At 71.5% G+C, this 55731-nt stretch carries 53 protein-coding genes and 5 pseudogenes; 33 read left to right on the forward strand and 25 right to left on the reverse strand.

Annotated elements, in window-relative coordinates; all coding sequences use genetic code 11:
- Window positions 1-123: 123 nt before the first annotated feature.
- The gene (locus tag ABTY98_RS02330; RefSeq protein ID WP_352218977.1) at window positions 124-1557 is read right to left on the reverse strand and encodes an aldehyde dehydrogenase; all 1434 of its coding nucleotides are present in this window, start codon (window positions 1555-1557) and stop codon (window positions 124-126) included.
- 187 nt (window positions 1558-1744) lie between these two features.
- Between ABTY98_RS02330 and ABTY98_RS02335 the strand changes: the two genes are divergently transcribed.
- From ABTY98_RS02335 to hypA, 11 genes are all read left to right on the forward strand, one after another.
- The gene (locus ABTY98_RS02335; RefSeq protein WP_352219209.1) at window positions 1745-2233 is read left to right on the forward strand and encodes a TetR/AcrR family transcriptional regulator; all 489 of its coding nucleotides are present in this window, start codon (window positions 1745-1747) and stop codon (window positions 2231-2233) included.
- A 69-nt stretch (window positions 2234-2302) separates the two neighbouring features.
- Entirely contained in the window at window positions 2303-3127 is an 825-nt protein-coding gene (locus ABTY98_RS02340) for a maleylpyruvate isomerase family mycothiol-dependent enzyme (RefSeq protein ID WP_352218978.1), read from the forward strand.
- Between the two features lie 34 nt (window positions 3128-3161).
- Window positions 3162-3296, forward strand: coding sequence for a hypothetical protein (locus ABTY98_RS02345; protein WP_352218979.1), 135 nt, complete (start codon window positions 3162-3164; stop codon window positions 3294-3296).
- A 123-nt stretch (window positions 3297-3419) separates the two neighbouring features.
- Window positions 3420-4916, forward strand: a complete 1497-nt coding sequence (locus tag ABTY98_RS02350) for a hypothetical protein (protein ID WP_352218980.1) — start codon at window positions 3420-3422, stop codon at window positions 4914-4916.
- Entirely contained in the window at window positions 4913-6004 is a 1092-nt protein-coding gene (locus tag ABTY98_RS02355) for an NADH-quinone oxidoreductase subunit B family protein (protein ID WP_352218981.1), read from the forward strand. Before ABTY98_RS02350 ends, ABTY98_RS02355 begins: the two co-directional genes overlap by 4 nt.
- A gap of 62 nt (window positions 6005-6066) precedes the next feature.
- Window positions 6067-7860, forward strand: a complete 1794-nt coding sequence (locus tag ABTY98_RS02360; RefSeq protein WP_352218982.1) for a nickel-dependent hydrogenase large subunit — start codon at window positions 6067-6069, stop codon at window positions 7858-7860.
- Window positions 7853-8401: a NifU-related iron-sulfur-binding protein gene (locus ABTY98_RS02365; RefSeq protein WP_352218983.1), complete on the forward strand. Its 549-nt coding sequence runs from the start codon at window positions 7853-7855 to the stop codon at window positions 8399-8401. Before ABTY98_RS02360 ends, ABTY98_RS02365 begins: the two co-directional genes overlap by 8 nt.
- A complete protein-coding gene (locus tag ABTY98_RS02370) occupies window positions 8398-8994 on the forward strand; it encodes a DUF5947 family protein (RefSeq protein WP_352218984.1) in 597 nt (198 codons plus the stop codon). Before ABTY98_RS02365 ends, ABTY98_RS02370 begins: the two co-directional genes overlap by 4 nt.
- Before the next feature lie 29 nt (window positions 8995-9023).
- Window positions 9024-9230, forward strand: a complete 207-nt coding sequence (locus ABTY98_RS02375) for a hypothetical protein (RefSeq protein ID WP_352218985.1) — start codon at window positions 9024-9026, stop codon at window positions 9228-9230.
- Between the two features lie 31 nt (window positions 9231-9261).
- On the forward strand, window positions 9262-9432 hold the full coding sequence (locus ABTY98_RS02380; RefSeq protein WP_352218986.1) for a hypothetical protein: 171 nt from the start codon (window positions 9262-9264) through the stop codon (window positions 9430-9432).
- A 7-nt stretch (window positions 9433-9439) separates the two neighbouring features.
- A complete protein-coding gene (gene hypA, locus ABTY98_RS02385) occupies window positions 9440-9778 on the forward strand; it encodes a hydrogenase maturation nickel metallochaperone HypA (protein ID WP_352219210.1) in 339 nt (112 codons plus the stop codon).
- Window positions 9779-9842: 64 nt separating this feature from the next.
- On the opposite strand, the gene hypE is transcribed toward hypA, so the two are convergent.
- From hypE to ABTY98_RS02425, 8 genes are all read right to left on the reverse strand, one after another.
- The gene (gene hypE / locus ABTY98_RS02390; RefSeq protein ID WP_352219211.1) at window positions 9843-10832 is read right to left on the reverse strand and encodes a hydrogenase expression/formation protein HypE; all 990 of its coding nucleotides are present in this window, start codon (window positions 10830-10832) and stop codon (window positions 9843-9845) included.
- 67 nt (window positions 10833-10899) lie between these two features.
- Complete coding sequence (gene hypD / locus ABTY98_RS02395; protein ID WP_352218987.1) at window positions 10900-12027, reverse strand: hydrogenase formation protein HypD; 1128 nt, start codon at window positions 12025-12027, stop codon at window positions 10900-10902.
- The gene (locus ABTY98_RS02400) at window positions 12024-12314 is read right to left on the reverse strand and encodes a HypC/HybG/HupF family hydrogenase formation chaperone (protein ID WP_352218988.1); all 291 of its coding nucleotides are present in this window, start codon (window positions 12312-12314) and stop codon (window positions 12024-12026) included. Before ABTY98_RS02400 ends, hypD begins: the two co-directional genes overlap by 4 nt.
- A gap of 3 nt (window positions 12315-12317) precedes the next feature.
- Window positions 12318-14681 (reverse strand): carbamoyltransferase HypF, encoded by a 2364-nt coding sequence (hypF, locus tag ABTY98_RS02405; RefSeq protein ID WP_352218989.1) that lies wholly within the window; start codon window positions 14679-14681, stop codon window positions 12318-12320.
- Complete coding sequence (gene hypB / locus ABTY98_RS02410; protein WP_352218990.1) at window positions 14678-15400, reverse strand: hydrogenase nickel incorporation protein HypB; 723 nt, start codon at window positions 15398-15400, stop codon at window positions 14678-14680. The genes hypF and hypB overlap by 4 nt, the downstream gene beginning before the upstream one ends.
- A 64-nt stretch (window positions 15401-15464) precedes the next feature.
- Entirely contained in the window at window positions 15465-16046 is a 582-nt protein-coding gene (locus ABTY98_RS02415) for a hydrogenase maturation protease (protein ID WP_352218991.1), read from the reverse strand.
- Complete coding sequence (locus ABTY98_RS02420) at window positions 16043-17713, reverse strand: hydrogenase maturation protein (RefSeq protein WP_352218992.1); 1671 nt, start codon at window positions 17711-17713, stop codon at window positions 16043-16045. The genes ABTY98_RS02415 and ABTY98_RS02420 overlap by 4 nt, the downstream gene beginning before the upstream one ends.
- Window positions 17714-17733: 20 nt before the next feature.
- On the reverse strand, window positions 17734-18930 hold the full coding sequence (locus ABTY98_RS02425) for an acyltransferase family protein (protein WP_502994125.1): 1197 nt from the start codon (window positions 18928-18930) through the stop codon (window positions 17734-17736).
- 180 nt (window positions 18931-19110) lie between these two features.
- On the opposite strand from ABTY98_RS02425, the gene ABTY98_RS02430 reads away from it, so the two are divergent.
- From ABTY98_RS02430 to ABTY98_RS02445, 4 genes are all read left to right on the forward strand, one after another.
- The gene (locus tag ABTY98_RS02430; RefSeq protein WP_352218994.1) at window positions 19111-20457 is read left to right on the forward strand and encodes an FAD-binding protein; all 1347 of its coding nucleotides are present in this window, start codon (window positions 19111-19113) and stop codon (window positions 20455-20457) included.
- A gap of 84 nt (window positions 20458-20541) precedes the next feature.
- Window positions 20542-21288: a nuclear transport factor 2 family protein gene (locus ABTY98_RS02435; RefSeq protein ID WP_352218995.1), complete on the forward strand. Its 747-nt coding sequence runs from the start codon at window positions 20542-20544 to the stop codon at window positions 21286-21288.
- On the forward strand, window positions 21285-21626 hold the full coding sequence (locus ABTY98_RS02440; protein WP_352218996.1) for a YciI family protein: 342 nt from the start codon (window positions 21285-21287) through the stop codon (window positions 21624-21626). The genes ABTY98_RS02435 and ABTY98_RS02440 overlap by 4 nt, the downstream gene beginning before the upstream one ends.
- Complete coding sequence (locus ABTY98_RS02445; RefSeq protein WP_352218997.1) at window positions 21623-22882, forward strand: RNA polymerase sigma factor; 1260 nt, start codon at window positions 21623-21625, stop codon at window positions 22880-22882. Before ABTY98_RS02440 ends, ABTY98_RS02445 begins: the two co-directional genes overlap by 4 nt.
- A 188-nt stretch (window positions 22883-23070) precedes the next feature.
- On the opposite strand, the gene pgm is transcribed toward ABTY98_RS02445, so the two are convergent.
- Entirely contained in the window at window positions 23071-24711 is a 1641-nt protein-coding gene (gene pgm / locus ABTY98_RS02450) for a phosphoglucomutase (alpha-D-glucose-1,6-bisphosphate-dependent) (protein ID WP_352218998.1), read from the reverse strand.
- Window positions 24712-25302: 591 nt separating this feature from the next.
- Window positions 25303-25473: pseudogene (locus tag ABTY98_RS02455) on the reverse strand (enoyl-CoA hydratase/isomerase family protein); the annotation flags it as partial.
- A gap of 63 nt (window positions 25474-25536) precedes the next feature.
- Here ABTY98_RS02455 and ABTY98_RS02460 point away from each other — a divergent pair.
- Window positions 25537-25935 (forward strand): hypothetical protein, encoded by a 399-nt coding sequence (locus ABTY98_RS02460; protein WP_352219000.1) that lies wholly within the window; start codon window positions 25537-25539, stop codon window positions 25933-25935.
- Window positions 25936-25944: 9 nt separating this feature from the next.
- On the opposite strand, the gene ABTY98_RS02465 is transcribed toward ABTY98_RS02460, so the two are convergent.
- From ABTY98_RS02465 to ABTY98_RS02475, 3 genes and pseudogenes are all read right to left on the reverse strand, one after another.
- Window positions 25945-26819, reverse strand: a protein-coding gene (locus tag ABTY98_RS02465; protein WP_502994126.1) for an IS5 family transposase whose coding sequence is annotated in 2 segments (ribosomal slippage) — window positions 25945-26427 and window positions 26430-26819 — 873 coding nt in all. Because the reading frame shifts where the segments join, the coding sequence is not laid out codon by codon here.
- A complete protein-coding gene (locus ABTY98_RS02470) occupies window positions 26801-27760 on the reverse strand; it encodes an enoyl-CoA hydratase/isomerase family protein (protein WP_352219002.1) in 960 nt (319 codons plus the stop codon). Before ABTY98_RS02470 ends, ABTY98_RS02465 begins: the two co-directional genes overlap by 19 nt.
- Window positions 27757-27915, reverse strand: a pseudogene (locus ABTY98_RS02475) (acyl-CoA dehydrogenase family protein); the annotation flags it as partial. The pseudogene ABTY98_RS02475 and the gene ABTY98_RS02470, both read right to left, overlap by 4 nt.
- A 96-nt stretch (window positions 27916-28011) precedes the next feature.
- Between ABTY98_RS02475 and ABTY98_RS02480 the strand changes: the two are divergent.
- From ABTY98_RS02480 to ABTY98_RS02510, 7 genes are all read left to right on the forward strand, one after another.
- Entirely contained in the window at window positions 28012-28986 is a 975-nt protein-coding gene (locus tag ABTY98_RS02480) for an amidohydrolase family protein (RefSeq protein ID WP_352219003.1), read from the forward strand.
- 129 nt (window positions 28987-29115) lie between these two features.
- Complete coding sequence (locus tag ABTY98_RS02485) at window positions 29116-30312, forward strand: EfeM/EfeO family lipoprotein (protein ID WP_352219004.1); 1197 nt, start codon at window positions 29116-29118, stop codon at window positions 30310-30312.
- A complete protein-coding gene (gene efeB, locus ABTY98_RS02490; protein WP_352219005.1) occupies window positions 30309-31544 on the forward strand; it encodes an iron uptake transporter deferrochelatase/peroxidase subunit in 1236 nt (411 codons plus the stop codon). The genes ABTY98_RS02485 and efeB overlap by 4 nt, the downstream gene beginning before the upstream one ends.
- Before the next feature lie 193 nt (window positions 31545-31737).
- On the forward strand, window positions 31738-33570 hold the full coding sequence (locus ABTY98_RS02495; protein ID WP_352219006.1) for a phospholipase C: 1833 nt from the start codon (window positions 31738-31740) through the stop codon (window positions 33568-33570).
- A gap of 184 nt (window positions 33571-33754) precedes the next feature.
- The gene (gene phsA, locus ABTY98_RS02500; RefSeq protein ID WP_352219007.1) at window positions 33755-35629 is read left to right on the forward strand and encodes an O-aminophenol oxidase PhsA; all 1875 of its coding nucleotides are present in this window, start codon (window positions 33755-33757) and stop codon (window positions 35627-35629) included.
- A 148-nt stretch (window positions 35630-35777) separates the two neighbouring features.
- Complete coding sequence (locus tag ABTY98_RS02505; protein WP_352219008.1) at window positions 35778-36482, forward strand: GNAT family N-acetyltransferase; 705 nt, start codon at window positions 35778-35780, stop codon at window positions 36480-36482.
- Between the two features lie 58 nt (window positions 36483-36540).
- Window positions 36541-37332: a thioesterase family protein gene (locus tag ABTY98_RS02510; RefSeq protein ID WP_502994133.1), complete on the forward strand. Its 792-nt coding sequence runs from the start codon at window positions 36541-36543 to the stop codon at window positions 37330-37332.
- Between the two features lie 676 nt (window positions 37333-38008).
- On the opposite strand, the gene ABTY98_RS02515 is transcribed toward ABTY98_RS02510, so the two are convergent.
- Window positions 38009-38494: a DUF6114 domain-containing protein gene (locus ABTY98_RS02515; protein WP_352219010.1), complete on the reverse strand. Its 486-nt coding sequence runs from the start codon at window positions 38492-38494 to the stop codon at window positions 38009-38011.
- Between the two features lie 38 nt (window positions 38495-38532).
- On the reverse strand, window positions 38533-39156 hold the full coding sequence (locus ABTY98_RS02520) for a DUF6230 family protein (RefSeq protein ID WP_352219011.1): 624 nt from the start codon (window positions 39154-39156) through the stop codon (window positions 38533-38535).
- Between the two features lie 218 nt (window positions 39157-39374).
- On the opposite strand from ABTY98_RS02520, the gene ABTY98_RS02525 reads away from it, so the two are divergent.
- A complete protein-coding gene (locus tag ABTY98_RS02525) occupies window positions 39375-39515 on the forward strand; it encodes a hypothetical protein (RefSeq protein WP_352219012.1) in 141 nt (46 codons plus the stop codon).
- Between the two features lie 128 nt (window positions 39516-39643).
- Here ABTY98_RS02525 and ABTY98_RS02530 read toward each other — a convergent pair whose 3' ends face one another.
- From ABTY98_RS02530 to ABTY98_RS02540, 3 genes are all read right to left on the reverse strand, one after another.
- Entirely contained in the window at window positions 39644-39976 is a 333-nt protein-coding gene (locus tag ABTY98_RS02530; protein ID WP_352219013.1) for a hypothetical protein, read from the reverse strand.
- Window positions 39977-40143: 167 nt separating this feature from the next.
- Window positions 40144-42336, reverse strand: a complete 2193-nt coding sequence (gene katG, locus ABTY98_RS02535; protein ID WP_352219014.1) for a catalase/peroxidase HPI — start codon at window positions 42334-42336, stop codon at window positions 40144-40146.
- A gap of 36 nt (window positions 42337-42372) precedes the next feature.
- Entirely contained in the window at window positions 42373-42810 is a 438-nt protein-coding gene (locus ABTY98_RS02540; RefSeq protein ID WP_352219015.1) for a Fur family transcriptional regulator, read from the reverse strand.
- 209 nt (window positions 42811-43019) lie between these two features.
- Here ABTY98_RS02540 and ABTY98_RS02545 point away from each other — a divergent pair, with 209 nt between their 5' ends.
- The 5 genes from ABTY98_RS02545 to ABTY98_RS02565 all read left to right on the forward strand — a co-directional run bounded on the left by ABTY98_RS02545 (window position 43020) and on the right by ABTY98_RS02565 (window position 46455).
- Entirely contained in the window at window positions 43020-43403 is a 384-nt protein-coding gene (locus ABTY98_RS02545; protein ID WP_352219016.1) for a sortase-dependent protein, read from the forward strand.
- Window positions 43400-44005: a class F sortase gene (locus ABTY98_RS02550; RefSeq protein ID WP_352219017.1), complete on the forward strand. Its 606-nt coding sequence runs from the start codon at window positions 43400-43402 to the stop codon at window positions 44003-44005. The genes ABTY98_RS02545 and ABTY98_RS02550 overlap by 4 nt, the downstream gene beginning before the upstream one ends.
- 95 nt (window positions 44006-44100) lie before the next feature.
- Complete coding sequence (locus ABTY98_RS02555) at window positions 44101-44592, forward strand: RNA polymerase sigma factor (RefSeq protein ID WP_352219018.1); 492 nt, start codon at window positions 44101-44103, stop codon at window positions 44590-44592.
- Complete coding sequence (locus ABTY98_RS02560) at window positions 44576-45034, forward strand: hypothetical protein (RefSeq protein ID WP_352219019.1); 459 nt, start codon at window positions 44576-44578, stop codon at window positions 45032-45034. The genes ABTY98_RS02555 and ABTY98_RS02560 overlap by 17 nt, the downstream gene beginning before the upstream one ends.
- A 299-nt stretch (window positions 45035-45333) precedes the next feature.
- On the forward strand, window positions 45334-46455 hold the full coding sequence (locus ABTY98_RS02565; protein WP_352219020.1) for an acyltransferase family protein: 1122 nt from the start codon (window positions 45334-45336) through the stop codon (window positions 46453-46455).
- Between the two features lie 4 nt (window positions 46456-46459).
- Here ABTY98_RS02565 and ABTY98_RS02570 read toward each other — a convergent pair whose 3' ends face one another.
- Together ABTY98_RS02570 and ABTY98_RS02575 are read right to left on the reverse strand one after the other, a co-directional pair.
- Window positions 46460-48592, reverse strand: coding sequence for a pectate lyase-like domain-containing protein (locus ABTY98_RS02570; RefSeq protein ID WP_352219021.1), 2133 nt, complete (start codon window positions 48590-48592; stop codon window positions 46460-46462).
- A gap of 250 nt (window positions 48593-48842) precedes the next feature.
- Window positions 48843-49544, reverse strand: coding sequence for an SDR family oxidoreductase (locus ABTY98_RS02575; RefSeq protein WP_352219022.1), 702 nt, complete (start codon window positions 49542-49544; stop codon window positions 48843-48845).
- 284 nt (window positions 49545-49828) lie between these two features.
- Here ABTY98_RS02575 and ABTY98_RS02580 point away from each other — a divergent pair, with 284 nt between their 5' ends.
- The gene (locus ABTY98_RS02580; protein ID WP_352219023.1) at window positions 49829-50749 is read left to right on the forward strand and encodes an SGNH/GDSL hydrolase family protein; all 921 of its coding nucleotides are present in this window, start codon (window positions 49829-49831) and stop codon (window positions 50747-50749) included.
- Between the two features lie 299 nt (window positions 50750-51048).
- Here ABTY98_RS02580 and ABTY98_RS02585 read toward each other — a convergent pair.
- Window positions 51049-51189, reverse strand: a pseudogene (locus ABTY98_RS02585) (AsnC family transcriptional regulator); the annotation flags it as partial.
- Window positions 51190-51312: 123 nt separating this feature from the next.
- Between ABTY98_RS02585 and ABTY98_RS02590 the strand changes: the two are divergent.
- Together ABTY98_RS02590 and ABTY98_RS02595 are read left to right on the forward strand one after the other, a co-directional pair.
- Window positions 51313-51858, forward strand: coding sequence for an RBBP9/YdeN family alpha/beta hydrolase (locus ABTY98_RS02590; RefSeq protein ID WP_352219024.1), 546 nt, complete (start codon window positions 51313-51315; stop codon window positions 51856-51858).
- A gap of 79 nt (window positions 51859-51937) precedes the next feature.
- The gene (locus ABTY98_RS02595) at window positions 51938-52429 is read left to right on the forward strand and encodes a peptidylprolyl isomerase (RefSeq protein WP_352219025.1); all 492 of its coding nucleotides are present in this window, start codon (window positions 51938-51940) and stop codon (window positions 52427-52429) included.
- Between the two features lie 84 nt (window positions 52430-52513).
- Here ABTY98_RS02595 and ABTY98_RS02600 read toward each other — a convergent pair.
- The 3 genes and pseudogenes from ABTY98_RS02600 to ABTY98_RS02610 all read right to left on the reverse strand — a co-directional run.
- Window positions 52514-52792 (reverse strand): annotated as a pseudogene (locus tag ABTY98_RS02600) (MASE1 domain-containing protein); the annotation flags it as partial.
- Window positions 52777-53330 (reverse strand): annotated as a pseudogene (locus ABTY98_RS02605) (PP2C family protein-serine/threonine phosphatase); the annotation flags it as partial. The pseudogenes ABTY98_RS02600 and ABTY98_RS02605, both read right to left, overlap by 16 nt.
- A gap of 129 nt (window positions 53331-53459) precedes the next feature.
- On the reverse strand, window positions 53460-54563 hold the full coding sequence (locus ABTY98_RS02610) for a GNAT family N-acetyltransferase (RefSeq protein ID WP_352219026.1): 1104 nt from the start codon (window positions 54561-54563) through the stop codon (window positions 53460-53462).
- 379 nt (window positions 54564-54942) lie between these two features.
- On the opposite strand from ABTY98_RS02610, the gene ABTY98_RS02615 reads away from it, so the two are divergent.
- The gene (locus ABTY98_RS02615; RefSeq protein ID WP_352219027.1) at window positions 54943-55677 is read left to right on the forward strand and encodes a YqjF family protein; all 735 of its coding nucleotides are present in this window, start codon (window positions 54943-54945) and stop codon (window positions 55675-55677) included.
- Window positions 55678-55731: the final 54 nt, after the last annotated feature.

Below are 55731 nucleotides of genomic sequence, written 5' to 3' on the forward strand. Positions count from 1 at the left end.
CGTCCAGATCGTCGCCGCGCCCTGGCGGGAGGACCTGCTGCTCCAGGTGTCCCGACCCTGGAGCCGGCCCTCCGCTGGAGCGACCGTCGCCCGCCGGTCGACTGACGAGAACGTGGCGCGAGATCACACGGTGACGGTCTTGTGCTCGACGTACTGGGCGAGCCCGACCGCCCCGTACTCGCGGCCGATCCCGCTGGCCTTGTAGCCGCCGAACGGGCCATCGAAGGAGAAGGCCGCGCCGTTGACGGTGACCGTGCCGGTCCGCAGCCGGCGGGCGACCTGCAGCGCATGGCCCTCGTCGGCGGACCACACGCCGCCCGAGAGGCCGTACTCCGAGTCGTTGGCGATCCGTACGGCGTCGTCCTCGTCGTCGTAGGGGATGACCACGAGGACCGGGCCGAAGATCTCCTCGCGGGCGATCCGCATGGAGTTGTCGACGTCGGCGAACACGGTCGGGGTCACGTAGTTGCCGTTCTCCAGCCCCGGCGGGATCCCGGGGCCGCCGGTGACGAGCCGGGCCCCTTCCGTGATGCCGACCTCGATGTAGTCCCGCACGCGCTGCTGCTGGTCCCGGCGGATCATCGGGCCGATGAAGGTGTCGGGGTCGGCCGGGTCACCGACCTTGAGCGACTCCACGAGGTCCTTGAGGCCGGTGACGACCTCGTCGTACCGGCTGCGCGGCGCGAGGACGCGGGTCTGGGCGATGCACGACTCGCCGTTGTTGAGCAGGGAGGCGAACTTCAGCCCCCGCACCGCCTGGTCGAGGTCGGCGTCCGGCAGGATGATCGCGGCCGACTTGCCGCCCAGTTCCAGACTGACCCGCTTCAACTGCTCGCCCGCGATGGCGGCGATCCTGCGCCCGGCCCGGGTCGAGCCGGTGAACGCGATCTTGTCGATGTCGCGGTGCGACACCAGGTACTCGCTGGTCTCCCGGTCGGCGGGGAGCACGCTGATCACGCCTTCCGGCAGACCGGTCCGCTCCAGCAGCTCGGCGAGGAACCCCATGCTCAGCGAGTTCTCCGGGGACACCTTGAGGACGACCGTGTTGCCGGCCAGCAGCGCGGGGATGATCTTCGCCATGGCCGCCGAGAACGGGGAGTTCCAGGGAATGACGGCGGCGACGACACCGACGGGCTCACGGCGTACGACAGCGCGGACCGCGGAGCCGCACTCCAGCGTCTCCTCCCAGCCGAACTTCTCCGCGGCCCTGAGGTAGGCCTCGGCCTGCCGGGTGAGCCCCGGCTGTCCGGCCCTGGTGAACCAGGCGGCCGAACCGTTCTCGGCGGAGACGAGGTCGGCGATCTTCTCGGCATCGGCCTCCCGCAGCGCGTTCAGACGGCGCATGACGGCGATGCGTTCCGCGGGTGTCGTGCGCGGCCAGGGGCCCTCGTCGAGGGCGGCCCGGGCGGCGGCCACGGCACGGTCGATGTCGGCGGGACGGGCCTGGGCGGCACGGCCGATGAGCGCCTGGTCGTGCGGCGACCGGATGTCGAGCAGGTCGGGGTCACTGGGCGTCTCCCGGGAGCCTGCGATGAAGAGACGGTCGTAAGTGATCATTTGCTCTCTCCCGAGGATTCGAGCGAAGCGGATTTCATCAACTGTCACTTCAATGTAGCACTTATATCATCGACAGCCTCAACGTTGAGTCACTAGATGAGCCAGGTTCCACACCTCGGGCTATGCTCGGCGCGTGAGAGCAGACGCAGCGCGCAACCTGGAAGCGGTTCTGACGACCGGGGCCCGTATGCTCGCCGCCGACCCGGCCGCGAGCATCGCCGCGATCGCCGCGGAGGCCGGCGTCGACCGGCGCACCGTCTACCGGCGGTTCGCGTCCCGCGAGGAGCTGCTGGCGGCCATCTACGAGGCGCGGTACGACGCGGTCGAGCGGGCCGTGCGGAACGCCAGGCTGCGTGCCGCTCCCGTCGCGGTGGCGCTGCACCGGTACGTCGAGGAGATCATCGAGGTCAATCGCAAGTGGCCGGTGGAACTCAGCCGGCTGCGGGCCGACGACGCGATCCGCGAGCGGCGCGACGCTCTGATCGGGGAGATCGACGACTTCCTGCGGCGCGCCACCGACGAGGGGCTCCTGCGCGCGGATCTCCCGACGGCGTGGGCGAGTTCACTGCTGCCGCAGCTGATGCACCTGGCCTCGCAGGAGCTGCCCGAACTCGGCGCCGCCCAGGCCGCGGACGTGGTCGTGGACACCTTCCTGCACGGCCTCCGCCCGCGGTGACCGTCACAGGGCTTGTGGTGCGCCCGTACGTCTGGTTGGCTACCGGCCGGTAGAACAGGGGCGACCGACATGGATCAGGCGGCACGGCAGGACGTCCGAGGGGCGCTGCCCGAAGGACTCGGGCAGGCGATACGGCAGGCCGGCGACGACATCGCGGCCGTGCTGTACGGCGTGGCCGACACGAGTGTCGCCGTACCGGGGTCGGAGTGGACGGTCGGTGAGGCGGCCGCCCATCTGGCGCTGGCCAACGGGCTGATGGCGGACCTCGCTCTCGGACGGGAACGCCCGTACGGGGACGGCACACCGCGGAGCCTCGCGGCGGCCAACGCCGAGTCACTGGCCGCGTTCGGGGAGCGCGGGGCCGAGCCGCTCGCGACGATGATCACCGAGCAGGCCGCGCGCTGCGTCGACGCGCTGGCCACGGCGGTGGACGGTCCGGCCCCGGTCACCCCGCTCGGCCCGATGGACCGGTCCGTCCTCGCCTCGTACCTGCTCACGCACATGCTGGGGCACGGCTACGATCTCGCCCGTGCGCTGCGGCGCCCGCACATGATCGAAGCCGAACGGGTCGCGCTGTGCATGCCGTTCATGCTCTCGGTGATGCCGGCCGTGGCGGACGGCTCAGCCGTCGCCGGACTGACCGCCCGCTACACGATCCGGCTGCGCGGTGGCGCCGGCGCCTTCGGGGTCACACTCGCCGACGGTGCCGTGCGGGTGGCCGCGGGACCGCTGGAGCGCCCGGACTGCACGATCCTCATCGATCCGGTCGCCTTCCTGCTCATCGCCCTCGGCCGCCGTAATCCATGGCTCGCCATGGCCCGGGGCCAGGTACTCGCCACGGGCCGCAAACCCTGGCTCGCCCCACGCTTCCCCACCCTCTTCACCTCCCCCTGACCACCCGGCACATCGCCGGGGACGCGCGGCCGAGGTGGACGGGCCCGGAACCTCCGCCGAGACCACCCTGCCGAGCCTGCTGCTGGTGAAGGACGATCGTGGCCAGGTCGGCGACATCGTCGTCTCGGTCCGGCCGGACCGTCCCGCGCAGGCCGCCTCCGCCGGCTGACCCGGCGTACGCCCAGGCACACCCCGTCCGGCCCAACGCCGCTCGGCCAGAAGAGGCGAGCAGGCGTGACCGATGTGACCGTGGTGGAAGGCATGGGGGCGCGCACGGATCCGAGGAGGCTGCATGGCCGAGGGACTGGTCGACGGCAGAGCGCCCCGCACTGCCCTGGTGGACGGCTCGAAGCGGCCGCCTGAGCGGTCGGGGGACGCTTTCGGGCAGCTGAGCGACGTCGCCGATGCCGTCCTCTACGAGGGCTACCTCCTCTACCCCTATCGGCGGTCCTCACCGAAGAATCGTGCCCGCTGGCAGTTCGGGGTCCTCTTCCCCAGGAACTGGGTGGAGGCCGACGGCCCGGTCAGCCCGGGTGTGTCGGGTTCGGCGGACTCCTGGTACCAGCAGACGGAGTGCCTGGTGCGGGTGTACCGGCCGGGCGCGGTCGTGCGGGTGCGGGTGCGGTATCTGCAGATGCAGCACAAGCAGGTCGAGGACGGCGACCGGCGGCCGGTCGAGTCGCTGACGTGCGACGACGGGACCGTGCAGCTGACCTTCGAGGAGGCGGTACCGCGCGAGGCCGACTTCACGGTCACCCTGGACGAGGGCCGGCACACGTTCCCCGTGGGCTCACCCGCCGGTGCCGACACGGAGGCGCTGCCCTCCGGCGCCGGACGGCTGGTCAGGCGCCGGGAAGAGGTCCGGGCCGGCACCACGGTCGTCGCCGAGCGGTTCGGCGAGGGCCTCGTCCGGCTCCGGGTGCGCACCGCGAACGAGGGGGACACGGCGGATCCGCACGCCCCCCGCGACCAGGCGCTGCGCCACGCGCTCATCGCCACCCACACCCTGCTCGGCGTCGAGGGCGCGGAGTTCGTCTCCCTGATCGACCCGGGCCCGGCCCTCCAGGAGGCCTCTCGGAGCTGTCGTAACGACTTCACGTTCCCGGTGCTCGGCGGCGCACCCCCCGCCGGCACCCCCGCCCACGGCTCGGTCTCCGCCCTGCTGCTCTCCTCGCCGATCATCCTGCCCGACCATCCACAGGTGGCACCGGAGAGCCCCGGAGATCTGCATGACGCCGGTGAGATCGACGAGATCCTCACCCTGCGCACCATGCTGCTGACGGACGAGGAGAAGCGGGAGGCCCGCGCCACCGACCCGCGGGCGGCCGAGATCCTCGACCGGGTCGACACCATGCCGCCGGAGGTCTTCGGGCGGCTGCACGGCGCGATCCGTTCGCTGAAGCCGGTGGCCGAGCGCCCCGCCTGGTGGCAGGAGGGCGCCGACGAGGGGCTCTCGCCGGCCACCGACACCGTCCTGGTCGACGGTGTGCGGGTCGGTGGCGGCAGCGCGGTGCGGCTGCGCCCGCGCGGCCGGGGTGCCGACGCCCAGGACATGTTCCTGGCCGGCCGGACCGCGACCGTGGCCGCGGTCTTCCACGACGTGGACGGCAGCACCCATCTCGCCGTCACCGTCGACGACGATCCGGCGGCCGAACTGCACGGCTGGTACGGCCGTTTCCACTACTTCCGGCCCGACGAAGTCGAGCCGCTCGGGGGCACCGACGTCCCGGATCCAGAGGCGGCGACCGAGCCGCCCCGGGGCCCACTTCATCGGAGGCCGAACACATGAGCACCCAAAACGTGACCGCCACCGCCGCCGGCGGCGAACCCAGCCGGGCCGAGGCACGCCAGGGGTTCGACGAGATCACCATCCTCTGGATCTCCGAGGGCATGAGCTGCGACGGCGACACCGTCTCCGTGACGGCGGCCGACCAGCCCTCCATCGAGGACCTGGTCCTCGGCCTGATTCCGGGCCTGCCGAAGGTCAACCTGGTCAACAAGGTGCTCTCGCCGAGCCTGGGCGGCGAGGACTTCCTCGCGCCGTACCGGAAGGCCGCGCGGGGCGAGCTGGAGCCGTTCATCCTCGTCATCGAGGGGTCGGTCCCGAACCAGAACATCATCGAGGGCGAGGGCTACTGGACGTCCTTCGGCAACGACCCGGAGACCGGCCAGCCGCAGACCCTCAACGACTGGATCGACCAACTGGCGCCCAAGGCCTGGGCGGTGATGGCCATCGGCACCTGTGCCACCTTCGGCGGCATCCACGCGATGGCCGGCAACCCGACCGGTTCCATGGGCCTCGCGGACTACCTGGGATGGGACTTCAAGTCCCAGGGCGGGCTGCCGATCGTGAACGTGCCGGGCTGCCCGGTCCAGCCGGAGAACTTCATGGAGACCCTCGTCTGGGTGCTCTACCACGCCGCCGGCACCGCTCCCCCGCCCCCGCTGGACCACATGCTGCGTCCGCAGTGGCTGTTCGGCAAGACGGTGCACGAGGGCTGCGACCGCGCCGCCTACTACGAGCAGGCGACCTTCGCGATGGACTACAACTCCCCCAAGTGCCTGGTCAAGTCGGGCTGCTGGGGTCCGGTCGTGAACTGCAACGTGCCCAAGCGGGGCTGGATGGCCGGCATCGGCGGCTGCCCGAACGTCGGCGGTATCTGCATCGGCTGCACCATGCCGGGCTTCCCGGACGCGTTCATGCCGTTCATGGACGAGCCGCCCGGCAGCACCCTCTCCTCGCTGGCCATCAAGCCGTACGGCGCGGTCATCCGCCGGCTGCGCGGCTTCACCAACGAGCTGGTGAACCACGAGCCCAAGTGGCGCCACAACAAGCGCAAGCTCACCAGCGGGTACGCCCCGCGCTGGCGGCCCTGACCCGGTCCAGCACCCACCCTCCACCGACCGAGAACCACCCACAGCAAGGGGCAGCAACGCCGATGACCACAACCGAGGCCCGGCAGAAGGGGCGCAAGCCCGCGCAGATCGTCGACATGTCCTGGGATCCGATCACCCGGATCATCGGAAACCTGGGCATCTACACGAAGATCGACTTCGCCAACCGGGAGGTGGTGGAGTGCCACAGCACCTCCTCCCTCTTCCGCGGCTACTCCGTCTTCATGAAGGGGAAGGACCCGCGCGACGCGGGCTTCATCACCTCGCGGATCTGCGGTATCTGCGGCGACAACCACACCACGTGCTCCGACTACGCGCAGCAGATGGCGTACGGAGTGAAGCCGCCGCCGCTGGCCGAGCACATCGTCAACCTCGGCGAGGCGGCCGAGTACATGTTCGACCACACGATCTTCCAGGACAACCTGGTCTTCGTGGACTTCTGCGAGCAGATGGTCAAGGCCACCAACCCGAGTGTCCTGGCCCGCGCCGAACGCACCGCCGCACCGCGCGGTGACATCCACGGCTACCGGACCATCGCGGACATCATGAAGGCCTTCAACCCCTTCGAGGGCGAGGTCTACAAGGAGGCCCTGAAGGTCTCCCGGACCACCCGCGAGATGTTCTGCCTGATGGAGGGCCGGCACGTCCACCCCTCCACGCTGTATCCGGGCGGTGTCGGCACCATGCCGCAGCCGACCGTGTTCACCGACTACCTCAGCCGGCTGATGCACGTCATCGACTTCGTGAAGAAGGCCGTCGCCATGAACGACGACGTCTTCGACTTCTTCTACGAGGCGCTGCCCGGCTACGAGGAGGTCGGCAAGCGCCGCATCCTCCTGGGCTGCTGGGGCGCCTGGCAGGATCCGAAGGTCGTGGACTACCGCTACGAGAACATGGAGCGCTGGGGCAGGGCGATGTACGTCACCCCGGGCATCATCGTCGACGGCGAACTGGTGACCAACAGCCTGGTCGACATCAACCTGGGCCTCAGGATCATGCTGGGCAGCTCGTTCTACGAGGACTGGGTCAACGAGGACCCGTTCGTCACCCACGACCCGCTGGGCAACCCCGTCGACATGCGGCACCCGTGGAACCAGACGACCCTTCCGGTGCCGCAGAAGCGGGACTTCGACGCCAACTACAGCTGGGTGATGAGCCCGCGCTGGTTCGACCAGCGCACCGGCGACCACCTGGCCCTCGACACCGGCGGCGGCCCGCTGGCCCGGCTGTGGTCGACCGCGCTGAACGGCATCGTCGACACGCCGTACATCAAGGCCACCGGCACCAGTGTGCGGATCTCGCTGCCCAAGGGCGCGAGCCTGCCGGAGACCACGCTGGAGTGGAAGATCCCGAAGTGGTCCAACACCCTCGAACGCGACCGCGCCCGGCCGTACTTCGTCGCCTACGCGGCGGCCATGGCCCTGCAGTTCCTGGACGAGGCGATGGGGCTGGTGCGGTCCGGCGACACCAAGGTGTTCCAGGACTTCGAGGTGCCGGACGAGGCGATCGGCTGCGGCTTCCACGAGGCCGTGCGCGGCGTCCTCTCCCACCACCTGGTGATCAAGGACAAGAAGATCGCCAACTACCACCCGTACCCGCCGACCCCGTGGAACGCCAGCCCCCGCGACAAGTTCGGCACCCCCGGCCCCTACGAGGACGCCGTCCAGGGCCAGCCGATCTTCGAGGAGAACGGCCCGGACGACTTCAAGGGCGTCGACATCATGCGCACGGTCCGCAGCTTCGACCCCTGTCTGCCGTGCGGTGTCCATATGTACACGGGCAAGGGCAAGACGCTGACCGTCACGCACTCGCCGACGTACGGGGCCAACCATGGCTGACCCCGGCCGGCTCGACGGCCCGGCGGTCGAGGCCAGGCTGTCCCGCCTCGACTCACTGCTGGAGGGGCTGGAGGCCGCCCCCGGCCCGGCCGGCGGCCCGGCCGCCGAGGCGGTACGCCTGCTGACCGAGGTCTACGGCGAGGCGCTCGCCCGCGTCGTGGACCGCGCGGACGCACCACTGGTTGAGCGGCTTTCCGACGACGAGCTCCTTGACCACCTCCTGGTCCTGCACGACATCCACCCCGACTCGCCCGAGCGCCGGGCGGCCCGCGCGGTCGAGCGGCTGCGCCCCGCCGTGCGCGAGCGCGGCGGTGACGTCGAGTGGGCCGGGGTGGAGGGCCAGGTGGGCCGGGTACGGCTGACCACGGGCGGCGGTTGCGGCTCCGGGTGCGGCGGAGGTACCACGGAGGTGACCGACGTCGTCCGGGAGGCGGTGCTCGCCGCGGCCCCCGAGCTGGCAGACGTACAGCCGCTGCCCGAGGCCCCGGCGCCCGCCTTCGTCCCCCTCGACTCCCTGCGCCGGCCACAGGAGGCCCGGTGAGCACCGACGGAGCCCTGGCCCGCCTCATCCGCTCCGCCGCCGACCACCGGCCGGCGGCGGAGGCGGAGGTGTGCGACCTGTGCGCCGCCCCCGTGCCCGCGACCCATCCGCATCTGTACGACACCGGGCAGGCCGAGGTCCGCTGCGCCTGCCGCCCCTGCTCGCTGCTGTTCCCAGGCCGGGGCACCGGCGAAGCCCAGTTCCGGCTGATCCCCACCCGCCGGGTCCGCCTCCCGAAGGTCGACACCGCGGCCCTGGGGGTCCCGGTCGGCCTGGTCTTCTTCGTACCGCGCGCCGACGGCTCGGTCACCGCCGAGGGACCGAGCCCGGCGGGTGCCATGCGCTGGGAGGTGGACGCGGCGGCCTGGCAGCGGGCGGTCGCAGGCTGCCCGCCCCTGGCCGATATGGCACCCGATGTCGAGGCGCTGCTGGTCAACACGGTCCACGGCCTGGACCACCACTGGATCGTGCCGGTGGACGACTGCTTCCGCATGCTCGCCGTCGTCCGCCGGGAGTGGCGCGGCCTGTCCGGCGGCGGCCGGATGTGGCCGGCCGTGGAGCGTTTCTTCGAGGAGCTCACCGAGCGCCCTTGAGGAACGGCAACACAGGAAGGAGAAACCCCATGGGAAGCATCCGAGTCGGCCGAGCCCAGGCGAAGCCCGACACGCCGTCCCACGTGCCCGGTATGCACCAGGGCAACCACGGGCCGCGCACCACCCAGACAGGGCACCACCCGGACGGCACCGCCGACGCGCGGCGCTCCACCAGCATCCACTGGAAGCGGCACGACGCCCTGCTGGACGTCATGCCGAACATCCCTCCCGGCTGAACCCGACGAGAGAGAACTGGGAGTTCCCCACATGAGGAAACGAAGAAGAGGTACGACGGCCAAGCGCGTGCTGACCGCCGAGATCGCCGTGGTGGGCGCCCTGTGCACGGCGCTGCTCGTCACCGAGATCCCCAGCCTGGTCCGCGAGCTGAAGATCTGGCGTATCGCCGGCGGGCTGAGTGCCCGTCGCCGGTATCCGTGAGCCGGGCGTGCACGAACTGTCCATCGCGACCGCGATCGTGGAACAGGCCGGCGAATGGGCCCGGGAGGACGGGGCGGACACCGTCTCGGCGGTGTCCGTCCGGGTCGGCGAGCTGTCGGGGGTCGTACCGGACGCCCTGACCTTCGCCTTCGAGGTGGCCCGTGACGGCACCGCCCTGGCGGGAGCACACCTGGTGGTCGAGCACGTGCCCGCGCAGGCCTGGTGCGGCCCGTGCGCCGAGGAGTTCGCGGTGGGTATGCCGCCGTTCTTCTGGTGCCCGCGCTGCGACCGGCCCTGCACCGAGCTGCGCAGCGGCCGGGAGCTGGAGATCACCGCGGTCGAATGACCCCGCCGGTGCCCGGAACCGACCGGGCACCGGGGGGTCTTCGCCTTGTTCGGCAGATCCGCGTTCAGCAGATCCGCGGGAGCTGCTCCCCGAGCGGCAGGTCCACGACCCGGGTGCCGCCGAGTCCGGTCGCCACCACGACCATCCCGGGGTGGTCGGCCACGCACTCGCCGATGCGGACAGCGCCGGCCCCCTGCGGATGGGCGCGCATGGCCGCCAGCACGGCGTCGGCCTCCGTCGGCGGGACGAAGGCGACGAGCCGGCCCTCGTTGGCGACATAGAGCGGGTCGAGCCCGAGGAACCCGCAGGCGTTGGCGACCGCGTCCGGTACCGGGACGGCCCGCTCGCTCAGCCGCACCCCCGTGCCGGAGGCGCGGGCGATCTCGTTCAGCGAGGCGGCCAGACCACCGCGTGTCGGGTCGCGCAGGACGTGGATGTCCGGGGTGATGTCCAGCATGGTGGCGACCAGGTCGGCCAGCGGCGCGGTGTCGCTGGCGATCTCGACGCCGAACTCCAGCCCCTCGCGCACGCTCAGCACGGCGACCCCGTGCAGCCCGATCGGCCCGCTGATGATGACGGCGTCACCGGGACGGGCCCGCTGCGGACGGATGTCCACCCGCTCGGGCACGAGACCGACCCCGGCGGTGGTCACGTACACCCCGTCGCCGTGCCCGGCCTCGACCACCTTGGTGTCACCGGTGGCGATGGTGACGCCGGCCGTCTCGGCCGCCGCGCCCATGGCCCGTGCGACGCGTTCGACGACGGCCAGCTGCACGCCCTCCTCCAGGACGAACGCGGCGGACAGGTAGGCGGGCCGGGCGCCGCTCATCGCCAGGTCGTTGACCGTGCCGTTGACGGCGAGGTCGCCGAGGCAGCCGCCGGGGAAGAACAGCGGCCGTACGACGTAGGAGTCGGTGGAGAACGCCAGTCGGGCGCCGCCGAGGTGGAGGACGGCCGAGTCGGTCATCCCGGCGAGCAGGGCGTTGCCGTAGGCGGGGGCGAAGACCTGCTCGATCAGTTCGGCGGAGAGGGCGCCGCCTCCGCCGTGGCCCATCACCACGACCGGCTGGTCACGGATCGGCGCCGGACAGCTCCAGTTCGCCGGGTCGACGACGGTCTGCTCAGCCAACGGGGTTCATCTCCTCTCGCGGGAGCGCCGGTTCGGACATCCGGCGGTAGAGGTAGTAGGCGGCGCAGGCGCCCTCGCTGGAGACCATGGTGGCGCCGAGCGGGGTGCGCGGGGTGCAGGTGGTGCCGAAGGCCGCGCACTCGGTGGGCTTGATGAGCCCTTGCAGGACCTCGCCGGCCCGGCACTCGGCCGGTTCCTCGGTGCGGATGCCGGTGACGTCGAAGCGGTGTTCGGCGTCGTACGCGCGGTAGGCCTCGCTGAGCCGCCAGCCGCTGGCCGGGATGGGGCCGATGCCGCGCCAGGAGCGGTCGGTGACCTCGAAAACCTCCTCGATCATGCGGACGGCGGCCGGGTTGCCGTCCTCGCGCACGGCCCGGGCGTAGGCGTTCTCCACCCGGTGCTCGCCGCGCTCCAGCTGGCGGACCGTGCGGCGGATGCCCTCCAGGATGTCGAGGGGTTCGAAGCCGGTGACGACGATGGGGACCCGGTGGCGTGCGGCCAGCTCCGGGTACTCGCTCATGCCCATCACGCTGCACACGTGCCCGGCGGCCAGGAAGCCCTGCACCCGGCAGCTGGGCGCGGTCATGATGGCCTCGACGGCCGGAGGGACCCGCACGTGGGAGACCAGCAGGCTGAAGTTGGTCAGCCCGAGGCGCTTGGCCTGGTGGACGGCCATGGCGTTGGCGGGGGCGGTGGTCTCGAAGCCGATGGCGAAGAAGACCACCTGGCGGTCCGGGTGGCGTTGGGCGAGCTTCAGCGCGTCGAGCGGCGAGTACACCACGCGGACGTCACCGCCCTCGCCCTTGACCCGGAACAGGTCCCGGTCGCTGCCGGGCACCCGCAGCATGTCGCCGAAGGAGCAGAAGATCACCCCGGGACGGGCGGCGATCTCCAGCGCCTTGTCGATGCACTCCAGTGGGGTCACACAGACCGGACAGCCCGGCCCGTGGATCAACTCCACTTCCTCGGGGAGGAGTTGGTCGATGCCGTGCCGGATGATCGAGTGGGTCTGGCCGCCGCACACCTCCATCAGGGCCCAGGGCCGGGTGACGGTGGACCGGATGTCGTCCAGCAGGCGGCGCGCCAGCTGGGGGTCGTTGAACTCGTCGAGGTACTTCACCGGGTCTCGCTCCCCTCGGCCTGCTGTGCCGCCTGCTGCCAGGCGTCGCCGAACTCCTCCTCGAGCAGCCCGAGTTCCTCGAAGAGCTTGAGGGAGGCCAGGGCCGACTCCTCGTCGAGCCGCTGCAGGGCGAACCCCACATGGACGATGACGTACTCCCCGACGCGGACGTCGGACACGTACTCAAGACACGCCTGCTTCTGCACACCGCCGAAGTCGATCAGGCCGGTGAGCGGATCGGACGTGTCGTCGATGCTCACGACTCTGCCGGGCACTGCCAAACACATGGGTCACTCCGTCTCGTCGGTGACTGCCGTACGTCGGCCGTCGTCGGGTCGTTGTCCGTGGGCCGCGACCATCAGTTGCCCGAGCGCCAGCCCGCCGTCGTTCGGCGGGACTTCGCGGTGCCGGACGACGGTGAACCCGAAGTCCTGGAGCAGGTCGGAACCGGCCTGCTCCAGAAGCGCGTTGGCGAAGACGCCTCCGGTGAGGGCGACGGTGGCGAGGCCGGTGTCCCGGCGCGCGCCGCGGCACAGGTCCAGGACCGCCCGGGCGACCCCGCGGTGGAAGCGGGCCGCGATCACCGGTACCGGGGTGGCGCGCCGCAGGTCGCTGACGATCGCGCGCAGCGCGGGGGCCGGGTCGAAGGGGGCGCCGAAGGGGTACGCGGCCGTGTCCTCGTCCCAGGCCAGGCAGGCCTGTGCCTCCAGTTCCAGGGCCGCCTGGGCTTCGTACCCGGCGCGGTGGCACACGCCCGCGAGGGACGACACGGCGTCGAAGAGCCGGCCCATGCTGGAGGTGGCCACACAGCCGACCTGGCTCGGCAACTGCCGTGCTAGAAGCTTGAGTTCCTCGCGCGAGCAAGCGGCGACGCAGGGCAGGTCCGCATCCCACGGCACGCCGGCCGCCCACAGCCGGGCCAGCGCCGTCCGGCACGGGTTGGCGACTCCCGCGTCGCCGCCGGGGAGCGGGGCCGGGGTGAGGTGGGCGAGACGCCGGTAGCCGGTGTAGTCGGCGATGAGCACCTCGCCGCCCCAGATGGTGCCGTCGTCGCCGTAGCCGGTGCCGTCGAAGGCGACGCCGATGACCGGTGTGGTGCCGTCGAGGCCGGCCTCTGCCATGGCGGCGGCGACATGGGCGTGGTGGTGCTGCACGAACACCGGTTGCTTCGTGGGGAGTTGAGCGGCGCGGCGGCGGGCCCAGGCGGACGCGTGGTAGCCGGGGTGGCGGTCGGCGGCGACGAGTTCGGGGCGGACTCCGGTCAGCCGGTGCAGATGCCGTTCCGCGCGGACGGCCGCTTCCAGCGTCGCCAGGTCGCCCATGTCGCCGATGTGCGGCCCGAACCAGGCCAGTTCGCCCTCGCCGACACACAGCGCGTTCTTGAGGTCTCCGCCCACCGCGAGCGCGGGCCGCACCGCGACGGGCAGGCGCAGCGGGTGTGGCACATATCCGCGGGAGCGGCGCAGGACCTGTTCGCTGCCGTCGGCACGCACCCGCAGCAGGGAGTCGTCGCAGGGCGAGGCGATGGGCCGGTCGTGGGCGAGCCAGGCGTCGGCCAGTCCGAACAGCCGGGTGAGCGCCTCGTCGTCGTCCGTGACGATCGGCTCGCCCGAGCGGTTGCCGCTGGTCATGACCAGCACGCGGGGGCCGGGCGGGTCGCCGGGGAGTCCGAACAGCAGGGTGTGGACGGGGGTGTAGGGCAGCATCACACCGAGGTGGGGACTGCCGGGGCACACACCGGGTGCCAGCCGTACGTCGTCGCGGGGGCGCAGGAGGACGATGGGGCGCCGGGGGCCGGTGAGCGGGGCCCGCTCGGCGGACCCGAGCACGGCGATCCGCTGCACCTCGTCCAGGTCCGCGCACATCACGGCGAACGGCTTGTCCCCGCGCGCCTTGCGGGTGCGCAGGGTGTCGACGGCGCGGGCGTTGGAGGCGTCGCAGGCCAGGTGGTAGCCGCCGATGCCCTTCACGGCGACGATCCGCCCGGCGGCGAGGAGCTCTCGCGCCCGTGAGAGGGCATCACCGTCGCGAGCGGCCCTCACTCCGCTGTCCGCAGCGGGCACCAGCCGCAGCCGGGGCCCGCAGTCCGGGCAGGCCACGGGCTGGGCGTGGAAGCGGCGGTCGGCCGGGTCGTCGTACTCCCGGGCGCAGCCGGCACACATGGGGAAGCCGGACATGGTGGTGACCGCACGGTCGTACGGCATGCCGGTGGCGATGGTGAAGCGGGGGCCGCAGTGGGTGCAGGTGATGAAGGGGTGCCGGTGTCTGCGGTCGGCCGGATCGGCCAGCTCCCGCAGGCAGTCGGCGCAGGTCGCGGTGTCGGGCGGCAGCAGGGTGCGGCCCGGGGAGGACTGCTCGGTGGCGCGGATGGTGAAGCCGGGCTCCGCCCCGGTGACGGGTACCTCCTCGACGCCGACGGCGGTCACGGCGGCGAGCGGCGGCGGCTCGGTGGCGAGCAGCTCGCGGAACCGCTCGACGCCGGTCGCCGCTCCCTCGACCTCGATGAGCACACCGTTCGCCGTGTTGCTGACGAACCCGGTGAGCGCGAGACCGGCGGCGAGGCGGTGGACGTAGGGGCGGAAGCCGACGCCCTGCACGGTTCCGCGCACGGTGATGCGCCGGCGGACGGCGGCCCCCGTGGTGGGGGCGGTCACGAGGCGGTGGGCGCGTGGACGTGACCGTGCGGGTGCGGGGCGAGGGGCGGCCGGTGCGCGGGAGCACCGTCCCGTACGGCGAGCACCCGGTCCAGGACCGTGTCGACGCCCTCGCCGGTGCGGGCGCAGGAGCGGACGATCTCCACCCCGGGGTTGACCCGCTGAACGTGGTCGGCGAAGGCGGTCTCGTCGAAGCCGGCCGGCCCCGCGAGGTCGGTCTTGGTGAGTACGACCAGGTGCGCGGAGCCGAAGGCGGTGGGGTACTTCGAGGGCTTGTCCTCGCCCTCGGTCACCGCCATCAGCACGATCCGCAGCTGTTCGCCGAGGTCGTAGGAGGCCGGGCAGACGAGATTGCCGACGTTCTCCACGAACAGCAGCGCGGTGTCCGCCGGCAGCCAGCCCTCCAGGTGGCCGCGTACCTGCCGGGCCTCCAGATGGCACAGTCCGTCGGTCAGCAGCTGTTTCACCGGCGCTCCCGAACGGGCCAGCCGTCTGGCGTCGTTCTCGGTGGCGAGGTCGGCGGTGAAGGCGGCGACGGGCACATCCCGCTCCAGTGCCCGGGCCAGCACCCGGCCGAGCAGTTCGGTCTTGCCGCTGCCGGGGCTGGAGAGCAGGTTCACCACGCTGACCCCGCGCGCGGCCAGATCGTCGCGCAGGCTCGCGGCCAAGCCGTCGTTCCTGGCCAGGACGGCGCGGGTGACCTCCTCGGACTGACACATGGGTGCTCCTCGATCGCTGAGTTCGGGACGAGCCGTCGGATCGGGTGGGTCCCGTCCTGGTCCGCTAGCGATCCTCCGCGCCGGTGGCGGCCGGGTGCGGGAGCCCGGCCGCTGCGGGGCCCGTGGATTCCTCCGGGCGGTCCAACGACGGCGTGGCCTGTGGATGGGCGAGCAGCTCGGGGACCAGGGTGTGCAGCGCTTCGACGGCCCGTTCGACCGCGTCCCGGACGGGCTCGCTCAGGCCGGGGGCGATGTCCTCGTCGCCGCGTGGCAGCTGTCCGGGTTCGCAGGCGAGCACGAGGACGCGCGGCAGGGGTTCGTCGCCGAGGTGGGCGGCCAGGGCGAGCACCTTCGCCGGGTCCATGCCGTGTGCCTCGGGCGGGGCCGCCGGGGCGCCGTCGGGGAGTTCGGGCTCGATCAGGGAGAGCGTGCCGGGGCGCAGGCCGCGGGCGGCGGCGTCCACGAGCAGGGCGACCGTCCAGCCGTCGAGCAGTTCGTAGGCGAGGTCCATGCCCCGGATGCCGTAGTCCCGGACCCGCACCTCGGGGGGCAGCGGGCGCCGGTGCAGGGCGCGGATCACCTCGGGGCCGAAGGCGTCGTCGCCGAGGAAGATGTTGCCGACGCCCGCCACCAGCAGCCGCGTCACCGGGCGCCGCCCGGGACCTTGCGGACGAAGTCCGAGCGCAGCGAGTGGTAGGCGGCGGCCGGGTCGAAGAACAGGGCGTGCATCCGGTCGAGTTCGTCCTTCCGGTACTCGGCGAGCGGTCGTCGCGCCTCGTCGGCCTGGCGCGCCGCGGCCTTGGCGGCGATGCGCCGGCCGAGATCCGGGGTGCCGGCGAGCGCGGCCGCCTGCTCCTCGACCTCGGCGGTGAAGCGCTGTGCGGGGACCGGCAGCAGCCGGTCGACGAGCCCGATCCGGGCGGCGGTCGCGGCGCTCACCGGCTGTGCCTCCTCGGTCAGCCGCCGGGCGGTCTCGGCTCCGACGCGACGGGGCAGCGAGTATGTCCAGAACTCCGAGCCGTACAGGCCCATCCGCCGGTAGTGCGGGTTGAGGACGGCACCGGCTCGGCACCAGACCTCGTCGGCGGCGAGGGCGAGCATGGCGCCGCCGGCCGCCGCGTTCCCGCCGAGCGCCGCCACGACCAGCCGGTCGGTGGTCCGCAGTACGGCCTCGACGAGGTCGTCCATCGCGTTCAGGTTGGTCCAGGACTCCTCGGCGGGGTCCGGGGCGGCCTCGATGACGTTCAGATGGATGCCGTTGGAGAAGAAGTCCCGGCGGCCGCCGAGCACGAGAACCCGGGTCGGCCGGGCGAGGGCGTACTCGTAGGCGTCGAGCAGGCGCCGGCAGTGGTCGGTGCTCATCGCGCCGCCGGGGAAGGAGAAGGTGACGAAGCCGACGTCACCGTCCTGCCGGTAGCGGATGTCGGTCCAAGTGCGGCGGGCCGGGGGCAGTTCGAGCGGGGCGGGGCTGTCGGGGAGGCCGGGGGTGGCGAGGACGTCGGTCGCGGGGCGGCGGAAGGGGGCGGGGTCGCCGGAGTTCTTGCGGGGGCGCAGTTCGGGGATCCACACGGCGCCGTCCCGGGTGGCCCGGCAGACGGCGCCCGCGCGGGTCGCGAGCAACTCACCGGGGCGGCCGCGCAGTTGGTCCTCGGGGTGGCCGCCGTGCAGGAACAGCTCGCGGCCGAGGAGTTCGTCGAGCACCCCCGGCTGCGAGTCGGCGCCGCGCAGCTTGCGCAGCACGGTCTCGGTGTCGTCGGCCGCCCAGTCGATCCGTCGCCGCGCCTGGCGGAAGACGTCCCGCCAGACGATCTGGCCGTGGATCGCGGGATCGCTCTGCGACTGCGGCTTGTACGAGCCCTCGGCATACCGTCGTACGGCCTGGTGGACGGCGGTGAGGGCGGCGTCGGCGGCCTCGTTGCGGTAGAGGTCGCTCTTGCCGACGGGCTCCACCGGGAAGGGCTCGCTCGCCCAGACGGCGCCCGCGTCCATGGCCGCCTCGGCCTGGAGCACGGTCACTCCCCAGCGGGACGCTTTGCCGTCGATGGCCCAGTCCAGGGAGGAGGGGCCCCGGTCGCCGAGCGGCCCCGGGTGCACGATGAGGCAGGTGTGCTCCCGCCAGACGTCCGCGGGGAGTGCGGTCTTCAGCATCGGCGCGATGATCAGGTCCGGGCGCAGGTCCCGCACCGCGGCCCGAACGGCGTCGGGGCCGTGGGTGGCGAGGACGACGTCCACGTGGTGGCCGAGGTCGGACAGTTCGGCGTACACCCGTTGGGACAGGCTGTTGAATGCGCTGGCGACGAGCAGAATGTCCATGGTGCGGCATATTCGCCGCTTCAGCGGTTTCCGGAAAGGACCCCGGCGGCGTTTCGTCGGCCGTCCTGAACCGCTTGCCCGTCCCGCGCCCGGAACGCCCAATCCATCCTGGGTTCCATCACGAACCGGAAGACCCGGCGCACCGGCGGTGTGCACAGCAGGGTCACCACGACGGCGGCGACGAGGGTGACCGTCACCGCGCCCAGCGGGCCGCGCATCCAGGCCGGGTCGTACCAGTGGGCGGGCTTGGCGGCCTGCGCGACGAAGCCGTGCAGCAGGTAGCCGTAGAGCGTGCCCGCACCGAGGGCGGTGAACCAGGTGCGGCGGCCGGGCACCCAGGCGAGGAAGCAGGCGACCAGCACCAGGGAGCAGCCGAAGATGGCGAGCGTCATGACGGGCCCGTACCAGGCGGGCGCGCCGAGCTGTTCGGCGCTGTCCCGGTGGAAGAACCAGCGGTAGCCCAGGTGCGGCACCGACCAGTACGCCACGGCGAGGGCGCACAGGGCCACGGGGGCGGCCCACAGGCGCACCCTCCAGCGGCGCAGCAGACCGAAGTGCTCCGGTCGCAGGCACAGGCCCAGCACGAAGTACGGCAGGAACTGCAGGGCCCGCTGGAGGTCGAGGTCGCTGCCGATGGACGACGAGAGGCTCGCCAGCATGGCGACGGCGAGTGCGAGGGGCAGCGGCCACCGGACGAGCCGCCAGATCGGCGTCGTCAGCCGCCAGATGAACAGGGCCGCCAGGAACCAGGTCAGATACAGCGGGTCCAGCAGGCTGATCTCACGGTCGGGGGCGTGGTCGCTCCACCGGGTGAAGAGGGTGTAGGCGACCTCGAACACCACGTAGGGCACGGCGACACCGGTGACCAGCCGTTTGATACGGGCGGGGCTGGCGTCGAAGCTGCGGGAGAAGTAGCCGGAGATGATGATGAACGCCGGCATGTGGAAGGCGTAGACGAATGTGTAGAGCGCGGTGACGGTACGGCTGTCCGAGCGCAGCGGCTCCCAGGCGTGTCCCACGGCCACGAGCACGATCGCCAGGTACTTCGCGTTGTCGAAGTAGGCGTCGCGCCGGCCGGCGGGCGAGCCGCTCCGGGTGGCCGGGCCCGGGCGGGGCGGCGGGACCGGTGTCCGGTCCGCGGCCCTGGCGGGCAATACGTCGACTGTGGCTGCGGTCTCGCGGGAGCCGGACAGACCAGAACACCTCTCACACGACATGCGCTCCGGGGAGCGCCGGGGCGGCAGGGCACTACTCCGGTCACGCTGCTCTCCGGATTCCCGCGGAGTAAACCCATCACGAAACTCAGGTGTCAAAGCGGGAAACGAGATCCGTCCGTCGTTCCCCGCCGCGAAAATGGTTCAGCCCGTGTCGACCGATGCCTCTCTGGAGCGTGCCGCGTGACGTCGTCGGACCGTGTCTCCGCGCGATTCGTGGAAGTGCTGGACACCCGCCCGGAAACCCTTCAGGAAGCGGCGGACGATTTCGGCCACCTCGTGCACCTGCCGCCCCTGGGTGTGCTGCGGCCCCGGTCCGCGGCCGAGGTCAAGGACGCGCTGGTGTACGCGGGGCCGCGCGGGATCCCGGTGGCCGCGCGGGCCGGCGGTCACTCTCTCCACGGCCAGGGTCAGGCACCGGACGGGATCGTCCTCGACCTGGGTGAGCTGAGCGCGGTCGGGCCGGTGGCCGGCGACCGGGTGGCGGTGCGGGCCGGGGCGCTGTGGCGGGACGTGCTGACGGCGACCCTGCCGTACGGGCTCACCCCTCCCGTCCTCACCGACTACCTCGGTGCCGGCGTCGGCGGTGTGCTGAGCGCGGGCGGGCTGGGCGGCGCCAGTCACCGGCACGGCCTGGTCGCGGACTCGGTGCTGGAGCTGGAGGTGGTGACCGGGGCCGGTGAGCACCTGATCTGCTCGCCGGACCACCATGGCACCCTCTTCCACGCGGTCCTCGCCGGCCTGGGACAGGTGGCCGTGATCGTCCGGGCCACCCTCCGGCTGTCCCCCGCGGCCGCCCTGGTGCGCCGCTACTGCCTGTACTACCCCGATCTCGACGCCTACCTGACCGACCAGCACCTGCTCGCGACCGACCGGCGCTTCGACTACCTCGAAGGCCAGGCCCGCCCGGTCGAAGGCACCGCGGACGACTGGCACTACATGGTCGAGGCCGTGGCCGCGCACCACGGCCCGACCCCACCCGACGACGGGGTCCTCCTCGCCGGCCTCGTCTTCGGCACGGCAGAGATCACGGACCTCGGATACGCCGAGTTCGCGAACCGGGTCGCGGCCGACGAGGAGCTCCTGCGCGCGACCGGCGAGTGGCTGCACCCGCACCCCTGGCTGAACCTGCTGCTGCCCGAGGCAACCGCGGCGTCCGTCGTGACCGGCATCCTCGCCGACCCCGGCTTCCGGGACCTGCGCGAGAACGGCGTGGTCCTGCTCTATCCCCTGCTCTCCCGCGCCCTGCGGGCCCCGCTGTTCCGCCGCCCTCGGAGTGAAGTCGTCCTGCTGCTCGCCCTGTTGCGCACGGCCGCTCCGGGCGCGGCCGACCCGATGGTGGCCGCCAACCGCACGGCGTACGAGTACGCGCGGGCGAAGGGTGCCGTCGCCTATCCGGTCAACGCGCTGCCGATGACCCCGGCCGACTGGCGGGAGCACTACGGCGACCAGTGGGGCACCCTGGCAGAGGCCAAGGGCGTCCACGACCCGCACGGCATCCTGGGCAGGGGGCACGGAATGGCACTGTGAGCGGTGCCGTCCGCCGGGGTGTCGATTCCGCGCGGCGCCGTTCGTCGGTGGGGTGTAGGAAGCTCTTGAGGACCGGGAGGAACCATGAAGTACATGCTGCTGGTCTGCGGCGACGACACCGCCGACGCCTCGGGGATGGCGCCGGTCGAACCCTGGGTGGAGGAACACGGCGTCCGGCGCGGTACCCGGCTGTACGGCCACCGGCTGCAATTGCCGGACACCGCGGTCACCGTGCGGGTGCGTGACGGTGAGGTCCTGCGGACCGACGGCCCGTTCGCGGAGACGAAGGAGTACGTCGCCGGATTCGACGTCGTCGACTGCGACAGCCTGGAGGAGGCCGTACGGATCGCCGCCGGTCATCCCGTGGCCACCATCGGGGCCATGGAGGTGCGGCCGTTCTGGGACGAGGGGCTCGCGGAGGACGCCGAGACGGCCGTCCGCCGTATCGACGCCGAGCTCACCGAGGCCGCCCGTGAGCGGGACATCGAGCGGCTGACGGCCTGCTACGCGCCCGACGTGGAGTCCTTCCAGCCCTCCGGCGTCGAGACGCGGGTGGGGATCGCCGCGTTCCGCAAGGCGGTCGAGGGGTGGTTCGCCACGCTCAGCGGGCCGGTGCGCCGCGAGGTGCTCGAACTGCGGGTACGGCCCGGGGAGGGCACCGCCTTCAGCCACGCCCTCGTCCGGATCAGCGGCACCCGATCGACCGGGGAGCCGCTGGACCGGGTGGTGCGCGTCACCACCGGCTACCGGGACACCGGTTTCAGCTGGCTGATCGCCCACGAGCACGTCTCGGTGCCGCTGGACGAGACGGCCGGGAAGGAGCGGTCATGAAGTACGTCCTGTTCATCTGCACGCCCGTCGGCGGCGAGGAGCTCAGCCCCGGCGAGATCGCCGAGGACCCGCGCTTCACCTCGTACATCCATGAGGTCCGCAGCCGTGACATCGTCAAGGGCGGCGCCAGGCTGCGGCCCGCCGCCGACGCGACCACCGTGCGCGTCCAGGGCGACGAAGTGCTGCTGAGCGACGGGCCGTTCGCCGAGACCAAGGAGTATGTCGCGGGCCTCGACATCATCGAGGTCGCCGACCTGGACGAGGCGATCGCGCTCGCCTCCCGGCACCCCGCGGCGCTCGCCGGCGGCTCGGTCGAGGTGCGGCCGGTCTGGGAGTGAGTGCCACGGACGGCGTCGAGAAGGCCGTCGCCGCCGCCTTCCGCGAGGAGTGGGCCCAGGTCGTCGCCACCCTGATCCGGGTGACCGGCGACTGGGACCTCGCCGAGGAGTGCGCGCAGGACGCCTTCGCCCAGGCGCTCGAGCGGTGGCGGCGCGACGGAGTGCCGCGCCGCCCGGGCGCCTGGCTGACCACGACCGCCCGCAACCGCGCCCTGGACGTGCTGCGCCGGGAAGCGGTGGGGGCGGCGAAGCTGCGGGAGGCGGCGGTGCCGGCACGGGACGAGGGACCGTACGACCCGGATCACGAGGGCGACGACAGCGGTGTGGCCGACGACCGGCTGCGGCTGATCTTCACCTGCTGCCATCCGGCGCTGCCGATCGAGGCCCGGGTCGCACTGACCCTGCGCACCCTCGCCGGGCTGACCACGCCCGAGATCGCCCGCGCGTTCCTCGTCCCCGAGGCGACGATGGCGCAGCGGCTGGTGCGCGCCAAGCGGAAGATCCGCAACGCCGGCATCCCGTACCGGGTGCCGCCCGCGCATCTGCTGCCCGAACGTACGACGGGCGTCCTCGGCGTGCTCTACCTGCTGTTCAACGAGGGGTACACGGCCACGTCCGGCGCCGACCTGATGCGGACCGGCCTGTGCGCCGAGGCTGTCCGGCTGGCCCGGCTGCTGGCCCGGCTGATGCCCGACGAACCGGAGGTCGTCGGGCTGCTCGCGCTCCTGCTGCTGCACGACGCGCGCCGGGGCACTCGAGTGGACGCGGCCGGTGACCTGGTGACCCTGGAGGACCAGGACCGCACGGCCTGGGACCGCGCCGAGATCGACGAGGGCGCGGCTCTCCTGGAGGGCGCCCTGCTCCGCGGCCGCCCCGGCCCCTACCAGATCCAGGCGGCCGTCGCGGCCTGCCACACCACCGCGGCGACCGCCGCCGACACCGACTGGGCGGACATCGCAGGCCTCTACGGCGAACTCCAGCGGTACGTCCCCTCGGCCGTGGTCCGGCTCAACCGCGCGGTCGCGGTGGGCATGGCCGAGGGCGGGGCGGCGGGCCTCGCCCTGGTGGCGGAACTGGAGGCGGAAGAGTCCCTGGCCGGCTACCACCTGCTCCCGGCGACCCGCGCGGACCTGCTGCGCCGTATGGGGCGTACCCGGGAGGCGGCCGGGTCGTACGAGCGGGCCCTGGAGCTGGTGGAGAACGCGGCGGAACGCAGGTTCCTGGAGAAGCGGCTCGCGGAGTGCCGGTCCGGTTAGGCACCGGGGTTTCGCCACAGACCCGGGCGCGTCGGCGCACCTTCGCGACCTGAGCGGTCGTCGGTGGCGATCGGTGAGTACGAGACGGGCCCGGCCGCTCACCCGGGCGTCGACCACGCGGGCCTCATCCGGCGGGTGCTGGAGGCGATGGTCCGGCCGGTCCGACCACCGCCTCCGCCCCGGGGGCGTCAGCCGCCCAGCGCGGCCATTACGACCGCCTTGGCCTCCTCCTGCACCCGGGCCAGGTGATCCGGGCCCTTGAAGGACTCGGCGTAGATCTTGTACACGTCCTCCGTGCCGGACGGGCGGGCCGCGAACCAGGCGTTCTGCGTGGTCACCTTGATGCCGCCGATCGGGGCGCCGTTGCCCGGCGCCTCCGTGAGCACCCCGGTGACCGGTTCGCCCGCGAGGGTCTCTGCGGTGACCTGGGCCGGGGACAGCTTGGCGAGGAGGGCCTTCTCCTCACGGGTCGCCGGGGCGTCGATACGGGCGTAGGCGGGCTCGCCGAAGCGGGTGGTCAGGTCGGCGTAGTGCTCGGACGGGGTCTTGTCCGTCACCGCCGTGATCTCGGAGGCGAGCAGGGCGAGCAGGATGCCGTCCTTGTCGGTCGTCCACACCGAGCCGTCCCGGCGCAGGAAGGAGGCGCCGGCCGACTCCTCGCCGCCGAACCCGATGGCGCCGCTGACCAGTCCGTCCACGAACCACTTGAACCCGACCGGGACTTCGACCAGTTGACGGCCGAGGTCGGCGGCGACCCGGTCGATCATCGAGGAGGAGACGAGGGTCTTGCCGACGCTGGCGCTCGACGCCCACTGCTCGCGGTGGCGGTAGAGGTAGGAGATGGCGACGGCCAGGTAGTGGTTGGGGTTCATCAGGCCTGCGTCGCGGGTGACGATGCCGTGCCGGTCGGCGTCCGCGTCGTTGCCGGTGGCTACGCGGAACTCGTCCCGCTTCTCGATCAGCGAGGCCATCGCGAACGGCGAGGAGCAGTCCATGCGGATCTTGCCGTCCCAGTCCAGCGTCATGAACCGCCAGGTGGGGTCGGTGTAGGGGTTGACCACCGTGAGGTCGAGGCTGTGCCGTTCGGCGATCTGGCCCCAGTACGCGACGGAGGCCCCGCCGAGCGGGTCGGCGCCGATGCGCAGCCCGGACGCCCGGACCGCGTCGAGGTCGAGGACGCTGGGCAGGTCGTCGACGTACACGCCCATGAAGTCGTACCGGCCGGTGGTGGGGGCGGCGAGCGCCCGCTCGTAGGTAAGGCGCTGTACGTCCTTCATTCCGTCCGCGATGATCCGGTTGGCGCGGTCCTGGATCCAGGAGGTGGCGTCGGAGGCGGCGGGGCCGCCGCTGGGCGGGTTGTACTTGAAGCCGCCGTCGGAGGGCGGGTTGTGCGAGGGCGTGACCACGACGCCGTCCGCGAGGCCGGTCGTACGGCCGCGGTTGTGGGTGAGGATGGCGTGCGAGACGGCAGGGGTCGGCGTGTAGCCGTCGGCGCTGTCGATCAGGACGGTGACGCCGTTGGCGGCGAACACCTCCAGGGCGGTGACCTTGGCGGGCTCGGACAGGGCGTGGGTGTCGGCGCCCAGGAAGAGGGGGCCGTCGGTGCCCTGGCCGCTCCGGTACTCGCAGATGGCCTGGCTGGTGGCCGCGATGTGGTCCTCGTTGAACGCGGTCGTCAGCGACGATCCGCGGTGCCCCGAGGTGCCGAACGCCACCCGCTGGGCCGGGTCGGCCGGGTCGGGATGCAGTGCGTAGTACGCCGTGACCAGCCGGGCCACGTCGACAAGGTCCTCCGGAGCCGCCGGCCGGCCCGCTCGCTCATGCGGCATGAGTCCACTTCCTCCGCAGTCGTTGATCGATCACTGGATGCCCATCTTTCCTTGTCAGCGGCGATGGACGCGAGTGCGGCACCGGCCCTGGCGCCGAAGACCCGGCGGGTTCACGGCGGGTTCACAGCAGCCGCAGCGCACCCGGGGCACGCTGCTCGAAGACGCCGAGCAGCCAGTCGAAGGCGGTGGCTCCGCGCCCCGCGCGGGCCTCGGCCCACTCCGCCGCGACGGCGGCACGGTTGGACGGGTGGCAGCGGGCGAGCCGGATCTCCAGCCGGCGGGCGGTCTCCGGGTGACCCGGACGGGCCCGGGAGGTCTCGTGGTCGCGCCACTCGAACTCGCCCTGCTCGTCCCCGTCTCGTCGGCCGGTGCCCGGAGAACACGAGAGGGCCCCCGGTGATTCCGAAGGGCCCTCGCGTGTCGTGAATCGTTCAGTGTGCGGCGGGAACCGTCCGCCCGGCCGGAGCCGTCGCAGGCTTGGGATTGAACTGCCTGGGCGCGCGAAGTCGGGGGGACGGAACTCGGGGTTTGCCGACGAAGGCGCCGCTCACGCCCTCCTTCTGTCCGCGCACCCGTTGGCCGGGGTGCGGGTCACCAGGCCGCCTCCGTGGTCGTGTCGGGTCCGGCGAGCCCCAGTTCGTGCTCGCCGAGCGGAGCGAAGAACCGGTCGACGGCGGTGTCGGTGACCTCGGCGAGGGTGGCCGGGGACCAGCGCGGGTCGCGGTCCTTGTCGATGACCTGGGCGCGGATGCCCTCCACTAGGGCCTGTTTCAGAAGTGATCTTTGGGGATCCACACTTCAAGGACGTCCGGGAGAATGCGCGGCATGGAGGGGAAGTACAGGCTGCTACGCCAGACAAGTCGATGGGCGCGGTTTGCCCAGGTCACCGTCCGCGGCTCCGTGGCCACCGAGCCAGAGGTCCGGATGGGTCCCGAGGTGTTCGGGTGGCGGGGATGGTCCTACGGCTCCGCGGTGTGCGCCAGTCCTGCCGATGATCAACGGATTCAGACAGAGGCGTGGGAAGGCGCTTGGTACGCGCTCATGTGTCTCCCCGAAGAGGACCGTGGCGTGCTCGTTTCCGTCGTTGAGATTGTCACGGCACCAGCAGACACAGGCCCCGGTGATGTGAAGTTCGCTGCGGCGCACGCTGTCTGGCAAGCCGTCGGCCGGGAGCCGGACCAGCATCCATGGATCGGCGAGGACGGGAATCCCGTCTTCCCGTAGCCGATTTGGTCACAGCCACTCGTTGATGGCTGCGACCAGCACTGTTGCCTCGTAGCGGACAGCGAGCTTGTCGTATCTCGTGGCGACCGCGCGGTGGCGCTTGAGGCGGTTGATTCCGCACTCCACCGCGTGGCGCTCTTTGTAGTCGGCCGTGTCGAACTTCGGCGGCCGGCCACCGCGGGAGCCGCGCTTCTTGCGGTTGGCGATCTGGTCGCGCTTCTCCGGGATCGTGCAGCGGATGCCGCGCTTGCGCAGGTAGGCGCGGTTCGCGCGGGAGCCGTACGCCTTGTCGGCGCGAACCTTGTCCGGCCGAGTACGCGGACGGCCCGGCCCGAGCCGGGGAACCCGGATGCGGCCGAGGACCACCTGGAACTGCGGGGAGTCACCGCGCTGTCCGGCCGTGATTACCAGTGACATCGGCTTCTGGGCCTGCTCGACTGCCAGGTGGAGCTTGGTGGTCAGCCCGCCCCGGGAGCGTCCGAGCCCGTGATCGTCGGGCTCGGTGAAGACGCCACCGGGCGGCTCGATCTGCAGATCCCCTTTTTGCGGGCACCCGCCGCATGCTGGTGGGCGCGGGCGATGGTCGAGTCCACCGAGACGTCCCAGGTGATCAGCCCTTCGGCGTCGGCCCGGGCCTGTAGTTGCTCGAAGATGCGGTGCCAGGTGCCGTCCCGCTGCCAACGCCGGAACAGGCCGTACACCGTCTCCCACGGGCCATACCGCTCAGGCACATCCCGCCAGGGAGCACCGGCGCGGGTGCGCCAGCGTATGCCGTCTATCAGCTGCCGCTTGGTGTGCACCGGCGGTCGTCCGGACTTCTTCCCAGCGGGGAGCAGGGGCTCCAGCTTCGCCCACTGCGCATTCGTCAGATCATGCCGTCCCACGAAGTGGATCTTGACACATCAAGATCCACTTCTGAAACAGACCCTAGGTCGGGGGTGGACAGGGCGGCGCAGGAGACGCGGAACTCCTGGTCGAGGACGCGCTCCAGCGGGCCGAGCCGCCTCGCTCTGCGCATCGCCGTCAAGGTGACCTTCAGGGCGGTCGGCGACTTGGACAGCAGGGTCTCCGCCGCCTCCTTCGCCGCCGGGTCGCCGTGCGCGAGCAGCCGCCGGACGATCTCCTCGACCGTGTCGGCGGAGTAGCAGGCGTCGATCCACTCCTGGTGGCGGGCCAGTTCCCCCGCCGGTGCCGGTCGCACATGCCGGGTGAGCACCTCGTGCACGGGTTCGTCGGCGAGGTCGGCGATCAGCCGCTCGATCCTGTCCGACGGAACACAGTGGTCGGCGAGACCGCACAACAGGGCGTCCCCGGCGCCGATCTGAGCTCCCGTCAACGCGAGATGGGTACCCAGTTCACCGGGGGCGACGGCGAGCAGATAGGTGCCGCCGACGTCGGGGACGAAGCCGATGCCGGTCTCCGGCATGGCGATCCGGGAGCGCTCGGTGGCGATCCGGACGCTGCCGTGCGCGGAGACGCCGACGCCGCCACCCATGACGATGCCGTCCATGATCGCGACATAGGGCTTGGGGTAGCGGGCGATCCGGGCGTTGAGGTGGTACTCGTCGCGCCAGAACTCCGCCGACGCGGTGCCGTCCCCGGCGCGGACGTCCTCGTAGATGCTCCGGATGTCACCGCCCGCACACAGGCCGCGCTCCCCCGCGCCGGTGATGACGACGGTCTCGACGGTGGGGTCGTGCTCCCAGGCGGTGAGGGCCTCGTCGATGCTCCGGACCATGGCGTGGGTCAGGGCGTTGAGGGCCCTGGGGCGGTTGAGGGTGATGTGGGCCGTCCGGCCGGAGGTGTGGAGCAGGACGTCGGTCATCGGGAGGCCTCCGTGAGGCCGCGGGCCACGACGATGCGCATGATCTCGTTGGTTCCTTCCAGGATCTGGGGGACCCGCAGGTCACGGACGATCTTCTCGATACCGTACGCGCCGAGGTGGCCGTAGCCACCGTGCGGTTGGAGCGCTCGGCCGGCGCACTTGCCGTGGGCGACGGCTCACTCCTCGCACCGCGCCGGCGCTCGTAGCGCGATCGCCCGCCGCAGGGCATCGCGGCAGGCCACGACGGCGGGGTGGCCGCCCCGGCCGCGGCGTACGACGGAGAAGATGCGGCGTCCTGCCGGGAGTTGCCGAAGGGCGACGGTCGGCGGCCGCCGGTCCGTGACCGGGCCGGGGAGGAAGGCGACGGCGAATCCCTCCTCCACGAGGCGGAGGCGGCGGCCGGCCTGGCCCGGCGGCTCAACGACTTCTCCGCCGCCCTCATCACCGAGCACCCCGGCCGCTTCGGCTGGTTCGCCACCCTGCCCCTGCCGGATACGGCCGGGTCGGTGCGGGAGGCGGAACGGGCACTCGCCGACCTCGGTGCCGACGGCGTCACCCTGCTCGCCAACACCGACGGCGACTATCTCGGCGCCGACGGTCAGGACGCCCTCTGGCAGGTTCTGGACGAGCACGGAGCCGTCGTCTTCGTCCACCCGGCCGAGTTGCCCGGGCCCGCCGTCGACGGCATCCCGCCGTTCGCCGCGGACTTCCTCCTCGACACCACCCACGCGGCCTGTCTCCTCGTGCGCAACGGTGTCGTGCGCAGGTATCCGTACATCCGGTTCATCCTCAGCCACGCGGGCGGCTTCGTGCCGTACGCCTCGCACCGGATGGCCGTCGCCCTCGCCGCCGACACCGGGCGCAGTCCCCTGGACATCCTGGACGACTTCCGCGGCTTCTACTTCGACACCGCGCTCTCCGCAAGCCCAGCCGCCCTGCCCACGCTGCTCGCCTTCGCCCGCCCCGGGCACGTCCTGTTCGGCAGCGACTGGCCGTTCGCACCGGCCGCGGCCGGCCAGTACTTCGCCAACGGCCTCGACACGGGTGTCGACCCCGGCACCCTCGCCGCCGTCAACCGCACCAACGCCGAAGCCCTCTTCCCGCGCCTGGCCGGCGTCCCGGCCCCCGCGCCCGTCTCCCGTCCGCTCCCGGCGCGGCTGCGGCAGTCCGTACAACGCGCCGGCGCCCGCGCGTTCTTCAGGCTGGTCCAGCCCGGAACCGACTGAGGGGCTCATCGGGAGGTCCGGTGAACCGGCAGGGAACTCTTGGTCATGGGTTTCCCTGGACGGCCGTTCGAGTGCGAAGGCCTGCCTAACATGAGGCGATCACGAACGGTACGAACCCGGGAGCTCGGGATGGTGTTGTCCGGCCTCAACTGGAGGTCGTTGCGTCCCTGGGCGGTCGTCGCGGTCGCCGTCGTATGCCTGGTGGCCGGAGTCCTGGCGCTCACGCACGACTCGCGCCCCGCACACGCCGACCCGGCCGCCCTGCCGCACACCACGGTCGAGGTGTCCGCCAGCCGCTGCGGCCGGGGCTGGAGCGCCCCGGCCCCCGGTGTCCAGGTCTTCGACCTGCGCAACCCGACCGACGGCTCCGCCGAGGTCCTCCTGGAGGACCCGAAGAGCCAGGCCGTCTACGGCGAGGTGGAGGGCATCGGCCCCGGTACCACCCGCGAGCTCACCGTCCGCCTCGGCAAGGGCACCTACGCGTTCAAGTGCGTTCCCGACGACGCCGACGCCGTCACCGGGCCCACGGTCCGCATCACCAGGGGGAAGAGCGGGCCCGCCGCGGCCCCGGTCAGCGAGCACGACCTGATCCCGCCGGCGATCGCCTACCAGAAGTGGATCGGCAGCGGCCTGTCCGACGTCGTACGGCTGACGACGACGCTGCGGGACGCGATCGACGGCGGCGACCTCGCCGCCGCCCGTACCGACTGGCTGCCGGCGCACCTGGAGTACGAGCGGCTGGGCGCGGCGTACGACGCCTTCGGGGACGCGGACGGCGCGATCAACGGCACGGACGCGGGCCTGCCCGGCGGGGTGCACGACAAGGGCTTCACCGGCTTCCACCGGATCGAGTACGGCCTGTGGCACGGCGAGTCCGCGAGCGGCCTGCGCGGCCCGGCGGCCGACCTGGTCAAGTCGGTCACCGCGCTGCGCGACGACTGGGCGCAGACCCGGATGGACCCCGCCCAGCTGGGACTGCGGGCGCACGAGATCCTGGAGAACACGGTGCAGTTCGAACTGACCGGCCGTACCGACTACGGCAGCGGCAGCAACCTCGCCACCGCCCGCGCCAACCTGGACGGCACGGTGCAGGTCATGTCCCGGCTGCACCCGCTGCTCGCCACCCGGTACGCCGGTCTGTCCGGCCTGGAGAGCGAACTGGACCGGGTCGGGAAGACGCTCGACGGTTTCGGGCACGGCGGCACCTGGACGCCCCTGGGGCAGTTGAGCCACCGCCGGCGCGAGAACGTCGACGCGGCGTTCGGGGACCTGGTGGAACGGCTGGCGTCGGTGGCCACCCTGTGCGATCCGCGGAGGACGGTGTGAGCACCAACGAGACGACGGGCAAGGGCGGAGTCGGCCGCCGTGGGTTCCTGCGGGGCGCGGCGCTCGCGGGCGCGGGGCTGGCCGCCGGCGGCGCGGCCGCCCCGGTCGCGGACACCACCGCGGCGACGCCCGCCATCGCGCCCTTCCACGGCGCCCGCCAGCAGTCCGTGATCGCGGCGCCGCGCCGGACGACCGTGTTCACCTCGCTCGACGTCACCGCCGGGAACCGGGCCGAGCTGACGGAACTGCTGCGCACGCTCACCGAACGCGCCCGCTTCCTCACCTCCGGCGGCACCCCCGACCCGGTGGGTGTCACCGCCCCGGCCGCCGACTCCGGCGTCCTCGGCGAGGAACTGCCGTCCAGGGCGCTGGCGGTGTCCGTCGGCGTCGGCGCCTCGCTCTTCGACGACCGGTACGGGCTCGGGAAACTGAGACCCCGTCGGCTGACCACGATGCCGGCCTTCCCCGACGACGACCTCAGGCCGGAGTGGTGCCACGGCGACCTCAGTGTGCAGTTGCACGCGGACGACACCGACACCGTGCTGCACGCCCTGCGCGACATCACCCGGCACACCCGGGGCGGAATGCAGGTCCGCTGGCGGATGGACGGGTTCACCAGCCCGCCCCGGCCGTCCGGCACCCCGCGCAACCTGATGGGCTTCAAGGACGGCACCGCCAACCCGGAGACCACCAGCGCCCGCGAGATGGACCGGCTGGTGTGGGTCGGCGCCGATGCCGGCGAGCCGGACTGGGCGGTCGGCGGCAGCTACCAGGTGGTGCGGCTCATCCGCATGCTGGTGGAGTTCTGGGACCGGGTCTCGCTCGGCGAGCAGGAGCGGATGTTCGGCCGCTCCCGTGAGTCCGGGGCACCCCTGGACGGCGACGCCGAGCACGACACGCCCGACTACGCCGACGATCCCAAGGGTGATGTCATCCCGCTGGACGCGCACATCCGGCTGGCCAACCCGCGCACCACGGCCACCGCCGAGCAGCGGATCCTGCGTCGCGCCTACAACTACGACCGGGGCATGGACAGCAACGGCAACCTCGATATGGGCCTGCTGTTCTGCTGCTACCAGCAGGACCTGGCCCGGCAGTTCGAGACCGTACAGAAACGGCTGGCCGGCGAACCCCTCGTCGACTACATCTCGCCGTTCGGCGGCGGGTACTTCTTCGCCCTGCCCGGGGTCCGGGACAACAGCGACTGGTACGGGCGCACCCTCCTCACCTGAACTTGTTCGAAATCTGAGCTTGTTCGGACAACTCCCTGACCCGATCGGTCAATACACAGTCAAGATTTGCCCCAGCATCCCTGACCCGCTATTCACTCACCCGCCATCATGGCTCCGCCGCAACGCCCGGAAGCGGGCGAAGCATCCCTGCCTGTACGACGCACTGACGTTCATGCCCGGAGGGTGAGTTCGCATGGCCAGCACAGGAAGACGAACGGCGATCAGGAGTCTGGGGGCGCTCGCGGGTGCCGCCGCGCTCACGGTCCTCGGCGGCACCGCGCCCAGCTGGGCGGCCGTACCCGCCGGGCACCACGGCGGGTCGTCGACCGCCACGCCGATCAAGCACGTGGTCGTGCTGTTCGACGAGAACATCTCCTTCGACCACTACTTCGCGACCTACCCCAAGGCCGCGAACACCGACGGCACGAAGTTCACGGCGTCCAAGAAGACCCCGAAGGACATCGACACCCTCGCGCACGCCGGGCTGCTGACGAAGAACCCGAACCAGTACGCGCCCAAGCGGCTCACCCCGGCGCAGGCCATGACCTGCGACCAGAACCACTCCTACGGGCCCGAGCAGTACGCCTACGACGGCGGCAAGGCCGACCAGTTCGTGCAGAACACCGAGGTCGACAAGTGCAGCGGCGGCCTGTTCGGCGAGCCCGGCCTGGTGATGGACTACTACGACGGCAACACGGTCACCGCGCTGTGGAACTACGCCCAGCAGTACTCCCTCAACGACCGCTCCTACAGCTCGGTCTACGGCCCGTCCACGCCCGGCGCGCTCAACCTGGTCTCGGGTCAGACGCACGGCGCGATCTCGGTCGACTCGGTCACCGGCAAGCAGACGTCGACCCCCGACTCGTACGCCATCGCGTCCCCGAACGCCAAGGGTGTGGGCACGGTCATCAACGACCCGGACCCGGCCTACGACGACTGCTCCGACAAGGACCACACCAGCACCAGCGCGCTGGCGTCGCTGCAGGGCAAGAACATCGGTGACCTGCTCAACGCCAAGAAGGTGACGTGGGGTTGGTTCCAGGGCGGCTTCCGTCCGTCCACGGCCTACACCGGCACGTCCGGTTCCTACGCCAAGTGCGACACGACGCACACCAACGTCGGCGGCGCCTCCGTGGTCGACTACAGCCCGCACCACAACCCCTTCTCGTACTACAAGTCGACGTCCAACCCGCACCACGTGGCGCCGAAGAACGTCAGCGAGATCGGTCACAACGGCCAGGCCAACCACAACTACGACCTGACCGACTTCACCGCGGTCGCCAAGGCGGGCAAGCTGCCGGCCGTCAGCTTCCTCAAGGCCGGTGAGTACCAGGACGGCCACGCCGGCTACTCCGACCCGACCGACGAGCAGCACTTCCTCGTCAACGAGATCAACACCATCCAGAGCTCGCCGCAGTGGAAGTCCACGGCGATCGTCGTCGCCTACGACGACTCAGACGGCTGGTACGACCACGCCTACGCCAAGCCCCGCAACGGCTCCAAGGACGCCACTGTCGGCTCCAACGGCAAGGCCCTCGACAGCGCCGCCTGCCAGGCGGGCCCGGCCGCGTCCGGCGGCTACGCCGACCGCTGCGGCCCCGGTACCCGGCAGCCGATGCTGGTCATCTCGCCGTACAGCAAGGTGAACAAGGTCGACCACACCCAGACCGACCAGGCCTCGATCACCCGCTTCATCGAGGACAACTGGCGCACCGGCCGGGTCGGCGACCACTCCTTCGACGCCACCGCGGGCTCGCTGACGAGCATGTTCGACTTCCGGCACCCCAACAACAAGCAGGTGCTGCTGAACTCGGACGGCTCGGTCAGGCGTGTCGGCCCGATCCACCAGGTGGCTCCGGTCAGCACGCACATCACGCCGGGCCCGGCGATGGTGAACACGGCCGCCACGACCGGCTCCGGCGAGTTCCCGACCCTCCCGGTGAGCCTCGGCGTGGGCGCCCTCGTGGCCGTCGGTGCCACGGGCACGTACCTGACGCTGCGCCGTAGGCAGCGCGCCACGGCCTGACCTCCACAGGGCCCCGATCACCTCGGCACGGTCCTCCTCCCTGGACCGTGCCGAGGTGCGTGTGGAGATGGCTCGAACTGTTCGCCCTTTCGGGCGGAACGGGGCATTCAGGGAACGTCGGTCAGTCCTCGGGGGTCCTGTGGGGTGAAGGCAGAGACCACAGAACACACGGGGGTGTTCGACCTTGACCGACATCATCGACAGGATCACCGAGGACGGCACAGGGGAAGCGGCGCCGGCTCCGGAGGAACTCGCGCCCTATGTGGCGCCGTTGCCCGTCCCGCCCGTACTGCGGCCCGGCACCGGCGACGTGCTGCGGGAGACGGAGATCGCGCTGCGCCCGACCTGGGTGCGCCTGCACCCGCAGCTCCCGCCGACACTGATGTGGGGGTACGACGGGCAGGTGCCGGGCCCGACCATCGAGGTGCGCCGCGGGCAGCGCGTCCGTATCGCCTGGACCAACCGGATCCCCAAGGGCAGCGAGTATCCGGTCACTTCGGTGGAGGTGCCCCTCGGCGCACCGGGCACCGCACCGCCCAGCACCGAGCCGGGCCGCGCGGGCGTCGAGCCGAACAAGGACGTCGCCGCCCTGCCCGCCTGGACGGTGACCCATCTGCACGGAGCGCAGACGGGCGGGGGCAACGACGGCTGGGCGGACAACGCCGTCGGCTTCGGCGACGCCCAGCTGTCGGAGTACCCGAACGACCACCAGGCGGTGCAGTGGTGGTATCACGACCACGCCATGAACATCACCCGCTGGAACGTGCACACGGGCCTGTACGGCACCTACCTCGTCCGTGATGACGAGGAGGACGCGCTCGGGCTTCCGTGCGGGGAGCGGGAGATCCCGCTGCTGCTCGCCGACCGGAACCTGGACACCGACGAGGACGGCCGACTCAACGGCCGGCTGCTGCACAAGACGGTCGTCGTCCAGCAGCAGAACCCGGAGACGGGCAAGCCGGTCTCCATCCCGTTCACCGGCCCGTACACGACGGTCAACGGCCGTATCTGGCCGTACGCCGAGGTGGCCGACGCCTGGTACCGTTTCCGGCTCGTCAACACGTCCAACGCACGCATATTCGACCTCGTCCTCGTCGACGAGGACGGCAGCCCGGTGCCGGGCGCCGTCCACCAGATCGGCAGCGACGGCGGACTGCTGCCCCGCCCGGTCCCGGTCGACTTCGACGACGCGCTGCCTACGCTGACCGTGGCCCCCGCCGAGCGCTTCGACCTGCTCGTCGACTTCCGAGGACTCGCGGGCAAGACCCTCCGCCTCGTCAACAAGGGCCGCAACCAGGCACCGGGGGTGCCCGACCCGGCCGGTGACGTGCGCTATCCGGCGGTCCTGGAGTTCCGGGTCGGCTGCGGCGGTGGGAGGGACATCTTCGAGCTGCCCGAGGTGCTCTCCGGTTCCTTCCGCCGGCTCACGCACGACCTCCCGCACGGTCACCGTCTGATCGTGCTCACCCCGCCGGCCACCAAGGGTGCCGGCGGCCATCCGGAGATCTGGGAGATGACCGAGGTCGCCGACCCCGGTGCCGTCCAGGTCCCCGCCGACGGCATCATCCAGCTCACCGGAGCCGACGGCACGACGAAGACGTACCGCCGCACCTCCCGGACGTTCAACGACGCGCTGGGCTTCACCATCGCCGAGGGCTCCTACGAGCAGTGGAGCTTCCTCAACCTCGCGCCGATCGTCCACCCGATGCACATCCATCTGGCCGACTTCCAGCTGCTGGGCCGTGACGCCTACGACGTCTCGGGCTTCGACCCGACGGTGGGCGGCACCACCAGGCCGATCGCCTACGACGCGGCGACCCAGCTCCCGCTGGCGCCCAACGAGCGGGGCCTCAAGGACGTCTTCCGGGTACCGGGCGACCAGATCCTGCGCGTCATGGGGAGGTTCGACGGCGCGTACGGGCGGTTCATGTACCACTGCCACCTCCTCGAGCACGAGGACATGGGCATGATGCGGCCGTTCGTCGTCATGCCCGAGGAGGCGATGAAGTTCGACCACGGCGCGGCCCACGGCGGCCACGGCGAGGGCCACACCGGCTGACCCGCCACAGCTGCTCGCGTCACCACCCGACGGTGATGGTCGGGTGCTGACGCGAGCCGTCGCCACGGCCCCCTGCGGGCTCCTCGACGCTCTCTGGATACGATCATCGGCGGCACGGAGAGTGACACGGCAGGAAGGGCGCAGCACGATGACGAGCGAGGAGACCGTCGCACTCGACGACCCGGTGGGCGCGTCCCTGCGCGGTCACCACGCACATCTCGGACGCCGACTCGGCCGTGCCGCCACCTATCTGCCGGATGTCGCGACCTTCTCTTCCGTGCCCACGGATCCCGATCCTGCGGACTGGGCCGACCTCGCCCGGCTGCTCGGCCCGGGCTCGTTCGCCGACATGTTCAGCTGCCCGGTGCTTCCGCCGCGGGAGTGGGAGCCGGTCTTCGTCCTGGAAGGCCGGCAGCTGGTGTGGCCCCGCACCGGCCGGCCCGCTCCGGCTCCCGCCGCCACCGGTACCACCGTGGTCGAACTGGGTGCGGCCGACGTGCCCGAGATGCTCGCGCTCGTCGCACGGACCGAACCGGGACCGTTCTGGCCGCGCACCCATGAACTGGGCACCTACCTCGGCATCCGCGACCAGGGCAGGCTGGTGGCCATGGCGGGCGAACGGCTCAGGCCGCCCGGATGGACCGAGATCAGCGCCGTCTGCACCGCCCCCGAGGCACGTGGGCAGGGCCATGCCGCCCGCCTGGTGAGCGCACTCGCCGCACGCGTCCTGTCCCGGAACGAACGCCCCTTCCTGCACGCGGCAGAGTCAAACACCCGCGCGATCGCGCTCTATGAACGGCTCGGCTTCGAAAGCCGCGGGCACGTGACCTTCCGCGGCTTCCGCACCCCGTGAGGACCAGCGTCCAAGGTGTTCACCCCTTGAGGAGAGACGTCCGTTGTCCATCCCGACCGTGTCCCCGGGCAGTTACTTCGAGGCCGTCGACGGTCTCCGCTACAAGCCGACGCCGCACGCCGGCGGCGCCTGGGCCCCGGACGAGCAGCACTTCAGTCCGCTCTCGGGGCTCGTCGTCCACGCCCTCGACCGGTATCGGGCCGCGGGCCCCGGCAACGGTCTGCTGCTCTCCCGGATCAGCTACGACATCCTCGGCCGCCTCGCCCTGGACGAGTGCGAGATCGAGGTGGAGACCGTCCGTCCCGGGCGGACCATCGAGCTTCTCGAAGCGGTCGTACGGATCTCCGGCCGCTCGGTCCTGCGCGCCCGCGCCTGGTACCTGGCCGAACTCGACACCTCCGCGGTCGCGGGCGGCCCCGACGACCGTCTCGTCCCGCCGGACTCCCTCGCCCCGTGGCCGCTGAGCGATCTCTGGCCCGGCGGCTACATCGAGTCCGTGGAGGTCCGCCCGGTCGAGCCACCGAGCCCTGGCCGTACGGCGGCCTGGATCTCCACGCCCCTGGAGCTGGTCGCCGGTGTGCCGGTCAGCCCACTCGCCTCATTCATCACCCTGGTCGACACCGCCAACGGCATCGCCGTCCGGCAGCCCCCCACCGAGTGGATGTTCCCGAACGTCGACCTGACCATCCACTTCCACCGCCGGCCTCGGGGCCCCTGGACGGGGTTGGACACCAAGGTGACCTTCGGTCCCAGCGGGCAGGGTCTCACCAGCACGGTCCTGCACGACGTGGAAGGCCCGGTCGGACACGCATCGCAGATCCTCACGGTCCGGCCGCTGCCGGGGGCGTAGGTCACCTGGTCGTGGCCCGCAACTGTGGACCCTTGATGGACAGTTGACCGCCGAGCTGTACGACCTGCGCCACGGTCGCCGCGACGAGGGTGATCGTGCGGGTGGGGGTGGCCGGGTGCGAGAGCCAGTGGGGACGGCGTCGGGGGTGACGGCGACGGTGCGGTCCGCCGGGAGCGGGCTGCCACCGAGACCGGTGACCGTACCGGACAGCTTGCGGACGTAAAGGGTGACCACGCCGTGGGCGCCCTGGCCCTTCAGCGTGGAGGTCGTCGCCGGCCTGGCCCGAAGGCGGATCGCAGCGCGGCCTCGTCCCGCGGTCAGGTCGAGGTCGACGGCGTCCAGTGACCGTACGGTGAACCTCAGCGCCCGGACGGTCCCTGCCGCGGTGTGCACCGTGGCCGTCCCGCGGAACCTCGCGCCGCGCAGGACGAGCCGGTCGGCACGCAGCACCCAGGAACCCTTGGCGGCGCGGGGCGGGGGCGCGTCGAGCCGTGGTGCGTCGACGGACGCCGCGGAGAGGCTCGACGCCGGATGCAGGGACAGGGACAGACAGACCACGGCCGCCGCGCAGGCGAGAGGCCGGGACGCACGGGCGAACACGCGATCGGTCGTACGTGTGCGGCGCGGTCGACGGCGCCCCGGCCCGCCGGAACGCATGCTTCCGCCGGTGCGGTCCTCAGCAGTCGCCACTTCGGCCCTCCGCCGCCGGAACGGCCGTGGTCCCGCCGTCGCTCGGCGGTGTCGGTGGTTCCTCCGCCGTGGGCGGGAGCCAGGCACAGGCCAGGGAGCCGCCGATCAGACCGGAGGCGACGCCGAGGAAGAGGCCGCCGAAGTTCGCCACGGGAAAGGAGACGACGGCGAGCAGGAGGGTCGCGATCCCGGCGAAGACACGGAGGTGGGGACGGTAGCAGAGGGTGATACCCAGTGTCAGGAGCAGGGTTCCGATCACCAGGGACCCGGCACCGGAGGTGGTCGACAGGGCGAGCGGGATCCCGCCCAGGTCCAGTTTCGCGTAGGGCCAGTAGAGGATGGGCAGGCCAGCGGTGAAGGTGAACAGGCCGGCCCAGAAGGGGCGTTCGCCCCGCCACGTGCTGAACCTGCGCCGGAACTCCAGTGTCGCGGTGAGCAGTTCACCTGCTCTGCCGAAGGGATTCGTGATCACGCCTACTGTCCTGATCAGTGGTGTCATGGTGGGCCGGGTCAGGGGCATGCGTGGTTGCCCGGCTGGAGCCGCACCCGCAGATCCGGGATGTGGAAGGTGCCGGCCGACAGCGCGACCGCGTTCACCCGTACGTCGGTCAGGGTGGCCGAGACGGCCTGCTGGGCGACGCCGTCGGGATCGAAGAACCGCGAGTCCCGGTCTCCGGACCTGACCGGCCCCTTGGTGAGGGCGCCCTGGGCGACACCGATGTCGAGGCCGGTGAAGTTCGCGTCTCCGGCCGCGTCGACCGTGGCGTCGAGGAACAGGTCCGAGGCCTCGGCCAGCCGGTGGTCACCGCCGGTGAGCCGTAGGGTCTGGGTGCCCAGCAGCGGGACGTCGACCACGACCGACTGGCACAGGCCGCTGACCGTCGCATGCCGGAAGCCGCTGACCATAACAGGGACGAGTTCGTGCTTCCTGGTCACGTCGATCATGCCGTAGAGGCTGAACCCCCGGGCGGTCAGCGAGTCGGCGGTGACCTGGAACTTCCGGCCGGAGATGAAGAAGGACGCGGCGAGCACGCCCTGCGCCATGCCGATGCCGACGGTCGCGCACGCGGCGACGGCGGGCACCAGGATCACCGCGAAGAGCCTCCAGCGGGTTCTCCCGGCGCGGTGCGGCATCCCGTCTCCTTCAGTCGTGAGGTGAGGCCCCGCCCCTACCGGAAAAGGCGAGAGATGTCCTGGTATATCCGGTGACGGATCCTAGGCTTCCGGGTCCGGCAACCGGCTGCACGCCAGGCCCGCCGTACGAGTGATGCAAGTTCTGCTGGGCCCTTCGGGCGACCGGACAGGGTCCGCGCGGGGCCCGAGTGGGCTTACGGGCGTTCGAAGTGGGTCAAGTGCCCATATCGCCGGGCAGGAGCAGCCCGATCGACGAGCGTCCGACCTTCGCCCAGTTGCTGCGGCGCCATCGCCGCGCGGCCCGTCCGGCCCTGGAGCAGCTGGCCGATGTGTCGGGGGTCAGTGCCCGTACCCTGTAGGACATCGAGCGCGGCCGGAGCAAGGGGCCCCAGCAGCGGACCGTCACCGCCGTCGCGGACGCGCTCTCCCTGGCCTACGACGCCCGGCAGCGCCTCCTGCGACTCGCGGGGGACGCCCCGCTGCGGGATCACCGGACACGTCCGTCCGGGCTGTGCGAACTCCCCCGCTCCGTCGACGACTTCACCGGCCGGGCCGCCGAACTGGCCTGGGTCGACGCTCTCGTGCAGAGCGAACTCGCGCCGGGTGTCGCCGTGGTGGGGCTTGTCACCGGCTCTGCCGGGCTGGGGAAGACCACCTTCGCCATCCGCGCCGCCCACGCCGTGCGGCCGGCTTTCCCGGCGGGGTGCTCTTCCTCGACCTGTTCGGCATGTCCCAGCGGCCGCTGACCGTCGACGACGCCTTGGCCCCGCTGCTGGGTGCGCTCGGTGTAGCGGAGCAGCAGCTGCCGGCCGACACCCACGGACGTGCCTCCCTGTACCGCTCGCTGCCGCGGGACCGGCGGTAAAGAACCGCCGATGTGCAGCAAACTACGGGGAGTTGGCACCTAAAGCAGACCATGCGGACGTAAAGACGCCCGGGCCGGCCGGTGAGGCCGGCCCGGGCGTCACGCACCGGGCTTCGCCGGGATCAGACCAGGTCGAAGCGGTCCGCGTTGGCGACCTTCGTCCAGGCGGCGACGAAGTCCTTCACGAACTTCTCCTTGGCGTCGTCGCTCGCGTAGACCTCGGCCACCGCGCGCAGCTCGGAGTTGGCGCCGAAGACCAGGTCGGCACGGGTGCCGGTCCACTTGACCGCGCCGGTGACCAGGTCGTGGCCCTCGAACGTGGTCTGGTCCTCGGAGATCGACTTCCACTCCGTGCCCATGTCGAGCAGGTTGACGAAGAAGTCGTTGGTCAGCACGCCCGGGGTCTCGGTGAGGACACCGTGCTTGGCCCCGCCCTGGTTGGCACCGAGGACGCGCAGACCGCCGACCAGGACGGTCAGCTCGGGGGCGCTGAGGCCGAGCAGGTTGGCGCGGTCGAGGAGCAGGTACTCGGCCGGCAGGCGGTTGCCCTTGCCGAGGTAGTTGCGGAAGCCGTCGGCCGTCGGCTCCAGGGCCGCGAAGGACTCGGCGTCCGTGTGCTCCTCGGTCGCGTCGACGCGGCCCGGGGTGAAGGGCACCTCGATGTCCACGCCGGCGTCCTTGGCGGCCTTCTCCACGGCGGCGGCACCGCCGAGGACGATCAGGTCGGCCAGCGAGACCTTCTTGGCACCGGAGTTGAACTCCGACTGGACGCCCTCCAGGACCCGCAGGACCTGGGCGAGCTGGTCGGGGTCGTTGGCCTCCCAGCCGCGCTGCGGCTCCAGGCGGATCCGGGCGCCGTTGGCACCGCCGCGCTTGTCGCTGCCACGGTACGTCGAGGCCGACGCCCAGGCGGTGGAGACCAGCTGGGAGACCGTCAGACCCGAGTCGAGGAGCCTGGCCTTGAGGGCCGTGACATCGGCGGCGTCGATGGGCTCGCCCTCGGCCGCCGGCAGGGGGTCCTGCCACAGCAGGGTCTCCGCCGGGACCTCCGGGCCGAGGTACAGGGACTTCGGGCCCATGTCACGGTGGGTCAGCTTGTACCAGGCGCGGGCGAACGCGTCCGCGAACTCCTGCGGGTTCTCGTGGAACCGGCGGGAGATGGGCTCGTAGATCGGGTCGAAGCGCAGCGACAGGTCGGTGGTGAGCATCGTGGGCAGACGCTTCTTCGACGGGTCGTGCGCGTCGGGGATGATCGCCTCGGCGTCCTTGGCGACCCACTGCTTGGCGCCGGCCGGGGACTCGGTCAGCTCCCACTCGTAGCCGAAGAGGATGTCGAAGAAGTCGTTGCTCCACTGGGTGGGCTTGGTGGTCCAGGTGACCTCCAGGCCGCTGGTGATCGCGTCGCCGGCCTTGCCGGTGCCGTAGGTGCTCTTCCAGCCGAGGCCCTGCTGCTCGATCGGCGCGCCCTCGGGGTCGGCGCCCACGTTGTCCGCGGGGCCGGCGCCGTGGGTCTTGCCGAAGGTGTGGCCACCGGCGATGAGGGCGACGGTCTCCTCGTCGTTCATCGCCATGCGGCGGAAGGTCTCACGGATGTCGCGGGCCGCGGCGATCGGGTCCGGGTTGCCGTTGGGGCCCTCCGGGTTGACGTAGATGAGGCCCATCTGGACGGCGCCGAGCGGGCTCTCCAGGTCACGGTCGCCGGTGTAGCGCTGGTCGTCGAGCCAGACCTTCTCGGGACCCCAGTAGACGTCCTCCTCCGGCTCCCAGACGTCCTCGCGGCCGCCGCCGAAGCCGAAGGTCTCGAAGCCCATCGACTCCAGGGCCACGTTGCCGGTGAGGATCATGAGGTCGGCCCAGGAGATGGACTGGCCGTACTTCTTCTTGACCGGCCACAGCAGGCGGCGGGCCTTGTCGAGGTTGCCGTTGTCCGGCCAGCTGTTGAGCGGGGCGAAACGCTGCTGGCCGGCGCCGGCGCCGCCGCGGCCGTCGGAGATGCGGTAGGTGCCGGCGCTGTGCCAGGCCATACGGATCATCAGCGGGCCGTAGTTGCCGAAGTCGGCCGGCCACCAGTCCTGCGAGGTGGTGAGCACCTCCGCGATGTCACGTTTCACGGCCGCGAGATCGAGGGCCCGGAACGCCTCGGCGTAGTCGAAGCCCTCGTCGAGCGGGTTCGCGACGGCGGGGTTCTTGGCAAGGATCTTCAGGTTGAGCCCCTCGGGCCACCACTGGCGATTGCCGCCACCCTGGGTGGGGTGCGGGGCACGGTCATGCGCGACCGGGCACTTGCCCGCGGTGTTCTCCTGGGTCTCGGACATGGGGGAAATCCTTCCGGAGGGGGCGGATCAACGTACTCAGGAATGGCTGACGGTGGAGCAGTCGGGGCACAGGCCCCAGTAGATGACCTCGGCCTCGTCGATGGCGAAGCCGTGGTCGTTCGAGGCGGTCAGGCACGGGGCGTCGCCGACCGCGCAGTCGACGTCGGCGACGGCACCGCACGACCGGCACAGGACGTGGTGGTGGTTGTCGCCGACGCGCCCCTCGAACCGCGCCGGGCTGCCGGCCGGTTCGATTCGGCGGACGAGTCCTGCCGTGGTGAGCGCGTGCAGCGCGTCGTACACGGCCTGAAGCGATATGTGGCCTACGCGCTCGCGGACGCCCGAGGCGACCCCTTCGACGTCGAGATGGTCGCCGCCCCGAACGGTCTCCAGCAGCGCGACGCGGGCGGCCGTCACCCGCAGGCCGGCACCACGCAGCTCGTCGGCGGTGGTCGGAGGCTGGGATGCGGTCATGGCGACAACCTATCCCTATAAACACGAGCGATTCAAGAAAACAAACTGTTCAAGTTTGGCGCCGAAGCGGACAACCCCTGCCCTCCCCACCACCCCTCCGTGGACTTTGCTATCCCTTTACAACCTGACCCGGCGCCGGGTCGTCTCTCCGCTCGATCCGTTACTCAGCCCGCCCTGACCACGGCGGGCCGACGAAAGAGAGCCTCTCCATGCGCCGAACTGGCCGAACCGTCCTGAGCGCCACGGCACTCGCCTGCACCGCCGTCCTGGCGGGCACCGTGCCCGCGTTCGCCGACAGCGCCACCCCGAGCCAGGTACCCACCGTGGCACCGTCCGCCGCCCGCTCCGCGGAACCCTCCGCCGTCCCGTCCAAGGCGCGCTCCGCCGAGCCCACCCGGGCGTCGACCCCCGCACCGGCCCGGGAACGGGGCCAGGTCGCCGCCGTGCCCAAGGGCGCGCCCGACACCGGGGTGGCGGAGCCGTCCTCGGGCTCCGGGTCCGAGGAGGCGCTGATCGGCGGAGGCACGGCAGTGGCACTCGCCGCGGGCGCCGTGGTGTTCGCCGTGCGCCGCCGCCGGGCGACCGGGGCATGACCTCGCTCTCCAGGCGCGCCTTCGTCACCGCCGCGACGGCCTCGCTGCTGGCGGGCTGTGCGGGGGCAACTCACCGGACGGCCACCACCGTCCACCGCGAGCAGCCGCCGGCGCCCTCGCCGTCCGCCACCCCGACCGCGCTCGGGCGTTCCGTGCCGGTCCGGCTGCGCATCCCGGCGATCGGCGTCGACACGCCGCTGCTGCGGCTGGGCCTGACGGCCGACGGCACGGTGCAGGTACCGCCGATCACCGCGCACGACCGGGCCGGCTGGTACCGCCACTCCCCCACCCCGGGGCAGGTCGGCCCGTCGGTGATCCTCGGCCATGTCACGGTCGGCGCCTACGGTGACGGCGTCTTCCGCCGGCTCGGGGAGCTGCACCGGGGCGAGCAGGCGGTGGCGCGTCTGGAGAACGGCCGGTCGGCGGTCTTCACGGTCGACGAGGTGCGTACGGTCGCCAAGGCAAAGTTCCCGACCGAGGACGTGTACGGGGACGTCGACCGCCCGGAGCTGCGGCTGATCACCTGCGGCGGCCCGCGGGGCGGCGACGGCTACCTCGACAACGTGATCGTCTTCGCCACGCTGACCGGCACGACACCCTGACCCGGCGGATACGGATGCGGGACCGGTGGAACTCACGGCACCGGTCCCGCATCCTCCTCATCGCCCTCGACGAGCCCCTTCGACCCTGGAGAACGTTGAAACGGTCCCGTGACAAGGCGGCGTCCGAGCTGTTCGCCGCCCTGTACCCACGCCTGGCCGGCTGGTGCCGCCGCCTGGTCGACGACGACGAGACGGCGCACGAGATCGCCTCGGAGGCGTTCACCCGGCTGTGGGCCCGGTGGACGTCGGTGGAGGAGCCCCGCGGCTTCCTCTATGTCACCGCGGCCAATCTCGTCCGGGACCACTGGCGCAAGATGGAGCGCGAGCGCCGGACCGTGCGCCGCGTCGGCTCGGAGGCCGCGACCCGCCCGCACCCCGAACAGACGGACCCCTCGGTACGGCTGCTGGTGCAGTCGCTGCCGGAGCGACTGCGCGTGCCGATCCTGCTGCACTACTACGCTGACATGCCGATCCGGGAGGTGTCCGAGCTGACCGGGCGCAAGGAAGGAACCGTCAAGGCCGATCTGCACGCGGCCCGTGAACTGCTCCGCGGCCATCTGAGGAGAAGCCTTGACCACACGCTTTGACGCGGAGCCGGAGTTCGACGGCCCCGACGATCCCCTCGCTGTCGTCCTGCGGCCGCCGACCGCGTATCTGGGCCCGCCGCCGGGCCGGTACGAGGAGATCCGGCGCGCCGCGAACCGCCGCCGGCTGGTGCGTACGGCGGCCGGGGCCGGGGTGACCTGTGCCGTCGCCCTCCTCGTCGCCCTGCCGATGCATCTGACGGCGCCCTCGGTACCGACGTCCCCGCGAGTCCCCCTGGCGCCGCCCGCTGTCAGCCCTACGACCCCGCACCGTTCCCCGGCGTCTTCGGCACCCGCCAGCCCCACGCCGATCCCCAGCGTCCCGCCCAGGAGGAGCCGCACCACGCAGGCCCCCACCCGCGTAGCGTCGACGACTCCGTCGGCTGTGCGGGTCACGCCGTCCGAGAGCCGGCCGAGCTCCGCCGCCACGCGGCCCCCGTCATAGCGGCGTCAACACGGCGAAGGATGACCGCACCCGTTCGTGTCGCATGTCCCGACCCGCCGCCCGGGTGCGAAAGCCCGGGCCAGGGCGTCAGGCCAGGCGGTACTGCGCACGGCGAGGGCCGCGGTCCGTGTCGGCCGTCCGGGTAGGGTCGCATCCACCCTTCCGGCCGCTGCGGCCCGTTTGGCCGAGGCCACTGCTCGGCGTTGGTGTGATGTTTCGTACGAGGCCGGAATGAAAGGTGTGGAACGGGCAACGCTCCGTTTCATGCTCCACGCGCGAACCCACCGGCAGGTGACTTGATGACGACGGCGACCAAGGCCCTTTCTACCGCTCCGGCCGCCGCGCCCCCGTCCCGTAGCCAGTCGTCCGCCCCCGCCCCCTCGCTGCCGTCCCTCACCGGGCTGAGATGGATGGCCGCGCTGCTGGTCTTCGGACTGCACGTGCACAACTTCCGCTATTTCGGCGGCACCGGCGCCCGCTTCATGTCCTGGGGGTTCGAGGCAGGCGCCTCAGGGGTGTCGTTCTTCTTCGTGCTGTCCGGGTTCGTCCTGATGTGGTCCGCGCGGCCGGGTGACCGGGCTCGGCGTTTCTGGTGGCGGCGCGTCGCCCGGGTCTATCCGGTGCACCTGGTGACCGTCGTCATCGCCCTGGTCATGGCGGTCACGCTGCCCCGCCAGTCGAAGCCGACCCTGCCGCAGGGCCTGGCCGACGTCCTCCTGGTGCACTCCTGGTGGCGGCCGTGGTGGCAGACGCTGGACCCGGTCAGCTGGTCGCTGGCCTGCGAGGCCTTCTTCTACGCCGCGTTCCCGCTGCTGGCCCTGCTGCTGCGCCGGCTGGGCGCGAGGGGCGCCGCACTGCTGGCCGCGCTGGCCGTCCTCGCGGTGCTGGTGCTGGCCTGGACGGACGCCCACCACTGGTGGGACCAGCCGATCAGCTCCTTCCCGGCGGCCCGGCTGCCCGAGTTCGTGCTCGGCGCGGCCGCCGCACGGCTGGTGCTGCTCGGGCGCTGGCGCGGCCCCGGCCTGGAGGCCTCGCTCGCACTGGCGATCATCGGATACTTCCTGGTCCCCCAGGTCACCGACGAGTACGCGGCCACCGCCTGCACCATCATGGGCTTCGCGCTGCTCATCCCGGCGGCGGCCGTCGCCGACCTGCGCGGACTGCCCTCGCTGTGGCGCCGCCGTTGGCTGGTGCGCCTCGGCGAGCTGTCGTTCGCGTTCTACATGGTCCATCTGCTGGTGCTGCGGGCGGGCACCCAACTGCTCGGCACCCGCCCGCGCTTCGGCCTGCTCACCGGGGCGACCGTCGCCACCGTCGCGTTCGCCGTGTCGCTGGGCCTGTCCTGGCTCCTCTACGAGGGCGTGGAGCGGCCCGCGCGACGGCTGCTGCTGCGGCGCCCGGCCCGGCGGCCGACGGCCTGATCGGCTACGGGAACTGCGTCACCTTGGAGGGCACGGTGCTGGTCCCCGAGGTGGGTGCTCCCGTGGTGTTGACGACGTGGGCGTACTGACCCATGCCGCCGAGGGAGATCACCAGCAGGTCGTGCATCTTGATGCCCGAGCCGGTCGGCACCTGGAAGCCGTTGGACTGCACGATCGTGGGATCGGCCGTGTAGTTGCAGTAGCTGCCCAGCCCCCATGCCTCATGGGTGGTCACGGTGTCGGCGACCTTGTAGGCCGCGTAGCCGACGACGCCGTCGTGGGTGATGGCGGCGGCGTTCGGGGCGTCATAGGCCTTCTCGTTCTGGAAGAAGATCGTGCGCCCTCTCTCTCCGTTCCAGTAGACGTCGTACTTGTTGAAGTGCTCGACGAACAGGCCGGTGGCCAGGACGTCGTTGCCGTTGACCCGGAGGCCGTAGTCGGCGCGGTTGGTGTCCCAGCCGACTCCGCTGCCGTGGTCGGCGCGCCAGAGCCAGGTGTGGTCGATGATCACGTTGTTGCTGTTGACCACGACGGAGTTGGTGGCGAGGCCGGGTCCGGCGCCGCCGATGCGCACGAACACGTCCTGCATGGTGGTGGGGTTGGCGGAGTGGTCGGCGGTGGATCCGGGGGCGCCGATACGCAGCAGGGTGTCGGAGTTGACGCTGCCCGCGTCGATGAGGAACCCGGCGAGCTTCACGCCGTCGACGTCGGCGACATGCATGGCGTCGACGCCGTTGTCCGGGACCAGGGTGGCGAGACCGAGGCCGAGGACCACGGTGTTGGCGCGGTTGACGTTGATGGTCTGGTCGAGGTGGTAGATGCCCGGCGTGAAGAGGAGGTTGAGGCCCTGGGCGAGGGCCGCGTTGATGGTGGCCGCGGTGGCGCCGGGCTTGACGACGTAGAACTGGTCCAGCGGGAGCGACGTACCCGCGTTCGCCGGCCAGGAGACGCCCCGGGCGTTGGTGCGCTTGGCCGGGACGAAGACCTTGTAGGCGCTGCCGTCCAGGTACAGGAACGGCTTCTCACGCGAGACGGGGGTGGTGTCGAGCGTGGTGTACGGGCCGGAGTCGAAGTTGGTCGCGGGCGCGCCCTGGACGCCGGAGAAGGTCATGTTCCAGACGCCGTTGGTCCAGCCGCCGACCGAGCTGTCCCTGGTGTACCACTGCTGCTGGGAGTACGGGCCGACCGTGCCGTCGATCTTCGAGTCGGCGATGTAACCGCCGGAGGCCCAGCCGTAGCCGTTGGGGGCGAGGTTGAGACCGCCCTTGACGTGGATACGACGGAAGGGGGCCGCCTGAGCCACGGCCCAGCGGTCCGTCCCGTTCGACGGCGTGATGGCGAGGTTCTCCGCCGAACGCCAGAAGTTCTGCGTGGCGTTGCCGTTGAACCAGCCGGCGTCGACCGTGACATCGCCGTTGATCTGCGTGTCGTCGGGGTTGAGGCCGAGGCCGGAGATCGAGGTGTAGAAGCCGATCTGGGCGTTGATGCCGTTGTAGGTGCCCGGCTTGAGCAGGAACTGGTAGCGGCCGGTACCGAACTGGGCCGACTCCTGCTGGGCGAAGACGGAGTCGAACTTCTGCTGGAGGTTCGGCGTGGACGGGTCGACGACGATCACGTTCGGACCGAGGTCGCCGCCGCCCTGGATGGGAGGCGTGCCGGTGGTGCTCCCGTGGACCTGGAACTCCCAGAGCGAGTAGCCGTACTGGGTGGCGCGGTGCACCCCCTGCATCCGGACGTAACGGCCCTGCCCGGACACGTCGAGCGTGTCGGTGCCGCCGTCTCCGCCGGTGACCGACTTGAGGTCGGTCCAGCTGGTGCCGTTCGCGGAGATCTGAACCTTGTAGTCCTTGCCGTAGGCGGTCTCCCAGTTGAGGACCACCTGGCTGACCTGGGCGGTGGCGCCGAGGTCGACCTGGAGCCACTGGTCGTCGGTGAAGGCGGACGACCAGCGGGTGCCGGTGTTGCCGTCGACCGCGTTCCCCGCGGCGGTCCCGCCGTTCTCCTCGGAGGAGGCGGTGGCCGTCTTCCCCTGGGACAACGGGGTGTCGGCGGCCTGGGCCGCCGGCGCGTGCACGGTGGGCAGGGCGAGCAGCGCCGCCATGGCGGCGAGCGCTACGCCCAGGGATCTCAGTCTCATCAGCGGCTCCCTGAAGTGATGCTCGGGGCACGCGCAAACGGCGTACCCCGTGGCTTAGTTCAGGTTTTGATTTAAGTGATGAGGCAACTTCCCGACAACCCTTCGGCACCGGAAATTTCAACGGCCACCCCTCCGCGACCGGACGGAGGGAGGTCGGCGGCCCAGGTTGCTGCCCGGCGGACCAGGTCGCAGGAATCAACGACGCCTGGCATGATCCGCCGGGCAGGCAGGCCCCAACAGGGGGCCCAGGTCACTGGGCGAGTTGCTGGTACATGGCGGCGAGGTCGCCGGACAGGGCACCCTTGGCCCAGCGGGTGATGTCGTCGGCGAGTACCTCGTAGGCGTCCGACTCGACACCGTCGAGAGCGGCCGCGGCGATGTCCTGCGGCTTCGCCTTCGGGCCGTCGGCCTGGGCCGCCATGTCGGTGTCGACATAGCCCATGTGCAGGCCCGTGACGCCGATGCCACGCGGCTGGAGCGCCAGGCGCAGGCTGTTGGTCTGCGACCAGAGGGCCGACTTGGAGGCGCTGTAGGCACCGCCTTCGGCGACCCAGGAGAGCACCGAGTGGACGTTCAGGATGTGGCCGCCGCCGTTGCGCTCGATGACCGGGACGAAGGCGCGGGTGAGCAGCAGCGGTCCGTAGAAGTTGATCTCGAACTCGCGGCGGATGTCGTCGAGCGAGGAGGTCAGGAAGCGGGTTCCGGTGGCCACCCCCGCGTTGTTGACCAGGAGGGTGACGTCCTGGGCCTGTTCGGCGACCGCGGCCACGGAGTCGGGGTCGGTCACCTCCAGCGCCAGCGCCACCGCGTCAGGGTGGGTGACGGTGCGCGGGTCGCGAGCGGTGGCGTAGACCTTGCCGGCACCGCGTGCGTACAGCTCTTCCACCAGCGCCTTTCCGATACCCCGGCTGCCTCCGGTGACGAGGACGACGGAGTCCTTGATCGCGGTCATGACACTCACACTCCAGACATGGGACAGAGCCCGGAAACCGATCGGTTCCGACGACTGTGCCCATCGTAAACCGATCGGTTTCCCATTTCAATCGCGGAGGGTGACACCCGGCCGCCGTCCGGACCCGATCCCCGTGTGGGCCAGGCGAGTTACTCGATCCAGTTCATTGCGTCCAGCCTCTGGCTACGGACTCCTACCGGGCGGTATACAGACCCCCGACACACGCGTGCGGGCCGCCCGTCGGGACCGGTTCCGTGCGCGTCCTGGTTCCAGGGGGGATCTCCATGGCGTACGGCACCCCGTCCGACGGTTCGGCGAGACGGCACCGGCGGAAGGCCACCGTGGCGGCGGCGCTGGGCGGCTGCGCCCTGGTGGCCGCGTCCACGACACCGGCCGCGGCCCACGGCGGCGGACACCACGGCGGCCACGACCGTGGCACGAGCTATGTGGCGCTCGGCGACTCCTACACCTCGGGCCCCGGCATCCCGACGCAGGTCGACGCGAACTGCGCCCGCTCCGACCACAACTACCCCTCGCTGGTGGCGGCGGCGCGGCACGTCAGCGCGTTCAAGGACGTGAGCTGTGGCGGTGCGACGACCGCGGAGATGTGGAAGGCGCAGGGCACCAACGGCCCTCAGCTCGACGCCCTTCGGCGGGACACCGATCTGGTGACGGTCCAGATCGGCGGCAACGACGTCGGGTTCGGCCCCATCATCGGCACCTGCGCGACCCTCGGTGCCACGGATCTGACGGGCAACCCCTGCCAGCGGTACTACAACGCCTCCGGCACCGACCAGTTGACGCTCAACATCGCGCAGTCCGCGCCCAAGGTCGACAAGGTGCTGCGGGCCGTCCATGACCGGGCCCCGCACGCCCAGATCCTGGTCGTCGGCTACCCCGACCTGCTGCCCGACGACGGCAGCGGCTGCTATCCGACGGTGCCGTTCGCCGCCAAGGACTTCCCCTACCTGCGGGACGTGGGGAAACGGCTGAACCTCATGCTGCGCATGGTCGCCGCCTGGAACGGCGCCCGGTACGTGGACACCTACGGTCCGACCATCGGCCACGACATGTGCAAGGCGCCCGCCGACCGCTGGATCGAGCCCCTCCAGCCGACCTCACCGGCGGCCCCGGCCCACCCCAACGCCAAGGGGGAGGCGGCCATGGCCCAGGCCGTGCTGGAGCGGCTGGGCAAGCGGTACTGAGAACTGGTGGGCAGGGGCTTGGGCGGATGACCGCGTAGTACGAGGGATGTGGTGACCGGGCCGTAGCGGGCGAGGGAGTCCACGACTTCTTCGAGACGTTCGGCGTGTGTGCAGTGCACGTCGAAGAGCAGGCAGTCCTCGCCGGGCACCCGGAGCGTCGAGACGACCTCCGGGATCCCGGTGGCGAGCGCGAGCGCCTGGCGCAGCTGTGCGTGGGTGGTGCGCTGCCTGACGACGGCGTGGATGTTCAGGCCGAGCGCGGCGGGGGCGACGACGGCTCGGTAGCCGGTGATGACACCGCTCTTCTCCAGCCGCTGGATCCGGGCGCCCGCCGCGGGCTGGGAGAGCCCGACCCGCCGTCCGACCTCGGCCCCGATGAGCCGGCCGTCGGTCTGGAGCAGCTCCAGGACGGCGCGGTCGATGTCGTCGAGTGAATCCATCGTCGTCGTCCCCTCTTTCCTCTGGATCACTTGCACCGCCGACTCGACGCCACTGGTTCCTCCACAATCGCCCTCAGGGTGGGCCCGGGAAGGGCCGGGCCACGACGGAAGGGGCGGTCGGCGATGGTCGCGTACGTCATCATCCCCGGGATCGACGGATCGGACGACAAGCACTGGCAGAGCCGGTGGGAGGCGGAGTGGGGCGAGTCGGCGGTGCGGATCGCCCCCGGCTCATGGACCCGGCCCGACCTGCCTCAGTGGGTGGCCGCGGTGCAGGCCGCCTACGACAGTGCGGCGGCGCGGGACAGCCGGGTGGCGCTGGTGGCGCACAGCCTCGGCTGCTGGGCGGCCGCCGAGTGGCTCGGGGCGGCGCGGCCCGAGGGGGTCTTGGCCTTCCTGGCCGCGCCGCCCGATCCGCGGGGACCGATGTTCCCGGGTGCGGCCGCGCCGACGTTCGTTGAGCTGTCCGCCCGCCCGCTACCGTGCCCCGCCCTGGTGGTGGCGAGCGACGACGACCCGTACGGCGACGCCACGGCCGCCGCCGCGCTGGCCTCCGGCTGGCGGGCACCCTGGCATTCCGTGGGCGCGCACGGGCACCTCAACTCCGCGAGCGGTCTCGGCGACTGGCCGGCCGGCCGGGCACTCCTGCGGACGCTCACGGGCGCCTGAGCGGCTCCGGTGACCCGACACCCCGGATTTCCGGCCCCGTGGGAGGGACCGCGGGACGGTTCGCGATAGGTTGACCTGCATGAGCGACAACGTTTACTTCGACATTTCGATCAACAACGAGCCGGCCGGCCGGATCGTGTTCAACCTGTTCGACGACGTCGTACCGAAGACGGCCCGCAACTTCCGTGAGCTCGCCACCGGACAGAACGGCTTCGGCTACGCCGGTTCGGGTTTCCACCGGGTCATCCCCGAGTTCATGCTCCAGGGCGGTGACTTCACCCGCGGTGACGGCACCGGCGGCAAGAGCATCTACGGCGAGAAGTTCGCGGACGAGAACTTCCAGCGCAAGCACGACCGCAAGTACCTGCTGAGCATGGCCAACGCCGGCCCGAACACCAACGGCTCGCAGTTCTTCGTCACCACCGTGCTGACGCCGTGGCTGGACGGCAAGCACGTGGTCTTCGGTGAGGTCGTCGAGGGCTCGGACATCGTCGACAAGATCGAGGGCTACGGCACCCGCAGCGGTGCGCCGAAGGCCAAGATCGAGATCACGGCCAGCGGCACCGTCTGACCACGGACCCCCGCATGCGAACGGTGACCGGGCGACCGCCCGGTCACCGTTCGTCTCGTTCGGGCCGCGGTTCCTCCGCCTCCGGCGGGGAGCGCCCGCCGGGGCATCATGTGCGGTGAGGTGTTCCAGGGCCTCGGCCAGTTCCTGGCAGGCCTCCTCGACAGAGAGCCGGGTGTTGCGCTGCTCGGTGATCAAGGCCGAGAGCAGCAGCGCGGTCAGCGCCATGGAGCCGCTGAAGGACTGCAGTTTCAGCATCACCTCGACACGCGTCAGGCCGGCGAAGGCACCGGCGTGATCCGTCGCGGCCATCGTGGCCACGACCGACGTGAACAGGGCGCATGGCATGCTCCCCATGAGCCGGAACCCTCGTCCTCGCCGACCCCGGACTTTCCGTCGGCGGTGGCCCAGACGAACGGGATATGGCCGGCCCGGGCGCTCTCCAGGACACCGGTCTCCGGGTCGAGCCGCATGAACGTGCAGGTGACGAAGAGGTCGTTGCCCAGGGAGACCAGCAGGTCGTTGGCCCGGGCGAGCAGTGCGCCCGGCTCGCCGGTCACCGAGGCCAGCGCCCGCAGCCCCGCCCTGACCTGGCCCATGAAGGCGGCCGCCTCGATGTCGTGGCCCTGGACGTCACCTATGGACAGGCCTACACGGCCTCGCGCAGCGCGAAGACGTCGTACCAGTCATCGCCCACTTTGAGCCCGTAGCAGGCGGGCGCGTACCGGACGGCCAGATGGAAGCGGGGGGCGCCGGGCGGGTCCCGGGGCAGCATGCCGCGCTGGAGGGCGATGGCCGGCTCGACCTGCGAGCGCTGGTACTCCGCCCGCTCGCGTGCCTGGGCGGTGAGCGACCTCAGTCTGACCAGCAGCTCGTCGTCGTCCATGGAGTGCTTACGGCGCATGGATCACTCCGGCCGTGGCGGCAGCCTTCCAGGGCAAACCCCTGGATTTCACCCTTACAGGATCATAGTGCGTCCTGACCACGGGACGGACCGGCGGGCGGGGCGGGCTCGTGGTCAGGACGGTGGGTTTCACCCCTTGCGCAGCCCGTCGGCGCGGCGTGAGGCGCGCAGGGTGCCGACCGTCTTGAGCAGCCGGTCCGCCGGGTCGCGCAGGCGGGGGTGGGCGAGGACGGTGTTGCGCAGCCCGCGGACCGGGCGGCGCCACAGGCGGTGCGCCGCGGCCACCGGGTGGGTGCGGGTGACGAATCCCTCGCCCACCCGAAGTTCGCGGGTCTTGAGCCAGTCCTTGTACTCCTTGTCGCCGCGCCCGAGGTCGACGAGGGTCACACCGCCGCGCGCCGCGCCTTCGGCGGTGCGCAGATGCATCATCAACCCGGGCGAGTAGTAGTGCAGTTCGGGGTCGTAGGCGGTGAACCAGGCGGCGAGTACGGTGCCCGACCGCGGCCCGAAGTGCGCGGCCACCGGGCGGTCGCCCGCGTAGAGCACGGACAGCACGCCGGTGAAGTGCTCCTCGCGGACGTGGAAGAGATGGTCCACGAGGTCGACGATCCAGGGGCGGGCGAAGCGGTCCATGCGTCCGGTCCGCCGGTACTGGGCGGACTTCCAGCGCATCAGGGTGCGCAGGGCCGCCGGGTCGCGCTCGTCGAACTCGAAGCGCAGGTCGCCGATGTCGCGGCCGAGGCGCCGTTCCTTCTTCAGCGTGGTCTTCGCCAGGCCGGGATAGGTGGCGCGCAGCCACTCGGGGTAGCCGCCGTCGCCGGGTTTGACGTCGATCACCGGTGACGCGAAGGTGCCGGTGACATGACCGGCGAACGGCCTCTGCTCGGCGACCAGATGGTCGAACTCGAAGATGGACATCCCGCACGCGCTCAGCAGCTCCTGGGCGTCCCAGGTGACTCCGGGCCGGTGTACCAGTGCCTGGCAGTCGGAGAGGCCGAGGCCGATGGCCCGGCCCACGCCGAGGGCGTTGCGCTCGTACGGGAAGAAGCCGACGGGTTCTCCGGCGTCGCGAAGGACCGCCACCCTTACGCCCCCGCGGTGTCTGCCGACGCCGATCGTGAACTCCGGGGCCAGAAAGGGATTGGCGTACTCCGGTGACTCGTCCATCGCGTGGTGCCAGGCCCGGCGGAGCGACTGGGTCAGCTCGCCGGGTCTGTGGATCGTGATGTCCACCTCAGATCAACCGCCCTTCGGTTGACGAGGTGTGTGGCGCATGACTCCGGGACCGACTGCCGGACGGACCTCTGCACTGACCTCTGGATCGCATGGGCGACCCCTCCCCCCATAACGCGGATTTCCGCGTTCTGCCGTTGCTGAGAACAGCTCCTGTTTCCCGCCGTACACCTGCCGTCCGCGGCCGGCGACCGGGTCGCCGGTCCGGAGGTGTCGCTCAAACGTCGCGAAACAGTACGCACGCTGTCAAGAGTGCCACTGTCGGGGCGGGCTGGGGGTGGTGTGACTCGGACTTTCCCGGTCCTTTCCGTCAGGTCGCCGCCACCTCGGCCATTTCCCTCACCACCCTCGCCTCGCACTGGCGTGCTAGACCTTGTCCATGGAACCGGAGCCGATCACGCCGTCCACCCCACGGCCCGTGCGGCGGCCGACCCTGGTGCAGGGCTGGCACGAACTCACCTTCCTGCACTGGCCGGTGGAGCCGGAGCGGGTGGCGGGACTGCTGCCCGCCGGCACCCGGCCGGACACGCTGGACGGGGTCAGCTACGTCGGCCTCGTCCCGTTCCTGATGCGGGGCGTCGGTCTGGGCCCGGGGCCCGGGCTGCCGTATCTGGGGACCTTCTGTGAGACGAACGTTCGGCTGTACTCGGTGGACGGGCAGGGCCGGCGCGGGGTGGTCTTCAGGTCGTTGGACGCGGCCCGGCTGCTCCCGGTACTGGCGGGCCGGCTCGGGGTCCGTCTGCCGTACCTCTGGTCCGCGATGCGGCTGCGCCGCGACGGCGAGGTGATCTCCTACACCTGCCGGCGGCGAAGCCCGGCCGCCGGCAGCCGGGCGGTCGTACGGATCGGTCCGCCGATCACCGCGCCGTCGCCGCTGGAGCACTTCCTGACCGCGCGCTGGGGGCTGCACGTCACCTGGCACGGGCGCACCGCACACCTGCCGAACGAGCATGCGCCATGGCCGCTCCACCGGGCCGAACTCCTGGATCTTGATGACGAGTTGGTGGAGGCGGCGGGCCTGCCCGCACCTGCCGGGCCGCCGGTCAGCGTGCTCTGGTCCCCCGGTGTGAAGGTGCGGTTCGGGCGGCCGACACTCCTCGGGCGCTCCGGGTAAAGAACCCGTATGGTCTAGTCCAAAGTGCGCTTTGGTCCAGTCCAATCTATTGAC

Source organism: Streptomyces sp. NPDC096040, from assembly GCF_040303265.1.
Lineage (GTDB): Bacteria > Actinomycetota > Actinomycetes > Streptomycetales > Streptomycetaceae > Streptomyces.

Bases quoted from the DNA above. Each gene is read 5' to 3' on its own strand.
- ABTY98_RS02330 (WP_352218977.1), bottom strand. From the start codon at position 1,557: ATGATCACTTACGACCGTCTCTTCATCGCAGGCTCCCGGGAGACGCCC.
- ABTY98_RS02335 (WP_352219209.1), top strand. From the start codon at position 1,745: ATGCTCGCCGCCGACCCGGCCGCGAGCATCGCCGCGATCGCCGCGGAG.
- ABTY98_RS02340 (WP_352218978.1), top strand. From the start codon at position 2,303: ATGGATCAGGCGGCACGGCAGGACGTCCGAGGGGCGCTGCCCGAAGGA.
- ABTY98_RS02350 (WP_352218980.1), top strand. From the start codon at position 3,420: ATGGCCGAGGGACTGGTCGACGGCAGAGCGCCCCGCACTGCCCTGGTG.
- ABTY98_RS02355 (WP_352218981.1), top strand. From the start codon at position 4,913: ATGAGCACCCAAAACGTGACCGCCACCGCCGCCGGCGGCGAACCCAGC.
- ABTY98_RS02360 (WP_352218982.1), top strand. From the start codon at position 6,067: ATGACCACAACCGAGGCCCGGCAGAAGGGGCGCAAGCCCGCGCAGATC.
- ABTY98_RS02365 (WP_352218983.1), top strand. From the start codon at position 7,853: ATGGCTGACCCCGGCCGGCTCGACGGCCCGGCGGTCGAGGCCAGGCTG.
- ABTY98_RS02375 (WP_352218985.1), top strand. From the start codon at position 9,024: ATGGGAAGCATCCGAGTCGGCCGAGCCCAGGCGAAGCCCGACACGCCG.
- ABTY98_RS02380 (WP_352218986.1), top strand. From the start codon at position 9,262: ATGAGGAAACGAAGAAGAGGTACGACGGCCAAGCGCGTGCTGACCGCC.
- hypE (WP_352219211.1), bottom strand. From the start codon at position 10,832: ATGGGCCACGGCGGAGGCGGCGCCCTCTCCGCCGAACTGATCGAGCAG.
- ABTY98_RS02400 (WP_352218988.1), bottom strand. From the start codon at position 12,314: ATGTGTTTGGCAGTGCCCGGCAGAGTCGTGAGCATCGACGACACGTCC.
- hypB (WP_352218990.1), bottom strand. From the start codon at position 15,400: ATGTGTCAGTCCGAGGAGGTCACCCGCGCCGTCCTGGCCAGGAACGAC.
- ABTY98_RS02420 (WP_352218992.1), bottom strand. From the start codon at position 17,713: ATGGACATTCTGCTCGTCGCCAGCGCATTCAACAGCCTGTCCCAACGG.
- ABTY98_RS02425 (WP_502994125.1), bottom strand. From the start codon at position 18,930: ATGTCGTGTGAGAGGTGTTCTGGTCTGTCCGGCTCCCGCGAGACCGCA.
- ABTY98_RS02435 (WP_352218995.1), top strand. From the start codon at position 20,542: ATGAAGTACATGCTGCTGGTCTGCGGCGACGACACCGCCGACGCCTCG.
- ABTY98_RS02440 (WP_352218996.1), top strand. From the start codon at position 21,285: ATGAAGTACGTCCTGTTCATCTGCACGCCCGTCGGCGGCGAGGAGCTC.
- pgm (WP_352218998.1), bottom strand. From the start codon at position 24,711: ATGCCGCATGAGCGAGCGGGCCGGCCGGCGGCTCCGGAGGACCTTGTC.
- ABTY98_RS02460 (WP_352219000.1), top strand. From the start codon at position 25,537: ATGGAGGGGAAGTACAGGCTGCTACGCCAGACAAGTCGATGGGCGCGG.
- ABTY98_RS02470 (WP_352219002.1), bottom strand. From the start codon at position 27,760: ATGACCGACGTCCTGCTCCACACCTCCGGCCGGACGGCCCACATCACC.
- ABTY98_RS02485 (WP_352219004.1), top strand. From the start codon at position 29,116: ATGGTGTTGTCCGGCCTCAACTGGAGGTCGTTGCGTCCCTGGGCGGTC.
- ABTY98_RS02495 (WP_352219006.1), top strand. From the start codon at position 31,738: ATGGCCAGCACAGGAAGACGAACGGCGATCAGGAGTCTGGGGGCGCTC.
- ABTY98_RS02505 (WP_352219008.1), top strand. From the start codon at position 35,778: ATGACGAGCGAGGAGACCGTCGCACTCGACGACCCGGTGGGCGCGTCC.
- ABTY98_RS02520 (WP_352219011.1), bottom strand. From the start codon at position 39,156: ATGCCGCACCGCGCCGGGAGAACCCGCTGGAGGCTCTTCGCGGTGATC.
- katG (WP_352219014.1), bottom strand. From the start codon at position 42,336: ATGTCCGAGACCCAGGAGAACACCGCGGGCAAGTGCCCGGTCGCGCAT.
- ABTY98_RS02540 (WP_352219015.1), bottom strand. From the start codon at position 42,810: ATGACCGCATCCCAGCCTCCGACCACCGCCGACGAGCTGCGTGGTGCC.
- ABTY98_RS02545 (WP_352219016.1), top strand. From the start codon at position 43,020: ATGCGCCGAACTGGCCGAACCGTCCTGAGCGCCACGGCACTCGCCTGC.
- ABTY98_RS02550 (WP_352219017.1), top strand. From the start codon at position 43,400: ATGACCTCGCTCTCCAGGCGCGCCTTCGTCACCGCCGCGACGGCCTCG.
- ABTY98_RS02565 (WP_352219020.1), top strand. From the start codon at position 45,334: ATGACGACGGCGACCAAGGCCCTTTCTACCGCTCCGGCCGCCGCGCCC.
- ABTY98_RS02570 (WP_352219021.1), bottom strand. From the start codon at position 48,592: ATGAGACTGAGATCCCTGGGCGTAGCGCTCGCCGCCATGGCGGCGCTG.
- ABTY98_RS02575 (WP_352219022.1), bottom strand. From the start codon at position 49,544: ATGACCGCGATCAAGGACTCCGTCGTCCTCGTCACCGGAGGCAGCCGG.
- ABTY98_RS02580 (WP_352219023.1), top strand. From the start codon at position 49,829: ATGGCGTACGGCACCCCGTCCGACGGTTCGGCGAGACGGCACCGGCGG.
- ABTY98_RS02590 (WP_352219024.1), top strand. From the start codon at position 51,313: ATGGTCGCGTACGTCATCATCCCCGGGATCGACGGATCGGACGACAAG.
- ABTY98_RS02595 (WP_352219025.1), top strand. From the start codon at position 51,938: ATGAGCGACAACGTTTACTTCGACATTTCGATCAACAACGAGCCGGCC.
- ABTY98_RS02615 (WP_352219027.1), top strand. From the start codon at position 54,943: ATGGAACCGGAGCCGATCACGCCGTCCACCCCACGGCCCGTGCGGCGG.